Here is a 56955-nt window from a genome sequence, read left to right as displayed (position 1 = left end):
GCTCGGCGGCGGAGCCCCCGTTGAGCGGGGACGACGGGCACCTGGCCGCCTGTGTGCGCTCGGCCGAGCTGGCCGAGCGGCGGCCCGCGCCGAGCGAGGTGTACCCGGTGCCGGAACCGCCGTCCGGGCCGGCGACCGGGGACCGCTCCGAGCGGGCGCCGGTACTGGCGGTCAGCGGGCTCGGAAAAACGTTTCCGCTGCTCAAGGGCACGGTGTTCAAGCGCAAGGTCGGCGAGGTCTACGCGGTGGACGGCGTCGACCTCGACCTCCGGGAGGGCGAGACCCTCGGCCTGGTCGGGGAATCCGGCTCCGGCAAGTCCACCACCCTGTTCGAACTGCTGAGACTGGGCGCCCCGGAGACCGGCCGGATCGAACTCCTCGGCCACGACACCGCCCGGCTCACCCGGGCCGAGGCCCAGCGGCTCCGGGCCGAGCTGCAGATCGTCTTCCAGGACCCGATGGCCAGCCTCGACCCCCGGATGCCGATCGGCGACATCGTCGCCGAGCCGCTGCGCGCCCAGCGCGCCCCGCGCGAGGAGATCGCCCGCCGGGTGCCCGAACTGCTGCACCAGGTCGGCCTCGACCCGGACCACGCGGTCCGCTACCCGCACCAGTTCTCCGGCGGGCAGCGCCAGCGCGTCTCCATCGCCCGGGCCCTGGCCGTCCGGCCGAAGCTGCTGGTGCTGGACGAACCGGTCTCCGCCCTGGACGTCTCGATCCAGGCCGGGGTGCTCAACCTGCTGCAGTCGCTCAAGGCCGAGCTCGGGCTGTCCTACCTGTTCGTGTCGCACGACCTCTCGGTGATCCGGCACCTCGCCGACCGGGTCAGCGTGATGTACCTCGGACGGACGGTCGAGCAGGGCGAGGTCTCCGCCGTCTTCGACCGCCCCCGCCACCCGTACACCCGGGCCCTGCTCTCCGCCGTCCCGCTGCCGGACCCCGCCGCCGAACGCGCCCGCGACCGCATCCTGCTCGCCGGGGACCCGCCCTCCCCCACCGAGCGCCGCACCGGCTGCCCGTTCCGCACCCGCTGCCCGCTCTACGCCGGGCTCGCGGACCCGACGGCCCGGGCGCGGTGCGAGCAGGAGCGGCCGACGCTCGACGGCGACCGGACGGCGGCCGACCACCAGGCCGCCTGCCACCACCCGGACTGACGGGGACGGAGCGACTGCCGGGGAGGACGACGCGCCGTGACGCCGGGTGATCGGCCGAATACGATTCGGCGGATCGGTCCGGTGCCGTGTACTGTCTTCCACGTCAGCAAGCGCCGCTAGCTCAGTTGGTTAGAGCAGCTGACTCTTAATCAGCGGGTCCGGGGTTCGAGTCCCTGGCGGCGCACATGGCAAGGTCTCAGGCCGTCCACTCCGGTGGGCGGCCTGAGGCGTTTCCCGGAGCGGCTGCCGTCCCCCGGGGCGGCGGGCGACGTCTCAGCGGGTGTCGAGGACGGCGGAGGCCACCGCGTCCGGGCGGTCGAACATCACCAGGTGCCCGGCCGGCGCCGTGGTCCGGAAGTCGGCCCCGAGCAGCGTCGCGAGCTCCCGCTGCTCGGCCAGCCAGGACTCGGTGCGGCCGCTCCGGCAGCCGTCGTCGGCGGCCAGCACGGTGACCGGCAGCTCCTCGGACAGCGGCCGGGTGCGCCGCAGCCCGTCCAGCTCGGCGGCCATGTCGAGGTAGCGCCCGTTCTCCCGGAGCAGCGCGCGCAGCGCCCGGCCGGTGCGGTAGCAGTGCCGGACCAGCGGCGCCGGGGCGAGGTCCTCGCGGCGGACGGTGGACAGCCGGGCGGTCACCCGGCGCGCGGTCGGGCCGAACAGGTACGGCACGGCGAGGGCGGTCGCGGCGCCGGCCACCGCCCGGGCCGCGAGGTCCCGTACGACCGGCGCCGGGTACGGGCGGGCCCCCGGTTCCACGCTGCCGTCGACCAGGACCAGCCCGGCGGCCCGCTCCGGGTGCAGCCGGGCGAAGGCCTCCACGTGGAAGCCGGCCAGCGAGTGGCCGACCACGGTGCAGGGCCCGTCCAGCCCGAGGCCGTCCAGCACCGCGCGGATCCGCCCGGCCTCGCCGGCCAGCGTCGGGGCGGGCCGCCGCCCGGTGGCCGGTTCGGCGGCGCTGAGCCCGTAGCCGGGCCGGTCGAAGCGGACGACGGTGCGGTAGGGGGTGAGGAAGGGGACGACGAGGTCCCAGTCGAACCAGCTGCTGCCGAGGCCGCCGGTGAGCAGGCAGACCGGGCCGCTGCCCTCGGTGCGGACGTGCAGCGGGACGCCGTCGACGCGCAGGAAGCGCGCCCGGATCGCGGGGGTGTCGGGGGTCTCGGAGGTCTCGGGAGTGGTCATGCCGGCCTCCGGTCGAGGGCCGGCCCGCCCGATTCGTCCGTGCGGGCCGGGCCGTTGGGGCGGGCCGTGTGGTCCGGGCGGGCCGAGCGGGCGACGGCCACGGCGAGGACGCCCAGCCAGAGCGCGACCAGCAGCACCTGGAGCCGCTGCCCGGCGCCGAGCGCCCAGGTGCCCCGCCCGGCCTGGAAGGCGGCGATCGCCCCGAGGCTCCAGCCGGTGGCCAGCAGTTCCGCGCCGAGCAGCCAGGGCCCGACCCTGCGTACGGCCGGCCAGCGGTGGGACCGGCGGGCGGCGACGGTGAGCGCGACCAGTCCGATGAGCGCGCCGAGCACGGCGAGGCTGCTGGTGACGGCGTGCGCGGCGTGGGTGGCCGGGACCAGCCCGGCGGTCTCCCGGGCGGCGCACATCTCGTCACTGGTGGGAGCGCAGCTGAGCGGCAGCCGGGAGTCGGCGGCGGTCGCGGCGCCGAACAGCGCCAGGGCGGACCAGCCGGCCAGTGCCCAGCGATCGCCGCGACCGGAGACGCCGGCATCGCGGCCGGGGGCACCGGGATCGGCACCGGGGGCGCCGGAATGGGGGTCGGCGGCGCCGGGGTGCCGGGCCTGCCCGGTGGCGAGGGCGATGAGGGCGGCGGCGAGCACGCAGAGTCCGGCGGCCAGGTCGGTGGCGCGGAAGAGGCCGCCCAGCGGCTGGTTCTCGGCGGCGAGTTCGCTGATGTACGCCTGCACCGGGTCGAGTCCGGTGCTCAGCACGACCTCCAGCACCCACGCGGTGTAGGCCACGGCGCTGAGCAGCAGCAGGGCGGCGACCGCCGTCCGTGCGCGGTCGGACCGCTTCCGGGGGTGGGGGCGTCGGGAGCGGGGGCCGAGGTGTCCGGGCTGGGGGCTGGGCACGTTTCCACCCTAACCGGGCAAGAACTCCGCCCCAACCGGGAGGAAACGGGCGCCCGGAGCACCGGCGGGGCGGGCGTGGTTCGAGGCACTCCCCGGAACCGTGTATTGTTTTCCAGGTCAGCAAGCGCCGCTAGCTCAGTTGGTTAGAGCAGCTGACTCTTAATCAGCGGGTCCGGGGTTCGAGTCCCTGGCGGCGCACAGACAGTTGGGGAGCCTCTCGCAGCAGCGAGGGGCTCCCCGATTTTTTGGCCCTCGATGTCCGTTTTATGTGTGATGTCGGTCTCGATTGCCGTTCCGGTGGAGCCATTGGGCCCGCCCGGCTCGTCCAGGGCAGTAAACCGGAATCGGGACAAAGGTCCCTAACCGCCGATGTCCCCGTCTGTGCAGGCTGGCCCGGTCCGCCCGCAGGAAAGGCCGCGCCTTGTTCCGAAACGCCCAGAGCGGCCGGCAGCCGATCGGCCTCCGGCCGGTCGAACGGCTCAAGCGCTCCACCACCACACCGGGCGGCAAGAAGCCGCGCCGCCCCAAGCGCACCGGCTGGCGCCGGCTGATACCCACCTGGCGGATGACGCTGCTCGGCCTCGCCTCGGCGCTGCTGCTCGGCGTCGGCCTGTTCGCGCTGGGGGTCGCGCTGGTGAAGGTCCCGGACGCGCACGCCGCCGCTACCGCCCAGAGCAACACCTGGCTCTACTCCGACGGCTCGGTGATCACCCGCACCGGCCAGACCAACCGGCAGAACGTCGGCCTGGACAAGGTCTCCCCCGCCGCCCAGCACGCGGCACTGGCCGCCGAGGACCGCAACTTCTACAACGAGGGCGCCGTCAACGTGCAGGGCCTGGTCCGGGCCGCCCTCAACACCGCCAAGGGCGAGGGCACCCAGGGCGGCTCCACCATCACCCAGCAGTACGTGAAGAACACGTACCTGGACCAGAAGCAGTCGATCACCCGCAAGGTGAAGGAACTCTTCATCTCCATCAAGGTGGACGCCACCGAGAGCAAGGACGACGTCCTCTCCGGCTACCTGAACACCTCCTACTACGGGCGCGGCGCCTACGGCATCCAGGCCGCCGCCCAGGCGTACTTCGGCGTCGACGCCTCCGCGCTCAGCCCGGCCCAGGGCGCCTACCTGGCCACCCTGCTGAACGCCCCGAGCGCCTACGACGTGGCCACCGCGACCCCGGCGGGCAAGCAGAACGCCGTCAACCGCTGGAACTACGTCATGGACGGCATGGTCAAGGAGGGCTGGCTCTCCGCCGACGAGCGGGCCAAGACCACCTTCCCGGACGTCAAGGACCCGCAGCCCAACCCGGGCCTGTCCGGCCAGTCCGGCTACCTGGTGGACGCGGCCACCCAGTACCTCACCTCCAACAACGTCATCAGCGAGACCGAGCTGGCCAAGGGCGGCTACACGATCAAGCTGAGCATCGACCCGAGCCGCCAGCAGGCCCTCCAGGACTCCGTCCAGGCGCAGCTGCACGACACCCTGAACCCGGACAAGCGGAAGAAGGACGCGGCCGCCCAGGCCGGCGCCGTCTCGGTGGACCCGAAGACCGGCGCGGTCGTCGCCCTCTACGGCGGCGTCGACTACGTGAAGCACTACGTCGACAACGCCACCCGGCGCGACTACCAGGCCGGCTCGACCTTCAAGGCGATCGCGCTGGCCGCCGCCTTCGAGAACAACGCCAAGACCCAGGACGGCCGGACCATCACCCCGCGCACCGTCTACGACGGCACCAGCGGCCGCAAGGTCCGCGGCGGCAAGGGCACCCCGTACGCGCCGCCGAACGAGGGCGACAAGAGCTACGGCCAGATCAGCCTTCAGCAGGCCGTCGACTGGTCGGTCAACTCGGCCTTCGCCCAGCTCGCGCAGGACACCGGTCTGCAGAAGGTCAAGGACACCGGCATCGCGCTGGGCCTGCCCGGCAGCACCCCGGGCCTGGACCCGGTGCCCTCCATCCCGCTGGGCGCGGCCACCCCGAGCGTGCTCGACATGGCCGGCGTCTACGCCACGCTGGACAACGGCGGCAAGCAGATCACCCCGTGGCTGGTGCAGTCGGTGGACCAGGCCGGCGAGGCCGTGCAGCTGCCCGCGCACAAGACCACCCAGGCGATCAGCACGGACACCGCCAACCGGGTCACCTCGATGCTCCAGGGCGTGGTGAGCGACCCGGGCGGCACCGGCTTCCGAGCCCAGGCGCTGGGTCGCCCGGTGGCGGGCAAGACCGGCACCACCGACGACCAGAAGTCCGTCTGGTTCGTCGGCTACACCCCCGAGCTGGTCACCTCGGTGGCACTGTTCGGCCAGGACCCGGGCACCGGCGCCCAGGTCAGCCTGAGCGGCGTCGGCGGGATCAACGGCGCGGCGGGCGGCCAGTTCCCGGCGCAGATCTGGACCAGCTACATGAAGGCCGCGCTCAAGGGCCAGCCGGTCAGCGACTTCCCGACCCCGGCGGACGGCGGCGACTCCGGCGCCACCGACCTGCCGACCGCCCCGAGCACGCCGAGCGGCACCCCGTCGACCGGCAGCGCCACGCCGAGCACCGGCGCCGGTTCCGGCAACGGCTCCGGCAACGGGCAGGGCGACACCTCCGGCGCGGGCTCCTCCGGCGGCTCGGGTTCGGGTTCCGGCTCCGGTACCGGTGGCGGCACCGGGCCGACCACGGACCCGACCGGGCAGCCCACCACCCAGCCCACCTCGCGGCCCACCGGCCGACCGACCACCCGGCCGACGCCGACCACCCAGCCCACCACGGGCCCGACCGGCCAGCCGACCACCCAGCCCACCGGCGGGACGGACGCGCTCTCGGGGGCGGGGGCCAGGACCGGGAACTGACCGGCTCCGGGCCGCACCGCCGACACACCGACGCCCGCCGACCACCGACCTCGCTCGGTGGTCGGCGGGCGTCGGTGTGAGGGCGCCTTTACGGACAGTTGGAACCAGGACCGAATGACGAAATGGCGCCTTACCGAAGCGTTGGTATGACTGTCAGAATGCGCCAGTGCACAGATCAACGGCCTCGCCCACCCTCCCACCAGGCCGAACCCTCGGCCTCGGCCTCGCGCTGGTGTCCGCCTTCGCGTTCGGCGGCTCCGGCACCGCGGCCAAGCCGCTGATCGAGGCCGGGCTCTCCCCCATGCACGTGGTGTGGCTCCGGGTCACCGGCGCGGCCGTGGCCCTACTGCCGATCGCCTACCGGCACCGGGACGCCGTCCTGCGCCGCCCCGGCCTGATGCTCGGCTTCGGCCTGCTCGCCGTGGCCGGTGTCCAGGCCTGCTACTTCGCCGCGATCTCCCGCATCCCGGTCGGCGTCGCCCTGCTCATCGAGTACCTCGGGCCGCCGCTGCTGATCGGCTACGTCAAGTTCGTCCAGCGCAAGCCGATCACCCGGGGCGCTGCCATCGGTGCCGGCGTCGCGGTGGCCGGGCTGGCCTGCGTGGTGGAGGTCTGGAACGGCCTGAGCTTCGACGCGCTGGGCGTGCTGTTCGGCCTCGGCGCGGCCTTCTGCCAGGTCGGCTACTTCCTGCTCGCCGACGCCGGCCGCCGGGGCGAGCGCCCGGTCGACCCGCTGGCCGTCAGCGCGTTCGGGCTGCTGATCGGCGCCGTGCTGCTCACCGTCCTCACCCGGCCCTGGCAGGCCGACTGGAGCCTGCTCGGCGGGTCCGTGGTGATGAACGGGCACAGCCTGCCCGCGCTGATCCCGGCCGCCTGGATGGTGCTGATCGCGACCGTGCTCGCCTACCTCACCGGCGTCATCTCCGTCGGCTACCTCTCGCCGCCGGTCGCCGGGGTGGTGGCCAACCTGGAGGCGGTCGTCGCCACCGTGCTGGCCTGGGTCCTGCTCGGCGAGCACCTGGGACTGCCGCAGGTCACGGGCGGTCTGCTGGTGCTGGCGGGCGCGGTCGCCGCGCAGACCAGCAAGCCGCCGGCGGTGGAGGAGGCGGTTGCGGAGGACGGCAGCGGCGGAGCGGTCACCGTCGCCGGTTCCGCTCCCGTCACCGGTTCCGCTCCCGTCGCCGCTGCGGGGGCGACGGGCCTGGGGGCGACGGGCCTGGGGGCAACGGCCTCCGGGGCGATGACCTCGGGTGCGACGGCCTCCGGGGCCGCCGGCGCGGACCTCTAGTCCGGCCGGGTCAGCGGCCGGTCCAGCCGAACCAGTCGACGTGACCGATCGGCCACACCACGGCCGACACCGGACCGACCACGTTGCCCACCGGCACGGCGCCGCCGCCCGGGCCCTGCCGGTGCCAGCGGGAGTCCGCCGAGTCGCTCCGGTGGTCGCCCTCGACCCAGATGTAGCCCGAGGGCACCGTCACCGGGCCGAAGTCCATGCCCGCGCAGGAGTCGTCACCGGGGTGCAGGTACGGCTCGTCGACCTTCTTGCCGTTGACGGTCAGTGTGGTGCCGGCGCACTGCACGGTCTCCCCGCCGGTCGCGATGACCCGCTTGACCAGGTAGTTGTCGTCCTTCGGCGGCACCAGCCCGACGAAGCTCAGCACCGAACTCACCGCGTTGGTGAACGGGTTCGAGTCGACCGGCTGCGGCGGCAGCCAGTTCCCCGGGTCCTTGAACACCACCGGCTGCCCCGGCTCCGGCTCCCAGCCGGTCAACGGCGCGAGCTTGTTCACGCCGACCCGGTCGCCGACCCGCAGGGTGTTCTCCATCGAGCCGGACGGGATGGTGAAGACCTGGAACAGGCAGGTCTTGATCAGCAGCGCGACCACCAGCCCGACGACCACCATCACCGGCAGCTCGATCCACCACGGCCGGGGCCGACGCCCCGCCCGGCGGGCCTTGCGACCACGCGGACCGCCGGCCCGGCGGCGGGCCTCGGCGCGGCCACCGGGCGCGTCCTGGTCGTTCCCGGCGATCGGTACGGCCGGTACGGCTGACACGGCGGGTTCGCTGGGAGCTCCGCTGGGCGTTTCGGGCAGGTTCACCGCCATCGTCGCTGCTCCACCTCTCCGGCTGGGGGAACCTGCACGCTACGCCAACCGGGGAGCCGCACGAAATCCGGGACTTAGCCGCCCCCGACATCACCGGACCGCGGGCCGCCGCCGGAGGGCGGCCCCGGTCGCCGTCGGTTCACGCCGGCCGGGAGGCTGCCGCTGCGGGCGGACCGGGGCCCTCGCCGGCCCCGGTCCGCCCTCAGCGGTGGCGCGTTCAGGCGCGGGCGATGGCCTCGTGGTGGCGGATGACCTCGGCGATGATGAAGTTCAGGAACTTCTCCGCGAAGACCGGGTCGAGCTTGGCCCCGGCGGCCAGCTCCCGCAGCCGCTTGATCTGGTCGCGCTCCCTGGCCGGGTCGGCCGGCGGCAGCTTGTGCTCGGCCTTGAGCCGACCGACCCGCTGGGTCGCCTTGAAGCGCTCGGCCAGCATGTGGACCACCGCGGCGTCGATGTTGTCGATGCTCTCGCGCAGGCTGGTCAGCTCCGCCCGTACCGCGTCGTCGATCCCCTCGGGCGCGCCGGCGTCGGGGGTCGTGGGCTGGTCCGTCATCGGGGCGGCTCCCGGTGTCTGGGGTGGGCGCCCGACCGTACGGCGGCCGGGCTCGGGCCCCGGCAAATCTAACAGGGCCCCCGCGCCGGACCGCCACCGTTCGGGGGAACCGTCCGGCATCCGGACAGCCGACGGACCGTCCGCCGCCCGGCTCCGCGACGGGGCTGCCCGTAGGGTGGTGCGTGCATGACCGGAGTGACGACCCAGCAGTCCCTCAGCACTGGAGGAACCGATCGTGGCAACCACCCGCACCGCCCGCACCGCCTGGGAGGGCGACCTCCTGCACGGCAAGGGGCAGGTGACCTTCGCCTCCTCCGGGATCGGCGAGTACCCCGTCTCCTGGCCGGCCCGCGCCGAGGAGCCCAACGGCAAGACCAGCCCCGAGGAACTCATCGCGGCCGCCCACTCCGCCTGCTTCTCGATGGCGCTCTCGCACGGCCTCACCGGCGCCGGGACCCCGCCCACCAGCCTGGACACCCAGGCCGACGTCACCTTCCAGCCCGGCACCGGTATCACCGGCATCCACCTGACCGTCACCGGCGAGGTGCCCGGGCTGGACGAGGCCGGCTTCGTCCGCGCCGCCGAGGACGCCAAGGCCAATTGCCCGGTCAGCCAGGCCCTGACCGGCACCACCATCACCCTCACGGCCAAGCTGGCCTGACCGCCGCCCCGGCCCGGCCGGGGCGCACCCCGGTCCCGCCCCCGGCGCGCAATCGGCGCCCGGGGCGTGGCTTCGGCGCACGCGCCCCCGACGCACCTCAGGTGAGGTGTACCGGGGGCGTCCGAACGTTCCGCCATGCATGATCACAAACGGGGCGAATCACCCTGCCGGCGGTCACCGCGCGTTGCCGTCGCGGCCTATGATCGGCCGAAGCGCCCTGTTCTCCACCCGGGTCCCCGCGCGACAACGCCCCACGGCGGACGCCCCGCAGCGGACCGACCCCGAGGCCCCGACAGAGTGCGGAGCCGGCCACCGGAATCCCGATCGGCCAGGCGGACCATCGTCAAGTGTCAGCAGCGGACGGGAGCATGCCGTGCCGGGCCAGAACGAGGGGGCCGACGCACACCACCCAGGCGTGCGACACGAGGAATCGTCACACCACCGCCACCTCGCAGCGCCGGCCGCCTCCCCCGCCGCGGCCGCGGCCGCGGCAACGGCCACGGCCACGGCTACGGCCACGGCTACGGCTACGGCCTGCGGCACCCTGGAGGACCCGGGGGTGCTGCTCTGCCCGACCTGCTCGGCCCCGCTGGCGGACGGCCCGCACTCCGGTGCCGTCACCGCCCCCGGCGGGCCGGACGGCGGCCCCGACCGACTGCTGGCGGCGCTCCGGGCCAGTGAGTCCCGGTTCCGCGCCGCCTTCTGCGATGCCGTCATCGGCATGGCGCTGATCGACCCCGAGGACCGGATCATCGAGGTCAACCCCGCCTTCGCCGCCCTGATCGGCCGCGACGTCGGCGAGCTGGCCCGCACCCACCTGCACGAGATCATCGACCCGGAGGGCCTGCCGCACCGGCTCTTCGCCGGGCTCGTCCACGGCGGGCGGGAACGGTTCCGGGTGGAGAAGCAGCTGCGGCACCGCGAGGGCCACACGGTCTGGAGCAAGGTGACCGTCTCGCTGATCCGGGACCCTGCCGGGCAGCCGCTCTACACCCTCGCGCTGGTCGAGGACCTCACCGAGCAGCGCCGGCTCGGCGACCGCCTGGAGTACCAGGCCCTGCACGACCCGCTGACCCGGCTGCCCAACCGGACCTTCTTCTTCGAACGGCTCGACGCCGCCTGCCTGCCGGGCACCGGGGACCAGCGCACGGCTCCCGAGTCGGTGGCGGCCGTGGCTGCGCCGGTTGCGGCGGACGGACGGCGGGTGGGCGTCTGCTACCTGGACCTGGACGGCTTCGCCGCGATCAACGAGACCCTCGGCCACCACGTCGGCGACCAGCTGCTGATCGCCGTCGCCGCCCGGCTGCGGAGCGGCTTCTCCGTACCGGACACCCACCTGGTGGCCCGGATGGGCGGCGACGAGTTCGCCGTCCTGGTCAGCGACAGCACCGACAGCGCGCAGCTGACCGCCCTGGCCGACCGGATCCTGGAGGTGCTGGAACGTCCCTTCGACGTCGCCGGACACCGGCTGGTGATCACCGCCAGCGTCGGCGTCGTCGAACGGTCCGTGCACGAGACCACCCCGACCGACCTGGTCAAGGACGCCGACGCCACTCTCTACTGGTCCAAGGCCGACGGCCGTGCCCGCTGGACCCTCTACGACCCGGACCGCGGCGCCCACCAGCTCACCCGCCAGCGCCTCGCCACCGCGCTGCGGCCGGCCCTGGAGCGCGGCGAGTTCACCATCGAGTACCAGCCGCTGGTCGGCCTGGCCGACGGCACGGTGCACGGCGCCGAGGCACTGGTCCGCTGGCGCCACCCCCGGTACGGGACGCTCTCCCCCGACCGCTTCATCCCGCTCGCCGAGGAGTCCGGCGCCATCGTGCCGCTCGGCAAGTGGGTGCTGGAGGAGTCCTGCCGACAGGCCCGGCAGTGGCTCACCGAGTTCCCGGACACCGAGACCTTCGTGAGCGTCAACCTGGCGGCCCGCCAGATCTGGGACTCCGACGTGGTCGCCGACGTCGCCCGCGCCCTCGAACGCACCGGCCTGCCCGCCCGGCTGCTCCAGCTGGAGATCACCGAGAGCGCCCTGCTCGGCCCCGGCGGCCGACCGCTGCAGGCCCTGCAGGCGCTCGCCGACATGGGCGTGCGGATCGCGATCGACGACTTCGGCACCGGCTACTCCAACCTGGCCTACCTCTCCCGACTGCCGGTGCACGTCCTGAAGCTCGACGGGACGTTCATCGAGGGCTTCCGCGACCCGGCGCCGGTCGCGGCCGCGGGCACGGCGGCGACGGACCGACCTGGCGGGTCCGGCGGGCCGGACCGGTCTGGCGGACCAGGCGGGCCTGACCGGTCGGCTCTTCCGGCACTCCGCTCCCGGCGCAGCGACGCGGACGAGCAGATCGTCGGCGCGATGGTGCAGCTGGCCCACACCCTCGGCCTGACCGTCACCGCCGAGGGCATCGAGAGCGCCGCCCAGGCCGAGCGGCTCCGGCTCACCGGCTGCGACACCGCCCAGGGCTGGTACTTCGCCCGGCCCGGCGAGGCCGAACTGGTCGCGGCCATACTCCGGGAGGGCCGCCCCGCCCCGACCGGCCGTCCTTGACGGTCCGGCCCTGACGGTCCGGCCCTGACGGTCCGGCCTTGGCGGTCAGACCGTCAGGCCGTGGCGGCAAGGCCGTACGCCTCGGCGATCAGGCCGTAGGAACGGAGCCGGGCCTCGTGGCCGTGGATGTGCGAGGTGACCATCAGCTCGTCCACCCCGGTCCGCTTGCGCAGGGCCTCCAGCCCGTCCGCGACCTGGCCCGGGGCGCCCAGCACCACGTTGTCGAGCCAGCTGTCGATGAAGTCCGCCTCGACCGGGCTGTACGGGTAGTCCTCCGCCTCCTCCGGGGTGGGGATCGGACCGGGGTTGCCGCGCCGCAGCCGGAGCATGCCGAGGGCCGCGGAACGGGCGAGCCGGCGGGCGGCGCTCTCGTCGTCGGCGGCGACGGCGCTCACGCCGATCAGCGCGTACGGCTCGTCGAGCACGGCGGAGGGTCGGAAGGACGCCCGGTACAGATCCAGGGCCGGGACGGTGTTGGCGCTGCTGAAGTGGTGGGCGAAGGCGAACGGCAGGCCGAGTCGGCCGGCCAGCTGGGCGCTGAAGCCGGAGGACCCGAGTAGCCAGACCGGCGGGCGGCCCTCGCCCTTGGGCACGGCGGTCAGCCGCTCGTACGGGTGGCCGGAGGGGAAGTCGCCGTCCAGGAAGTGGGTCAGTTCGGAGAGTTGCAGCGGGAAGTCGTCCGCGCCCTCGCTGACGCCACGGCGCAGCGCCCGGGCGGTGGCGGGGTCGGTGCCGGGGGCGCGGCCGAGCCCGAGGTCGATCCGGCCCGGGTGCAGGGCCTCCAGCAGACCGAACTGCTCGGCGATGGCCAGCGGTGCGTGGTTGGGGAGCATGACGCCGCCGGAGCCGAGCCGGAGCGTCGTGGTGTGGGCCCCGAGGTGGGCGAGCAGGACGGCCGGGGTCGAGCTGGCCACTCCGGGCATGCCGTGGTGCTCGGCGACCCAGAAGCGGTGGTACCCCCACTGCTCGGCCCGGCGGGCCAGTTCGGTGGTGGCGGCCAGGGCCTCGCTGGGCGTGTAGCCGACGCCGACGGTGGCCAGGTCGAGGATCGAGAGCGGAGCGGGGGCCGTGCCGCGGGCGGTGCCCCGGATCGCCTCACTGGCCCCCGGCCCGGTTCCGTGCTCCTGCTGGTCCTCGGTGGTCATGCCGTCCGCCCTCCTGGCTGTGGTGGTCCGGCTCTTCTCCGAGCCGGGCCGTCGTGGGCGGCCGCGCGGGCCTCGGAGGCCCGGCGGTCGCTGCTGCCGACGGACGTCAACCACCGCCGCGGGCCCACTGTTCCCGTGCCGGGCGCTCGATGCAGGTGAGATCCCGGTGAGTTCCGGGTGAGTTCGGGGCGCGGTTCGACAGCCGACCGAATGAGATTCGCGTGAGTTTCCGCTGCGTCGCGGCCGGTTCGCGCCGGCCGGCCGACCGACCGTTCGGATGACTCAGAGCCAGCGGGCGGACACGGATGGCGACTTCACGCCAGGGTCGGAAGTCGCCAGCCGCAGCGCTCGCGATCGACCGCGGGCATCGGGCAGGCTGGCGATCAGGAGCTGGATCATCGAGCGGATCCGCGTTCCGTCAGCAAGGTCGCCGGGCTGGACCAGCACCGGACGATCCCTGCGAGCCCTCGGCGCGGCACCCCGCCCCGGGGGCTCGTTCCGTTTCCGGTGCTCCTTCCCCACCCTCACCCGCCGGCCCGTCGCGGCCGAACCCGGAGCCCCGTCCGCCCGCGGACGGGCGTGCTGCGCGACCGAACCCTGAAGCCGCGGTCCCCTGGTGTGACCTCCGCCGCCCCGGGGTGCTTCATGAGATGAAAAGTCGAGGCGCTAGCGTTGACCTCAGAGCCACCTGCTCCACCAGGGCGGCGTGGAGGGAGTAAGGCCTTGAACTTCGTGGCGGCGATCGGATCCTCGTGGATCTGCGCCCTTGCGCTCTTCGCCGTACTCGGCGACGCGCTACTCCCCTTCATCCCGAGCGGCACCCTGGTCATCCTGGCCGTGCTCAAGACGGCTCAGATCAATGGCGCTCCGATAATGCTCGGCCTGGGCGTGGCGGTGGCCTCCTTCCTCGGCGACCTCCTGTTGCTGCACCTCGCACGGCGCGGCGCCCCGGTGTTGCAGCGCAGACTGGCCCAGCGTCCGAAACTGGCGGCCAGCGTCGCCAGGGTCCAGCAGTCACTGGTCGAGCGCCCGCACGGCGGGGCGGCCGCGATGGTCGTGGTCGCACGGTTCGTCCCGGCCGGGCGAACCGTCCTGGACCTGGCCATCGGCCATTCCCCCGCCCATCCGCATCGCTTCCTGCACTGGTCGGCGCTGGCGGCGCTGGTCTGGGCCGCCTACATCGTGACGCTGGGCTGGCTGAACAGCCACTGGTTCAACACGGCCTGGCTGAGTCTGGCCGTGTCCTGCGCGGCGGCGACCGCCATCAGCACCGCGATCGCGCGAATAGTGCGTCGCAACCGGCGGCTGGCCGCACTCTGACCGGTCCCGGACGATCGGCGCGATCCGGCCACGGGGCTCCGTCAGGAGCACAATTTTCCCTTAAGGGCGATGGCCCGTACCGAGCGCTGACGAACTCTGACCAAGCGGGACAGATCGGCGGTACCGTACTCCCCTGACGCCGTGCGGTGCGAAGCGTCACAGGACCGCAACAGACGACGAATCCCTGCAGCCCGGCCGGGCGTTCCCCGCGTGTTGACTGTCGTCGGAGCCGGGCGACCTTGGAAACCGCTGCGGCGACATGACATGCTAACGGCGGAATATTCATCAATTGCCCGATTTGACCGGTCCGGCCCCGGGCCGCCCTCACCACCGGTCATCGGCACCCAGGGGAGACCATGACCAGCATCTCGCGCAGGACGGTGCTCAGTGCAACCGCGGCGACCGCAGCCCTCGGCGCGGTCTCGGCCTGTTCCAGCGGCGGATCCGGTTCGGGGCAGAACTCCACCTCACCTTCCTCCGGCGGCAATGGGAACTCAGGCCAGTCCGGCACCACCGACCCGACCCAGGCCGTAGTGCCCAAGGGCAGCCCGATCGGTGACGGCTCCAACGCGGACACCGGCCCGCAGCCGAACCAGCCCAAGCCCGAGAAGCTCAAGCCCGGCGAGCGCCCGCCGCAGTTCGTGGTGTTCTCCTGGGACGGCGCGGGCGGCACCGACGACGGCCAGTTCCCGCGCTTCCTCAAGCTGGCGGAGCAGTACAAGGCCACGATGACCTTCTTCCTCTCCGGCATCTACGCCCTGCCCAAGGGCAAGTCCCAGATGTACCACCCGCCGAAGCACGCGGTCGGCGCCTCCGACATCCCGTACCTGTCGGACGGCGCGGTCAAGAGCACCCTCAAGCTCGTCAGCCAGGCCTGGCTGGCCGGACACGAGATCGGCACCCACTTCAACGGGCACTTCTGCTCCAGCCGTCCGGACAAGAACGGGGTCAACATGTGGACCCCGGAGGACTGGCAGAGCGAGATCGACCAGGCGATCTCCTTCGTCACCCAGTGGCGGACCAACACCGGCTTCACCGACGTCGACCCGCTGCCCTTCGACTACAAGAAGGAGCTCATCGGCGGCCGCACCCCATGCCTGGAGGGCCAGAAGGCGCTGCTGCCGACCATCGCCAAGCTGGGCTGGAAGTACGACGCCAGCTCCGCCGGTGGTCTGCAGATATGGCCGCAGAAAGTGCAGGACGGCAAGATATGGGACTTCCCGCTGCAGTCCATCCCCTTCCCCGGGCACACCTTCCAGGTGCTGTCGATGGACTACAACATCCTGGCCAACCAGTCCAGCGGCAGCACCAAGGGCGACCCGTCCAAGTACAACGACTGGCGGACCCAGGCCACCAACTCCTACCTGGCCGGCTTCGAACGCGCCTACAACAGCAACCGCGCACCGTTCTTCGTCGGCAACCACTTCGAGCAGTGGAACGGCGGCATCTACATGGACGCCGTCGAAGAGGCCCTCAAGGCCATCGCCGGCAAGCCCGAGGTCCGGCTGGTCTCGTTCAAGCAGCTGGTCGAATGGCTGGAGGTGCAGGACCAGTCGACCCTGCGCAAGCTGCGCACCCTCAACGTCGGCCAGGCACCGGCGGGCGGCTGGGAGGGCTTCCTCGGCGCGGCGGGCTGACCCGCCCGGGGGCGGACCGGACTCGACCGGACCCGGCAGGCCCGGACCGGAACGGACGGACCGGCGGGACTGGACCGACGGGATCGGGGCGACGAGGCTTGGACTGACCGTTACGGTCGGCGGGTGTTCGCACTCCTCCGGCCGCGGCCGTTCCGGCTCGGGGCGACTACGCTCCGCGCGATGCAGGTGTCGGCGGCCGGTGACCTCGCCAACTGGATGATCCCGGGCCGGATGGTCAAGGGCATGGGCGGCGCGATGGACCTGGTGCACGGCGCCCGCCGGCTGGTGGTCGTGATGGAGCACACCGCCCGGGACGGCTCTCCGAAGATCGTCCGGGAGCTCACGCAACCGGCCACCAGCCGCCGAAAACCGCAACGCCCCACCCGGCCGGATCACTTACGGGGAGACAACTCCCCCCGGTGATCCGGCCGTTCGCTTTCCCGCCGGGACATCGTCCAACCACCACCGGACCGAATTCTTCTGCATTAGCACCATGGCAAGCCACCGTGGCCAGGAACCGTAGTATCTTCACGCCTGAGCGGCGATCGTCTGGTGGAGCGGTTGCGATCGGCGTTACGCTCCAGGAGAGTTGAGCAAGCCGGGGATTCCTTCACGCCCGCTGGGGAAGCCGGGGAGTGCATCGGGCTCCCGCATTCGGAGCCGCCGAGCCGGCCCGCGACCGAACCGGTCGCACACACTCCGCGTGTCGGGCTCCATGCGCCGGATTCCGGTGTCAGAGCATGTCGGAGCACGTCGGAGTGTGTCAGAGCGCGTCGAGGCGTGTCTGACAGCCCGGCGCCCTGGGAACGCCCGCAGTTCGCCGGGCCGCGTTCCGCCCGAGCGGCTCTGGGCCAGTCCGGGCCGCTCCGGGGCGGGCAACGCCAAGCACAGCACGTCGCAACACTCCGGGGGGAGCACGCCATGACCACGCCGTCCTCGCAGCGAAAGGACGAACGCAACCGAGCCGGTCGCCGGGGCCGCCGCCGAGGCGCCGGGCCGCTGGACGAGAGCGCGTTACGCGCCATACCGGTGCCCGAAGCCCCGTACGACTACGGTCACTTCAGCCGTCTGGCGGGTCCGGCGGTCGATCCGGACGAGGACCGGGAGCTCGGCGGGGGTGTCTACCGACCGGAACCGGGCGCCAACCGACTCCCGGACGCCGACGTCGGCGGCGGCGTCCGGGAGTCCGCCGGCGCGGAACCGGCCGCCCCCTACCGGGTGCAGTACCGGAGCCTGCTACGCCACGAGCCGCACCGGATCCGGGCCGCCCTGCTGCTGCTGGCCGCGCCGCTGGTGGAGATGATCCTGCTGGTCTGGCTGCTGTTGCCGGAGCACTGGCCGGAGCGTCCCGACGAGACCAACACCCTGGTGCTGCTGGGCGACAAGGTGATGATCGGGATCATCGCCGTGGTCGAGGTGTTCCGGCTGGTCAACGTCGTCTCCAACACCCACGCCACCCTGGTGGCCCGCGATCCGATACCGGTGACGCCGGAGTCCGGCACCCGGGTCGCGTTCCTCACCACCCGCGTGCCGGGCAAGGAACCGCCGGAGATGGTGCGGGCCACCCTGACGGCGGCCCGTGCGGTGCGGCACGAAGGACCGTACGAGGTCTGGCTGTTGGACGAGGGAAACGATCCTGCAATGCAGTCCCTGTGCGCCGAACTGGGCGTCCGGCACTTCAGCCGCGCCGGGCACCCGCACTGGAACCGGCCGAAGGGGCGGTTCCGCGCCCGGACCAAGCACGGCAACTACAACGCCTGGCTCCAGGCCCACGGCGACGACTACGACTTCTGGGTGTCCGTCGACACCGACCACGTACCGCTGCCCGACTTCTGCGAGCGCATGCTCGGCTACTTCCGCGATCCGGACGTCGCATTCGTGGTCGGCCCCCAGGTGTACGGGAACTACCGCAGCTCGGGATCGGCCGTCACCAAATTCTCGGAGAGCCAGCAGTACCTCTTCCACGCACTCATCCAGCGCGCCGGAAACCGTTACGGCGCACCGATGTTCGTCGGAACCAACAACGCCGTGAGAATCCGCGCGCTCCAGTCGATCGGCGGGTTGTACGACTCCATCACGGAGGACATGGCGACCGGTCTGGAGTTCCACCGGAGCCGCAACCCGGAGACCGGAGACCGCTGGAAGTCCGTGTACACCCCGGACGTGCTCGCGGTGGGCGAAGGCCCGGCCTCCTGGACCGACTTCTTCTCCCAGCAACTGCGCTGGAGCCGCGGCACCTACGAGACCCTGCTCCGCCAGTACTGGCGGGTGCTCTGGCAACTGTCGCCCGGCCGGGCGCTCAACTACACGCTGATGGTGGGCTTCTACCCGATGGCGGCGCTCACCTGGCTGCTCGGCGGGGTGTCCAGTGTGCTCTACCTGGGCTTCGGCGCCTCCGGCGTGCACGTCTCCTCGGAGCTCTGGATGATGCTCTACAGCGACGCCGCCGCGCTCCAACTCCTGCTCTACACCTGGAACCGCAAGCACAACGTGAGCCCGCACGAGCCGGCCGGCTCCTCCGGGGTCGCGGGCATGGTGATGTCGGCGCTCTGCGGCCCGGTGTACGCGGCCTCGCTGCTCCAGGCGCTGGTACGCCGCCGCAACCGCTTCGTGGTGACGCCCAAGGGCAGTTCGGCCAGCACCGACGGGCTCCGGACCTTCCGCTACCACCTGTTCTGGGCCCTGGTGTTCGGCGGTGCGGTGGCCGCGTCCTTCCACACCGGCTACGACCACGTCGCGATGCGCACCTGGGCCTGCATCGCCCTGGTCCTGACCGTGCTGCCGCTGCTGATCTCGGCCGGCGACGCCGTCCGCCGCCGGCGCACCCCGCCCACCGCCACCCTCACCGTGACCGGAGGGCCGTCGGCCACCCCCAGGGTCGTCCTGGAGAAGCGCCACCCGCGCCACGCCCGTACCGCCGCCGCGCCCCCGGCGGCGAGGGTCGCGGCGGCGAGGGTCCCGGCGCAGGGGGCACGTCCGGGCCCGGACGGGCTCGACAGCCCGACGCTGCAACTGCGCCTGGCCACACTCGACGACCACGCCGACGGCGACCGCACGCCCGGCAGTCACGCCCACGGCGACCACGCGCCCGGCAGCCAAGCACACGACGGCCGCACCCCCGGCCGGCAGCCGCCCGACCACGCCCAGAGCGGCACGCCCACCCACTGAGCCAGTCCCGCCCGCCTCCCGAGGGGATCACCACCGTGAAGATCCACAAGACCGGCCGCACCAAGCGCTTCGCCCTCGGCAGCACCGTCGCGCTGACCGTCGCCGGGATGAACGCCCCCGCCGTCCTCGGTTTCGCCAGCAGCCAGTACCACCAGTACGTGATCAACCGCCCCGAGTACAAGGCGCAGTACGGCCACTGGCAGACCCTGACGCTGCCCGCCGAGTTCCGGGTCAACGCCGTCCACGCCACCCTGCTGCGCACCGGCAAGGTGCTCATCGTGGCCGGCTCCGGCAACGACGAGAAGCAGTTCAACGCGGGCACCTTCAAGAGCCTGCTCTGGGACCCGGCGAAGAACACCTACAAGCTGATACCCACCCCCGCCGACATGTTCTGCGGCGGCCACGCCTCCCTCCCGGACGGCCGGGTGCTGGTGGCCGGCGGCACCCAGCGGTACGAGAAGCTGGAAGGCGCGGTGAAGAAGGCGGCCGGCGTGATGCGGGTGCGCAACGAGAGCCCGGAGCACGACCGCACCTTCCCCAAGGGCACCGTGTTCGTCGCCCCCAACGGCCGCGAGTACGCCAGCACCGTCGAGGTGACCGTCCCCGCCGCGACCAAGAGCGGCTCCGGGAAGCAGACCGTGGTCACCGCCGGCGAGCAGCACGTGTTCGTGGAGGCGGTCGGCACGGGCACCGACTACGTGACCAACTCCCCCGCCCAGTACCGGGTCAAGGGCCTGACCGGCGTCGACGCGCACAACCTGTACGGGCAGAGCGAGAAGCTGACCCTGGACAAGCAGGAATACCAGGGCATCCGCTCCGCCTTCGAGTTCAACCCGGACACCGAGCTGTACGAGCAGGTCACCGACATGGCGCACGCCCGCTGGTACCCGACCCTGACCGGGCTGGGCGACGGCCGGGTGGTCACCGTCTCCGGCCTGGACGACACCGGGCAGATCCTCGACGGCAACGAGAACGAGGTCTACGACCCGAAGTCCAAGACCTGGGCCAAGGCCCCCGACCGCTACTTCCCGACCTACCCGTCCATCTTCCTGACGGCGAGCGGCAAGCTCTTCTACTCCGGTTCCAACGCGGGCTACGGCCCCGCCGACAAGGGCCGCGAGCCCGGTGTGTGGGACCTCTCGAACGACGCCTTCCAGCCCGTGCCCGGCCTGCGCGACCCCAACCTGACCGAGACCTCCTCCTCGGTGCTGCTGCCGCCCGCGCAGGCGCAGAAGGTCATGGTGCTCGGCGGCGGGGGGGTGGGCGAGTCCCCGCTGTCCACGGCCCGCACCGACATCGTCGACCTGTCCGCCCCCGCGCCCGCCTTCACTCCGGGCCCGGACCTTCCGGCCGGCGGCACCCGCTACCTCAACAGCGTGATCCTCCCGGACGACACCGTGTTCACCACCGGCGGCTCCAGCGGCTACCGCGGCCGGGGCGACAGCGACCTGCCCAAGGCGCAGGTGTACCACCCGACTTCGAACAGCTTCAGCACCGCCGCCGAGCCCGCCGTCGGCCGCGACTACCACTCCGAGGCGCTGCTGCTGCCGGACGGCCGGGTCGCCGTCCTGGGCTCCAACCCGCTGTTCGCCGACAAGGCCGAGACCCAGCCCGGCGGCTTCGAGCAGCGCATCGAGATCTACACCCCGCCGTACCTGTACCACGGCGACCGCCCGGAGGTGACCGCGGCGCCTTCGACGGCGAAGCCCGGCGGCACCCTGAAGATCGGCACCGCCCGGCCGGACGCGGTGACCACCGCCAAGCTGATCCGGCCCAGTTCGGTGACCCACGCGACCGACGTCGAGCAACGCTCGGTCGCCCTGGACGTCACCGGCCGCACCGCCGACGGGGTCTCGCTCACCCTTCCGGGCAACCCGAACCTGCTGCCGCCCGGCTGGTACATGCTGTTCCTGACGGACGCCGCCGGCACCCCGTCGGTCGCCCGCTGGGTCCAGGTCGCCGGCTGACAGCCGTGGCCGAACCGCCGAGCCGGTCACCGGGCGCGCGAGACACCGGGCGCGCGAGTCACCGGGCGCGCGAGTCCCCGGGCGACAGGGCAGCACGGCCGACAGCGCAGCGCCGACGGGCCGGTCAGTGCGCCGCCTGCGCCAGCCCGAGCGCGTACGGCAGCCAGAACTGGCCCGCCCGGGGCTCGCCGCGTCCGCACTCGCCGTCCGACTCCCCCGGGTTCTTGATCCACAGGTAGGCGTCCACCCCGGGCCGCCCGGTCGCGTCGGTCGGCGCCTCGCCGAGCGCCCGGCCGGGCGGGTTGCACCAGGACTCGGCGCCCGCCGAGCCGTTGCCGCTGCGGCTGGTGTCGATGACGAAGTGCTTCCCGCTCAGGGCGGCGGAGAGCCGGTTGCCGTACTCCACGTTCCGGTCGGTCGGGTAGAAGTTGGCGACGTTCACCGCGAAGCCGTCCGCCGTGGCGATGCCCGACTTGCGCAGCGCGGCGGCCATCTCCTCCGGGTCCTGGGCCCAGCCGGGGTTGCCCGCGTCGAGGTAGACCCGCACGTTGGGGTGCTTCTTCAACTCCTGGACGGCGAAGGCCAGCAGGCCGTACCGCTCGGCGGCCAGGTCGCCCTTGATCCCGCAGGTGTCCAGGGTGTGGGCGACGGCGTCCGGCTCCAGCACCACCCAGGCCCTGCGGTCGCCGAGGGCCTGGCCGATCCCGGTGATCCAGGAGCGGTAGGAGGCGGCGTCGGGCGCGCCACCGGCCGAGTACTGGCCGCAGTCGCGGTGCGGGATGTCGTAGGCGACGAAGACGGCCGTCCGGCCGGCCTCGGCGGCCCGCCGGCTCACCTGGTCGGCGATCTCCCGGGCGCCCTGCTCGCCGAGCCACTGGGAGGAGGGCTGGGCGGCGATCCGCAGCAGGGTGTCGGCCTCGGCCGAGCGGCCCTGGCCGCGCAGCGCGGCGACCTGCTGGGCGGCATTGGTCTGGTCGGAGACGTAGAAGGCCTGCCCGGGAAGCTGGTCGAGGCCGGCGGAGCCACCCGTCGGGCGCACGGCTGAGGCGCCGGGAGCGCCGGGGCCACTGCTCGCCGCACCGCCGTCCGCACCGCTGCAGCCGGAGACCGCAAGCATCGTCAGACCCGCGATCAGCGCCGCCCACCGAACCGTTCCCACCCGTCCCACCCCGCGCACGTACCGCCCCTCCGAGCCGACTCCCGCCCCCGTCGGACCGCTCCGACGACCGGTCGGCTCCAGCTAAGCACACCCCACCCCGGCGGACGGTCGTCGGCGGTGAACGGCAAGTGGCCGTGGGCGAACGGGAATCCGAACCCGTCCACCCGCGGCCACCACACCGGACCGGACCGGCGGGGCCCGGTCGGCCACCGGCCGGGCCCCGCCGGACACCAGCCCGACTGCGCGTCAGTCCTGCTTCAGGTTCGGCACCCGCCAGTCGATCGGCTCGCCGCCGAAGCCGGCCAGCGCCGTGTTGATCTGCGAGAACGGGCGGCTGCCGAAGAACAGCTTGGCCGACAGCGGCGACGGGTGCGCGCCCTGGACCACCACGTGCTTCTCGGTGTCGATCAGCGGCAGCTTCTTCTTGGCGTAGTTGCCCCACAGCACGAAGACCACCGGCTCCTCGCGCTCGCTCACCACCTTGATCACCGCGTCGGTGAACTTCTCCCAGCCCTTGGCCTTGTGCGAGTTGGCCTCGTGCGCACGGACCGTGAGCACCGCGTTGAGCAGCAGCACGCCCTGCTCGGCCCAGTGCATCAGGTAGCCGTTGTCCGGGGCGGGGATGCCGAGGTCGGCGTCCATCTCCTTGAAGATGTTGCGCAGCGAGGGCGGCGTCTTCGTCCCGGGCAGCACCGAGAAGCTCATGCCGTGGGCCTGGCCGTTGTCGTGGTACGGGTCCTGACCGAGGACGAGCACCCGGACCTTCTCGTACGGGGTGGCCTCCAGCGCGGCGAACTCCTGGCCGCTCGGCGGGAACACCTCGTGCTCCGCGCGCTGGGCCGCCACGAAGGCCGCCAGCTCCGCGAAGTACGGCTTCTCCGTCTCGGCACCGAGCACCGCACGCCAGGACTCGGGCAGCTCCAGCCCGCCGTCCCCGCCGGCCTCGACCAAGCCCGCCTCGACCGTGTCCGTCACGACATCTACCTCCCACACCGCGGCTGCTGCGCCGCCCGCCCTCTTACACCCCGAACGCTACACAGCCCCACCGACAACTCACTCCACGGGAGCGGCCTCGCCGGGCGCGGCGGGGGGCACTGCAGGGGCGGCAGGGGCCGAGGGGGAGGTGAGGGCGGGGGCGGCGGCGGGAGCCGGGGAGGAAGCCGCCTCGCCGGGGGCGGCGGGGGACGCCGCAGGGGCGGTCCCGGCACCCGGAGCACCCAGCGCAGCCGCAGCGGCAGCGGCTCCCGCAGCAGCACCAGTCGCAGCGGCCCGCGCCACCCGCAGGTGTTCCACCCCGTTGAGCGCCACCAGCAGCACCGCCAGGGTCACCAGCACCACCAGCGCCGGCAGCCGCACCATCGCGGGCAGCAGCCCCAGCACGACCACCGCCGCCACGATCCGGGTCGTGGACACCCGGCGGAACATCATCCAGCGGGTGTACCCGAAGGTCAGCAGGTACAGCCCGCACCCGCCGTACAGCAGCGCGACCGACCCGGCGCCGAGCGCCCGCCACGGGTCGGCGACCGTCTCCTCGAAGCCGACCGCCACTCCGATCACCCCGGCCACCAGCGCCAGGTGCCCGTACTGGAAGATCCGCCGGATCACGTCCCGCCGCGAGTCGGCGACCTCCACGGCGTGCCGCATGGCGTCCGCCGCGTAGACGAAGTACTGCCACCACAGCCCGGCCGAGATGGTGAACGCGGCGGCCACGGCGACCAGTTCGGGTGCGTCCAGCCTGGCCGCGGCGGCCGGGCCGCCGATCCCGACGATCGACTCGCCGATCGCGACCAGCAGGAACAGCGCGAACCGCTCCGGCATGTGCGAGGGGTGGTACGCCACGTCCGCGAGCCGTCGCCGGAACACCAGTGGCGCGGACAGGTCGCAGAGCGCGGCCGTCGCCCAGAGTGCCAGCCGCGGCCCGTCCGGCAGTAGTCCGCCGACCAGCAGCAGCGGCCCGCTGACCAGCACGCCCGCGCCGTACGGGCCGCGCCAGACGCCCGGGACGCGCAGCAGCATGAGCAGCAGCACCACCCGGGCCGACCAGTACGCGGCGCCGAGCAGCACGCCCCGGCTCCCGTACGCGGCCGGGATGGCGAGCGCCATGAACAGGCCGGTCAGTCCGACCAGCAGGATGCCCAGGCGGTCGCGCAGGTTGTCGACGTCCCGGATGTTGGCCTGCACGGTGGTGCCGACCCAGCACCAGTACACCGGCACGAACACCACCAGCGCCCGGGCCAGTCCGGTGAGGTCGTGCTGGTGGTGCAGCAGCCCGGAGACCTGGGTGATCGCGAAGACGAAGACCAGGTCGAAGTAGAGCTCCGCCCAGGTGACCCGCTTCTCCGCGAGCCCCTCCGCCCCGCCCGCGGCCGCTCTCGCCGCTTCCCCCGTCGTGCTCATCCGCCCGGCCCTCCCACGCGTACGGAACGAGCCCCGCCCCGGCGCTCGGCCGGGACGGGGCTCGCGACTGCACCGCAGAGGCTAGACCAGCTCGACCAGGTCCGCGATCGACTTGACCACCCGGGTCGGCCGGTACGGGAAGCGCTCCACGTCGGTGGCGGAGGTCAGACCGGTGAGCACCAGGATGGTCTCCATGCCGGCCTCCATGCCCGCGACGATGTCGGTGTCCATCCGGTCGCCGATCATCACGGCGGTCTCCGAGTGGGCGCCGGCGGTGTTCAGGGCCTCGCGCATCATCAGAGGGTTGGGCTTGCCGACGAAGTACGGATCGACGCCGGTGGCCTTGGTGATCAGGGCCGCGACCGAGCCGGTGGCCGGCAGCACGCCCTCGGGGGAGGGGCCGGTCTCGTCCGGGTTGGTGCAGATGAACCGGGCGCCCTGGTTGATCAGGCGGATCGCCTTGGTGAGCGCCTCGAAGGAGTAGGTGCGGGTCTCGCCGAGGACGACGTAGTCCGGGTTGTTGTCGGTCAGCACGTAACCGGCCTGGTAGAGCGCGGTGGTGAGGCCGGCCTCGCCGATCACGTACGCGGTGCCGTTCGGGCGCTGGCTCTTGAGGAACTTGGCGGTGGCCAGGGCCGAGGTCCAGATGCACTCCTCCGGCACCTCCAGGCCCATCCCGGCCAGTCGGGCGCTGAGGTCGCGCGGGGTGTAGATGGAGTTGTTGGTGAGGACGAGGAAGGGCTTGCCGGACTCCCGCAGCCTGCGCAGGAACTCCTCCGCGCCGGGGATCGGCGTGCCCTCGTGGATGAGGACACCGTCCATGTCGGTCAGCCAGGACTCGATGGGCTTGCGGTCTGCCACGTGCGTGTCTCCTGAAGTGTTGCAGCGTCGTGCGGAGGGCCCTGACGCGGCACAGCCTAATCGGCGCCGGTGGCCCGGGACAGGACGTCCCGCTGCGCGGGATGCGACGGCCGACCGGCGGAAACCGGGAGCAACCGGGCGCCTCGTGATTGAGTGGGCGGCATGAACCCGCAGACGCCCCGCTCCCCACACGACCGCCCGCTGCGCGTCGGACTGATCGGCTACGGCCTGGCCGGCTCCGCCTTCCACGCCCCGCTCATCGCGACCACCCCGGGGCTGCGGCTGGACTCCGTGGTCACCGCCAACCCGGAGCGCCGGGAGCAGCTGCGGCGTGAGCACCCGGACGCCCGGGCCGTCGACACCCCGGAGCAGCTGCTCGCCGACCCGGACGGGCTGGACCTGGTCGTCATCGCCTCGCCGAACCGCACCCACGCCCCGCTCGCCCGAGCCGCCCTGCGGGCGGGCCTGGCCACGGTCGTGGACAAGCCGCTGGCCGCGACCGCCGCCGAGGCGCTGGAGCTGTGCCGGCTCGCCGAGGAGCGGGGCGTGCTGCTGTCCGTGTTCCAGAACCGGCGCTGGGACGGCGACTTCCTCACCGCGAGTCGGCTGGTGCGCGGCGGCGCGCTCGGCCGGGTGCACCGCTTCGAGTCCCGCTTCGAGCGCTTCCGCCCCAAGCCCAAGCCGGGCTGGCGCGAGCTCGCCGACCCGGCCGAGGTCGGCGGCACCCTGTACGACCTGGGCAGCCACCTGGTCGACCAGGCGCTCACCCTGTTCGGGCCGGTCGAGACGGTGTACGCGGAGATCGACGTGCGGCGCGACGGCGCGGTGGTGGACGACGACGCCTTCCTCGCGCTGACCCACGCCTCCGGCACCCGCTCGCACCTGTGGACCAGCGCGATCACCCCGCTGATCGGCCCCCGGCTGCGGGTGCTCGGCGACGCCGCCGGCTACGTCAAGCACGGCATGGATCCGCAGGAGGGCGACCTGCGGGCGGGCCACCGCCCGGACGGCGCCCACCCGTGGGGCGCCGACCTGCCCGCGCACTACGGCACCCTGGGCACCGACGAGTCCGCGACCTCCCTGCCCACCGACCCGGGCGACTACCCCGCGTACTACGCGGGCATCGCCGCCGCCCTGGCCTCCCCCGGTACCCCGCCCCCGGTCGACCCGCGCGACGCGGTGGCCACCCTCGCCGTGCTGGAGGCCGCCCGCGCCTCGGCGGCCACCGGGACGACGGTCCGGCCGGCCTGAGCGCCGCCGGGTGAGCGCCGCCGGGTGAGCTCCCCGGGGCGAGCACTTCCCGGGGTGAGCACCTCCGGGGCGTGCACCTTCCGGGGGCGCCTCAGATCCCGATGACCTCCACCGCCGAGCCCAGACCCCGGAAGTCGGCCACGTTGCGGGTGTACAGCGGCAGCCCGTGGGCGGAGGCGACGGCGGCGATCATCAGGTCGATCCGGCGCGGGCGCGGCTGCCGTCCGGCGGCGATGGTCAGGGTGACGAGGGTGCCGTAGCGGGCGGCGGCGGCCGCGTCGAAGGGCAGCGGGTCGAAGTCGGCCATCGCCGCGCCCAGCACCTCCAGCCGGGCCGCCCGGCTGATCGGGTCGCGCGCCATCGAGACGCCCTGCTGGAGTTCGGCGAAGGTGATCGCGGTCAGCTCCGGCACGGCGGGCAGGTCGCCGGGGTTGAGCAGGGCCAGGTCGATGTAGACGCAGGTGTCCAGCACTCCGGCCGGCCGCCGCCGGGGTGCTCTCCGGCGCTCAGCCACGTCGCCGCTCGAACGGGTCGTCGCCGTCGTCGCCCAGCAGTTCGTCGGGGCCGAAGTACTCCTCGGCCTCCTTGCGCATCTGCTGGTAGTCGACCCGCGGCAGCTTCACGTGCCGGGCCACCAGCTCCTCCGCGGTGAGCCGCCGCCGCCCGGACACCGGTCGCAGCTCCGCGACCTCGACCCCGTTCCTGGTGATGTGGAAGGTCTCCCCGGCCTCGACCGCGTCCATCACCGCGGCGGAGTTGTTCCGGAACTCCCGCTGGGTAATCGTCTTCATGCCTCCACGGTAGCCCCGTGTAGCACCCGTGGCTACGCCCCGGGCGGTACTGCGGGAACCCGCCGGGCCGTACGATCGTCGTGCTGGGCGTCCGGGCTTCCGAACGTCCGGGCACACGAAACGTCCAGGCATGAAACATCCGGGCATGAAACGTCCGGCATGCGAATGCCGGGCATGCGAAACGTCCGAACGTTCCGACGTCAGGAACCGGGAACACACCGAGAGGGGGCCGCTGTGGGTGTCGTGGCGATGCTGCTCGGCCTGCTCCGGGTGCTGACCGGACAACTGGTGACCGACGGCGGCGCGCTGGCGTCCGTCGCCGCCATGGCGGCCGTGGTCCTGGTGGCCGGCGCGGTCGCGGGGGCCTTCACCGGCCGGCGACTGCTCGGGGCGCGGGCTCCGGCGGCGGTGCGCAGCGGAGTGCTGCGACGCCGGGCGTTCCGTACGGCGTTCCTTCCGCAGCGTGATCCGGATGCCCGGGGCAGGCGACGCCCCAGGGCTCCGGGGGCGGCCCCGGCGGCCGCGTAGCCCCGCAGTTCCTCCGTACGACTCCGTGCGTCCACGGTCCTCCCGTGCTCGCCACGGCCCCGTGCTTTCCCCGGGTTCCCCGTACGACCTTTCGCGGCCGTCCTCCGCCGACCACTCATGTTCTGAGACCCCGGAGGGCTCGCTTCACCATGTCCGTTCTGTCCGTTCTCGACCCGGCCGTCACCGTCGCCCACGCCCTGGTCTCCGCGATCGCCCACGTCCTGCCGACCGCGCTGGCGATCGTCCTGTTCGTCCTCGCCGTCCGGCTCTGCCTCCACCCGCTGGCGCGGGCGGCGGCACGCGGCGAGAAGGCCCGTTCCAAGCTGGCGCCGAAGGTCGCCGAGCTGAACAAGAAGCACAAGAACAACCCGGAGAAGGCCCGCGAGGCGCTCGCCGAGCTGTACCGGAAGGAGCAGGTCTCGCCGTTCGCGGGCTGCCTGCCGATGCTGGTGCAGATCCCGTTCTTCTCGGTGATGTACCGGCTGTTCACCACCCCGAACGACCTGCTGGACCACACCCTGTTCGGGGTGCCGCTGGGCCTGCACGTCGGGAACGCGCACGGCGCCGGGCAGTTCGCGGTGTTCGCGGTGCTGGAGGCCGGACTGGCGGCCGTGGGGTACGTCAACTACCGCCGGGCCCGGCGGGCGGCGGCGGCGCAGACCACCCCGCAGCCGGGGTCGTCGCTGATGCCGTACCTGTCCTTCGCCTCGGTGCTGTTCGCGCTGCTGGTGCCGGTGGCCGCCGCGCTCTACCTGGTGACGACGAGCGTGTGGTCGGCGACCGAGCGGGCCTGGCTGTACCGGGGCACCGGCCAGATCCCGGCGACCGCGCTGGCGGTGTAGCCCCCGTCGCCCGGGAGTGGCGCGGCAGCTCCGGGACGCGACTCCGGGACGGCCGCGGCCCGACGGTCGGCGCCGGCGGACTCCTCGGCCGCTTCGTGGAAGCCGCTTCGTGGAGGCCGCTTCGTGGAGGCCGCTTCGTGGAGGCCGCGCCGCGGCGGCCGCCGCAGGGGGCGTACCGGCTGGTCGGGCGCCCCCTCCGGAGGCCGTAGCCTGTGGTGATCGTTTCGGGTCCCGTTTCGGGACGGGTGGAGGGATGTCGTCATGGTGGCTGCTCCGGCGCTCGCCGAGCTGCGCGAGGTGTGCCAGCCGCAGGCCAAGCTGCAGAGCCGCAACGGTGAGCACTGGGCGGGCCGGCTCTACATGCGGGCGATCTCACTACGGACCACCCGACAGCTGGTCCGCACCTCGGTCTCGCCGAACACCCTGACCTGGGTGATGGTGGTCTGCGGGGTCGGCGGCGGCGCGGCCCTGCTGATCCCCGGCCTGACCGGCGCGGTGCTGGCGGCGGTGCTGTTCCAGCTGTTCCTGCTGTTCGACTGCGTGGACGGCGAAGTGGCGCGCTGGAAGCGCCGGTTCAGCATGGCCGGGGTGTACGTTGACCGGCTCGGCGCCTACCTCGCGGACGCCGCGCTGATGATCGGCGCGGGCGTGCGGGCCGCGCGCGGGGGCTCCGAGCTGTGGGTGTCGGTGGGCCTGGCGGCCGCGCTGGGCGTGGTGCTGCTCAAGGCCTCGACGGACCTGGTGGACGTGGCCCGCGCCCGCAGCGGACAGCCGCCGGCGGACGAGGAGTCGACCCAGCCGCGCTCCCAGGGCATCGCGACGGCCCGCCGGTTCGCCTCGATCTTCAAGATCCACCGGGTGACCAACGGCATCGAGGCCTCGCTGGTGCTGCTGGCGGCGGCCGCGGTGGACGCCGGGCTGCACAACCTGGACGCGACCCGGTGGACGCTCGCCGGGATCACGGTGATCACCTGGGGGATGGTGGTGGCGCACCTGGCGTCGATCCTGTCCTCCTCGCGGCTGCGCTGAGCCTCGGGGTCCCGCTGCGCAGCGGGACCGAGACGCCCCTCCCCCGCCAGGGGGAGGGGCGCGGCGCATGCCCGTCGCCGGGCGGACGCGGGGCTGCGGGCCGCCGGGGAGGGTGGAGCCATGACGACACCGCCCGCCACCGCCCCCACTGCCGCCGCCCCCTCCGTGCCCGCCCCGCCCCGTTGGGCCGTCCGTGCCGCCCACCTGGCCGCGGTCACCGCCCTGCCGGCCGGGCTGTGGCGACTCGGACTGGTCCTCGGCCGACACGGTGGCTACACCGACGCGGGCTACCACGCGGTGGGCTTCACCGGCTGGGACGCGGTGTGGCCACTCACCCTGAGCGTGCTCACCGAGGCGCTGGCGCTGCTCACCCTCGGCCTGGTCCGCCCGTGGGGCACGGTGCCGCCGCGCTGGGTCCCGCTCCTCGGCGGGCGGCCGGTGAACCCGCGCCGGGTCGTACTGGCGGCCTCGCTGGGCGCGGCCGGACTGACGGTGCTCTGGACGCCGTTCCTCGCCTGGTGGGCGGTACCGCACCCGAACATGACCCCGCTCGGGCACCTGCTGGTCGGCTTCCTCTACCTGCCCGCGGTCGCCTGGGGTCCGCTGCTGGCCGCGGTCACCGTCTCGTACCACCGGCGGCACGTGGGATCGGCGCGTAACTCCTAGCCGTGCCAGGCCGGTTCGGCGCCGGGCTCGTCGACGGACTCGGGCCCGCCGACAGCCTCGGACCCGCTCGCGAACTCGGCCTCGCTCGCGGACTCGACCTCGCTCGCGGACTCGGGCTCGTTGCGGGCGAGGGCGGCGAGGACGGTGTCCAGCAGACCGGGGAAGCGCCGCTCCAGGTCGACCGTCCGCAGCACGGAGAACCGGCGGTTGGCCTCCTCGCGCTGGCTGATCACCCCGGCCTCGCGCAGCACCTTGAAGTGGTGGCTGAGGGTGGAGGGCGCGACGTCCACCGGGAAGGTCCCGCAGGCACGCTCGGACTCCGTGCGCAGAACCCGGACGATGGTCATCCGGGTGGGGTCGGAGAGCGCGTGCAGGACGTCGTACAAGTCGATCTCCTCGGCTGCGGGATGAGCGAGGGCCGGTCGGCGGCGGGTGCTGCGGGGCATGTTCAGACCTCCTCTGATCTGCGATGTTCGACAAACGACGAAAGGCGGTGGTACCACTGTGCCACAGCAGTTTCGTCGTTCGTCGAACATCGTAGTCGAGGGGGCCCGACATGCGCGCACTGGTGATGACCGCACCCGGTGGAGCCGAGAACTCAGAGATCCAGCGGATCGACGCACCGCACCCCGGCCCCGGCCAGGTGGCGATCGACGTCGCCTGGGCCGGACTGAACTTCGTGGACGTGATGACCCGCCGGGGCGACGGCGGGTACACCGCCGAGTGGCCCTACCGACCGGGCAAGGAGGTCTCCGGTACGGTCCGGGCGCTCGGCGAGGGCGTCACCGGGCTCGCCGTGGGCGACCGGGTGGCGGCCGCACCGGTCGGCGGCGGACTGGCCGAGGTCGTGCTCGCCGACGCCGCGCTGACCGTCCCCGTCCCGGACGGGCTGGCGCTCAGCGCCGCTGCCGCCGCCCCGCTCGGCCTGGCCACCGCCGTCCTGCTGCTGACCGACGCGGGTCGGCTGACCGCCGGGGACAACGTCCTGGTCCACTCGGCCGGCGGCGGCATCGGCAGCGCGATCGCCCAACTCGTCCCGCTGCTCGGCGGCGGAGGCACCCTGATCGGCACCGTCGGCCGCCCGGAGAAGGCCGCGGCCGCCGTCGACCTCGGCTACCACCACGCCTTCGCCCGCGACGAGAAGCTCGCCGACGCCGTCCGCGCCGCCACCGACGGCCGGGGCGTCGACCTCGTCCTCGACCCGCTCGGCACCGCCGCCCTGGACCTCGACCTCACCGTCGCCGCACCCGGCGGCCGGATCGTCCTGTTCGGCAACGCGGGTGGCGGCGAGGTCAGCGACCTGCCCACGCTCGGCCGACTGATGGGCGGCAACCTCTCCGTCACCGGCTTCAGCCACCGCGCCTTCGCCGCCACCGCCCCCGACCGCCTCGCCCGCGCCATCCGCACCACCCTCGACCTCCAGGCCGACCACGGCCTCACCGTGCCACTCACCGAACTGCCCGGCCTGGAGGCCGTCCCGGCCGCCCACGACGCGATGCAGGAGGGCCGGGCCACCGGCAAGTACGTGGTGCGGGTGGGTGGTTGACGGCTGACGGGAGCGGCGGGCTTCGCCGCCCGGTTGACGGGCACCGGGTGGTCAGACCGTGAGGACCGCCGCCGGGTCGGCGTGCTCGACCGGCCCGGCCAACCCGGCCACGCCGCCCGCCTGTTCGGCGCCGGCCCATTCGACGGCGGGGTGCACGGCGGCGGCCCGTTCGGCGACGGGGTGCACGGCGGCGGCCCGTTCGGCGACGAGGTGCACGGGGTCATCGCCCTCCGCCTCGCACGGCATCAGGTCGCAGTCGGCGGCGGACACGGAGCCGGACACGGCGTCGGACACGGCGTCAGTCCTACGCCGGGCCTCGCCTCGTGCATGAAAAGTCGGCCGGACCGACCTCCCGTGCAGCGGCCTGGGCAGGCACGGCGGGCATAGGCCGGGGCGGGATCGTGTTGGGGCGGGCATGACCAAGATTCTGGTGATCGGCGCGAACGGCAGTGTGGGCCGGCAGGTTGTGGCCGAGTTGGCCGAAGGCGGGCACGAGGTAAGGGCGTTGGTGCGGGACGGCGCCACGGCCCCGCTCCCGGCGGGGGTGGAAGTCGTCCGGGGTGATCTGGCGGAGCCGGAGAGCCTGTCGGCCGCGCTGGGCGGTGGAGTGGAGGCCGTCTACCTGATGTGGCCCGGGATCCCGGTGCGCCCCCGGGTGGTGGAGCTGATCGCCGAACACGCGAAGCGGGTCGTCTACCTGTCGACGGACGTGCCGGACCTCGCGGACGACGAGCCGGCCGTGAGCTTCCATCAGGAGATCGAGCGGCTGATCCGCCGGTCCGGCCTGGAGTGGACCTTCGTGCGGGCGATCGACTTCGCGGGCAACGCGCTCGGCTGGGCCGACCAGGTCCGCGCGGGCGTCGTCCGCTGGCCGTACGGACGGGCCCGGCGCTCGCTGGTCCACGAGCGGGACATCGCGGAGGTGGCGGTCCGGGCGCTCACCGAGACCGGGCACCACGGCGGCAAGTACCTGGTCACCGGGCCCGAGTCGATCGCCCACACCGAGCTGGTGCGGATCATCGGCGAGGAGCTCGGCACCGAGGTGCGCTGGGAGGAGCTGGCCCCGGAGGCGGCCCGCGAGCAGCTGACGGCGGCCTGGGGGAACCCGGCCTTCGTGGCAGCCCGGCTGCGGGCCTGGGAGTCGTTCACCCGCGAGCCGGAGCGGGTGACCGACACGGTGGAGCGGGTGCTCGGCCGCCCGGCCCGCAGCTTCCGCTCGTGGGTGCGGGAGCACGCGGAGGATTTCCGCTGACCGGCGGCGTCAGTCCCGTTCGACGGCCAGCTCGATCTCCCGGTGCGTCTCGTCGCCCGGCACCGGCACGGACACGCCGGAGTGCTTGAACCCGGCACGGACGTACATCGCCTCGGCGCGGGCGTTGTCCTCGTGGACGAACAGCCGGACCCGCCGGATCCGGGGTTCGACGATCGACCAGGAGCACTCCTGGACGGCCCGGATCAGCTCGTGGGCCAGGCCGGTGCCGCGCGCCTCGGGGCGGACGTAGACGCCGACGATGTGGGTCTGCGGAACGGTGACGACGTCCCCGCCGAGGGCGCCCTCCCCGCCGGGCCGCTCGACCAGCACGGTCATGGTGCCGAGCCAGTGGCCGTCGGCGGCCTCCGCGACGAGCTGGTGCACGGTGTTGCCCTCGGCGGCTCCGGCGGTGCGCTCCTGCCAGAACTCGTCGGGCTTGGCGGCGGCGTTCTGGTAGGTGTCCAGGAAGGCGATGCCCGCGGCCGGGTCCCGCAGTGCGGCCAGGCGGATCTCCTTGACCCGCTCCCACTCGTCGGCCCGTACGCGTCTGATGCTGGTGCTCATCGCATGATCGTCAGCGCTCGGGACCGTCCGCGCAACCCCATTCGGGGCCGGCGTTCGAGGCCGGCACTCCGAGGTCCGCTGCGCGCGGCGGCCGTTGATCGGTCGCCTACCGGCGGAGGGATGACCGGGTGAGAATGGCGACGTTGGTGAGGCTCACGGGCGTGGCGATGCGGGCGAGTTCGTACTGGTAGGCGATGAAGTCCCGGCAGTCGACCGGCGCTTCGGCCCGCACTTGGATCATGGGCGCTGAGCTGCTAGTATTCTTCTCGTTGCGAGGGGGAAACCTCCTCGCCAGGCGTCAGTGGTACTACCAGAGTACGTCCTACTTTCAGTAGGAAGAGTCCGTGCAACCCGGGCCTGGCGCTCCACAGTCGGACGGGCCCGGCACCTTTCACAGGTGCCGGGCCCGTCCGCGTTTCCGCCCCGGCTCGCCCCCGGCTCGCCCCCGGCCCACCCCCGGCGAACACTCGCTCCTCATGGCCGGCCGGCCCGACACCGCCTGACACCTGGTCCAACTCGCAGGGGCCACGGCCGGAGACGAGCCCGGGGAACCGCGAGGTCCGGGTACGAAGTCATCTACGGCGTGAACTCCGACGCAGCAGCCCAGAACCCGCCGGCCCGTCCCCGGATCAACCGCAGGCGACTCCTGCTGAGCGCCGCCGGAGGCACCGCCGCACTCGCCTTCGCGGGCGGCGCCCGCTGGTGGGCGGACCGCGACACCGACCGCGGCCCCCGGCTCTGGAGCACCACGGCCGCGAACGGGCGGGTCCTGCTGGCCGACGGCCCGCAACCGGGCCTCTACGTCTCCGGCTACGACGGCAACCTCCGCGCGCTCGACCCGCGCACCGGGGCCGTCCGGTGGAGCCGCACCGTCGACACCTCCGACCCCGTCACCGACAGCATGGGCGGCCGGCCGGCGGCACTCGGGGACGGCGTGGTGTGCGTGGCCACCACGGCCGGGCTCCAGGCCCTCGACACCGCCACCGGCGAGCTGCGTTGGCAGGTACCCGTGCCGGACTGGGCCGACCTCCCGTCGGATCAGAACCCGCTCGCCGTCGGCGGTGACGGCGTGTTCGCCGCCCACGGGGGCTCGCTGCACGCCTACGACCCGACCACCGGCGCACCCCGCTGGAGCAGGCCCACCGGTGCCGGCGCCTTCCTGACCGTGGACGGCGACACCGTGTACACCGCCGCCGGGATCGGGGCCCGCGCGTACGACGCGCACACCGGCGAGGAGCGCTGGTCACAGAACTCCATCCCCGGCGTCAACAGCAGGCCGGTCGTCCACCAGGGCGCCGTCCTGCTCACCTACGCCTTCGGGACCGCCACCACCACGTGGATCTGCTCCCTGGAAGCGGCCACCGGCCGGGTGCGCTGGCAGCGCATGCAGCGCGGCACGGCCAACTGCCCACTGTCAGCGGCCGGTACGACGGTCTGTTTCCTCAGCGGAGGCCACCTGACCGCCATGGACACCGAGACCGGCGAGCCTCGCTGGACGACCACCGTGACCCTCGGCCTCGGCCGTGGCCAGAGCTCGATGACCGCCGCCGGCGGCACCACGTACGTGGGAACCAACGACGAGCGGCTGTTCGCCTTCGACCTCGACACCGGCAGCCCGCGCTGGCAGGACGCACCGGAGAACCTCCGCTCCGACACCGAGTACACCCACGTCTCGCTGGCCGCCACCGGCACGACCGTCTACCGCAGCAGCCGCAACGGCGTCCACGCCCTCGGCACCCTGGCCTGAGAACCCGTTCCGTCCGACGACAGGACTTCGTCGAATCCAGAAATCGGCCTGATCGCATCGGTCCCGGGCGAAACAGGCGGAAGCGGGTTTTCCGCCCTCAAGTGCCCGGGTAGGGCGGAGATGTTCGCACTCCGACGATTTCCACATCCCCTGCGGAGGCGAATCCTTGTGACGTTTACGGAAGGCATTCCCATGAACAGGATCGTCCGCAACGCCCTCGCCACCCTCGTGACCGCCGGTGCCCTTACCGCCGCCGTCGCGCCCGTCGCCATGGCCGCCGAGCAGAACCAGTCGGTGGCCGGAGTGCAGGCGCAGGTCCGCAATCCGAAGACGGTCAAGGCCGCCGCCTACAACCAGGCCCGCAGCACCCTCGCCAAGGCCGGCAGCCAGACCGCCGCCAAGTCCCACCCGGCGCACGGCACCAATGACGTCCCCGTCTCCTACGGCACCAGCCTGCTCGCCGCCGCCCGCGACGAGTTCCGCGCCGCCGACAAGAACCTTCCGGCGAAGGACAAGAAGTCCGACATGTCGATCGCGCACTACAACGCCATCCACAGCGCGGCCAAGACCATGGGCATCGACACCTGGTGACGGCAGCGGCCGAGCCGCACAGGCGTGCGGTCCTCCGGTCAGCACGTCGAAGGCGTGCACCCCCGCCCCCTCGGATCCCCTGAGTCACCGGGCCGGCCTAGAGGGGTGGTTGATCATCACCGATCCCCAGGACGCCGCCGGCGATCTCCTGCTTGGGGAGCACCCGGGGCTCGCTCAGGCTGCCGTCGGGGAGGACGTCGAAGACGGTGAGCTTCTTGCGGCCGGTCACGGTGATCTGGTCCGGCCCGGACCAATCGATGCGGACGAAGTCGCCGCCACTGGTGGTCCAGGTGCCCATGCTCCAGTGGCGGGCGGACCAGCCGGTGCCGGCCTCCAGTTCCACCTGGTAGATCGGGTCGATCGAGAAGGCGATGTTGGTGACGGTGAGCACCCGGTCCGGGCGGTTGGGGCTGACGAAACGATCCTCCCGGCCCCCGTGGCCGCTGAACAGGAAGGACAGGGCCAGGATCGGCACCCCGGCGAGGACCAGCGGCGCCAGCAGGGCCGCCCAGCCGATCTGCGAGACCCGGGTGCGGAACTCCAGCTCGACCACCAGCGATACCACGATCAGCACCACCGCGGAACCGATCAGCAGGACCGGACGGTTGAGCCAGTGCTCGACCACCACCAACCCGCCCGAGCGGGAGGCGTGCCAGCCCGGCAGGTACGCCAGCAGCGCCGCGAGCGCCGCGCCCCTGAGCCCCCACGCGATCTGCCAGCGGCGTCTCGCCGTCATCCGTCCCCCCGGGCCGTCTTTTGCCGACCTTTGCGCGGACTTTACTACAGGGGCCCGGCGCGCTGGGGGTGGTCGCCAGCGCACACCGGACCGAGCAGCGGCACCGGGTGGTCGAGCCGGCGCTCGACCACCATCAGCCCGCCCGAGCGGGCGGCGTACCAGCCGGCCGCGTACGCCAGGAGCGCAGCCGGCGCAGCCGCTCTGAGCACCTGCGCGATCCGCTCGCGACGCTTCGTCACCGTCCGCCCCCCAACGGTCTTTTGCCGCCCCTTGGCGCGGACTTTACTGCGGTGACGCCAGTGCGGCCCGGGCGGCAGGTGTCCCCGCCACCCCGGGCCGCATCGGCGGCTACCGGCCGTACCCCCGTCACCGCCGGTAGAAGACGCTCCGCGACCAGAAGTAGCCGATCAGCGTCAGACCGGCGCACCAGGCGAGGGCGCTCCAGGCGGACGTGGCGCTGATGCCGGTGCCCATCAGCAGGCCGCGCAGGGTCTCGATGATCGGGGTGAAGGGCTGGTACTCGGCGAACCAGCGCAGCCCGGTCGGCATGGAGTCGGTCGGGACGATGGCGCTGCCGATGAAGGGCAGGAACTGCAGCGGCATCGGCATGTTGCTGGCGCTCTCGACGGTCTTGGCGACCAGGCCGATGCCGGCCGAGATCCAGGTCAGGGCGACGGTGACGAAGAGCAGCAGGCCGCTCGCCGCCAGCCATTCGACCGGGCCGGCGGTGGGCCGGAAGCCCATCGCCAAGGCCGCGCCGACCACCAGGACCAGCCCGATCATGGTCTGGATGACGCTGCCGACCACGTGCCCGGCCAGGAAGGCGGAGCGCGATATCGCCATCGTGCGGAAGCGGTTGACGATGCCTTCGGTCATGTCGGTGCAGATGCCGATCGCCGTGACCAGCGATCCGGAGGTGGCCGCCATCAGCACGATGCCGGGCGTCACGTAGTCGATGTAGCTGCCGCCGCCGATGCCCGCGCCGAGCGCGCTGCCGTAGGCGTAGTTGAAGAGCAGCAGCATCATCACCGGCATCACCACGACCGCGAAGGTCAGGGAGGGGTACCGCAGTGCGTGCTTGAGGTTGCGGCGCAGCATGGTCAGCGAGTCGCTGACCACATAGGTCGTCGCGCTCATCGTGCACCCTCCCCGGTGAGTTGCAGGAAGACGTCGTCCAGGTCGGCCGTCTCGACGACCAGCGACTCGGCCCGTACGGAGGCGTTGTCGAGGGTGTCCAGCACCGCCTTCACGGTGAGCACGGAGTTGTCCCCCGGGATGTCCAGCCGCAGGGCCTCGGTGTCGGCGGTGGCGTACTCGAACAGCGTGGCCGCGGTGCCCAGTTGGCCGGCGTCCGCGAACTGGAGCCGGATCCGCCCGCCGGGGACGATCCGCTTCAGCTCCTCGGCCGTGCCCTCGGCGACGATCCGGCCGCCGTCCAGGACGGCTATCCGGTCGGCGAGTTGGTCGGCCTCCTCCAGGTACTGGGTGGTGAGGAAGATCGTCACCCCGTGGTCGGCGACCAGCGCCCGGATGATCTCCCGCATGGTGCGTCGGCTGCGCGGGTCCAGCCCGGTGGTGGGCTCGTCCAGGAAGATCACCTCGGGGTTGCCGACCAGGGTCATCGCCAGGTCGAGCTTGCGCCGCATGCCGCCGGAGAAGGTGACGACGGGCTTGCGCGCGGCCTCGGTGAGGTCGAAGCGCCGCAGCAGCTCCTCGGCCCGCCTCCGCCCCTCCCGACGGCGGAGGTGGTTGAGGTCGGACATCAGCAGCAGGTTCTCCTCGGCGGTGAGGAGGTTGTCCACCGCCGAGAACTGGCCGGTCACCCCGATCGCCTTGCGCACCCCGTCGGCCTGGCCGACCACGTCGTGGCCGGCCACCCGGGCCGAGCCGCCGTCGGCGGGGATCAGGGTGGAGAGGATCTCCACCGTGGTGGTCTTGCCGGCACCGTTCGGCCCGAGCAGGGCGAACACGCTGCCCGCCGGGATGGACAGGTCGACGCCCATGAGCACCGCCTTGTCCCCGTAGCTCTTGGTCAGCCCGACCGCCGAGATCGCCGCCGAGGTCACCGGGGCCGCCGCCGCGGCCGTTGCCGTGGTCGCCGCCATCAGGCCCTCCGGATGAGGATGCTGCCGACCTGGGTGGTGCCGCGGACCTCGACCGTCTCCCGGGCGTCGCCCGGACCCTCCGCCGGGCCGAGGGCGTTGCGGACGGCGCCGAACTTGCTGTGCACGTCGAGCCAGGCCGCCGTGCCCTCGGCGATGCCGACCTCGACGTCCCCGACGCCGGCCTGGAGGCTGACCTTGCCCCGGACGACCTGGCCGAGCCGGATGTGGCCGTTCGCCGTCTTGGCGTCGACGTCCCCCTCGGCGAGGCCGATGTGGATCCGGCCGTTGGAGGAGTTGGCCCTCAGCTCGCCGTGGACCTCGTCGATCTCGGTGTCGCCGTTGCTGTTCTTGACCGTCAGCCGGCCGCCGACGGAGCCGACCTCGATCCGGCCGGAGCCGGTCACCTCGGCGACCCCGGAGACGGTGCCGACCCGGATGTCACCCATGTCGGTCTTGAGCCGGGCGCCCTCGGCCCGGTCGAGCTGGATCCGGCCCATGGAGGTCTTGATCCGGCAGTCGCCGAGCGGGCCCTCGGTGACGAAGTCCGCCATCGGGGAGTCGGCGTGCACCTCGGAGCCGGCGGGCAGCTCGACCGTGACGTCGATCGAGCCCTTCTTGCTGGAGAACACGGTGCGCTGCTTGGGGCCCTTGAGGGTGAGCCGGCCACCGGAGAAGTCGACCTGGGTGAGTTCGGCGGCCTTGACGTCGGCGTCCCTGCTCGCGCTGGTGGGCCGGACCTCGACCACGGTGTCGGTGCGCTTGCTCGCCAGGATCCGGACCGAGCCGATCTCGAACTCGAGGGAGACGGAGATCCGTCCGTCGGTCTCGTACGTAGGCATGGTTGTCCCGTCCTCTTGACTCGTGTGGGTGTTCCCGCTGGTCAGAGCGGGGGTGACGTTGAAGGGGCAGAAGGTTGGAGGGTGCGCGGAGGCGTCAGTGGACCCAGCCGGTGAAGCCCTGGCCGCCGACGCTGCGCGCGGTGTGGGCGCCGAGGTCGGCGGCCGACCGGGCGGCGGGCTGACCGCCGTCCAGCGCGCCCGCGACGGCCCGGACCAGCCAGGCGTTGAGGGAGAGGCCCTCCTGCCCGGCCGCCTCCTCCGCCCTGGCCTTGAGGTTCGCGGGCAGGCGCAGGTTGATCCGAGCGGTGCCCGACTCGTCGGACTCCGGCACCGCACCCGGCGCCACCGATGGCACTATCGGTGGCACCACCGCCGGCACCACCGCCGGCACCACCGATGGCGCGTCGCCGTGGAAACCGCCGGAGCCGGGCGGCGCCGTCACCACGAACTCGGGGTCCAGGCCGCGCAGCCGCACGTCCACCGAGCCCGGCGCGAGGTCACGGGTGACTTCGCCCATGGCGGCGGAGAGGGCGTTGAGCAGGGTGAGCCGTACGGCCGACTCCAGCGGGAGCGTCAGTCGGTCGGCCAGCGCACGGGCTTCGTCCCCGCCGGTGGCGGCGGCCACCGCGAGCTCGTTCCGGAGGTTGTCGACGTACGGCGTGAGGTCCATGGCCAGAGCATGGCACAGTCGTGGTGCCATGTCGAGCCATTTGTGGCACCACTCTGGCACCATCACCCGAACGGGCGAGGTGCCCCAACGGAATCGCCCCGCCGACCGAGGGGTCGACGGGGCAGTTCACCAGCGAGGACGCGGGCGGGAACACCGGCGGGAACACCGGCTGCGGAACACCGGTCGGCGGGATCACCGGTCGTGGAGACCGGCCGGGAGAGCGCTACCGGCCGCAGGAACGCCGACGCAGGAACGCCGACGGCAGGAGCGCCGGCGGAGGAGCGCCGGCGGCGGGGACGTCAGCGCTGCCGCTGCCACCCCGCCAGGTAGGAGTCGATCTCGCCGACCAGCCGGGCCTTGCCCGCCTGCTCCAGGAACGAGGCCTCGACCGCGTTGCGGGCCAGCGCCGCCACCCCGGTCTCGTCCAGCCCGAGCAGCCGCGCCGCCACCGCGTACTCGGTGTTGAGGTCGGTGCCGAACATCGGCGGGTCGTCGCTGTTGACCGTCACCAGCAGCCCGGCGTCGACCATCCGCTTGATCGGGTGGTCCTCGATCCGGTCCACCGCCCGGGTGGCGATGTTGGAGGTCGGGCAGACCTCCAGCGGGATGCGGTGCTCGCCCAGGTGGTCGAGCAGCGCCGGGTCCTTCACCGCCTGGGTGCCGTGCCCGATGCGCTCGGCGCCGAGCACCCGGATGGCGTCCCAGACCGTCTCCGGCCCGGTGGTCTCGCCGGCGTGCGGGACGGAGCGCAGGCCGACGGCCCGGGCCCGGTCGAAGTACGGCTTGAACTGCGGTCGCGGCACGCCGATCTCGGGGCCGCCCAGGCCGAAGCTGACCAGGCCCTCGGGGGCGAGCTCGGTGGCCAGCCGGGCGGTGATCTCGGCCGCCTCCAGGCCCGCCTCACCGGGGATGTCGAAGCACCAGCGCAGCACCACGCCGAGGTCCTTCTCGGCGCGCAGCCGGGCGTCCTCGATCGCCTCCATGAAGGCCACGTCGGGGATGCCGCGCTTGACCGAGGAGTACGGGGTGAGGGTCAGCTCGGCGTAGCGGATGTTCTGCCGGGCCATGTCCTCGGCCACGCCGTAGGTCAGCGCCCGGACGTCCTCGGCGTCGCGGATCAGGTCCACCACGCTCAGGTAGACCTCGATGAAGTGCGCGAAGTCGGTGAAGGTGAAGTACTCGGCGAGCGCCGCCGGGTCGGTCGGCACCGCGGTCTCGCCGGCGTACCGCCCGACCAGGTCGGCGACGACGCGCGGCGAGGCCGAGCCGACGTGGTGGACGTGCAGCTCCGCCTTGGGCATCCCGGCGATGAACGCCTCGATGCTCCGGTCGGCGGTGCCGCCGGGGGTGCTGCCAGTGGGGTTTCCGATCCGACTTCCGTCCGGCTGGACCACGGTGGTTCCCTTCTCCTTCTGCTTCTGCGCCGCGCCTTCTACGCGCGTACCGCGAACGTCGGCCCAGGATAGGCCCAAAGCCGGGCGGCCGGTCGGTGATCAACCGCCGAGCGCGACCGCCGCGGTGTGGATCAGCAGCCCGGCCAGCGCGCCGACCACGGTGCCGTTGATCCGGATGAACTGGAGGTCCCGGCCGACGTTGGCCTCGATCTTGCGCGAGGCGTCGTCGGCGTCCCAGCCCGCCACCGTCTCCGAGATCAGCGAGGTGATCTCGGCCCGGTAGGTGTCGACCAGGTACTGGGCGGCGTCCTGGAGCCAGCCGTCCACCTTGGCCTGCAGCTTGGCGTCGGTGGCCAGGCGCTCGCCGAAGCCGCGCACGCCGTCGCGGATGCGCCGGCGCAGTTCGCTGTCCTCGTCCTCGGCCGCGCCCATCACCAGGGTGCGCACGGCCGCCCAGGTGGAATTGATCAGGTCCTGCACCTCGGGCCGGGCCAGCAGCTCGCCCTTGGCCCGCTCGACCCGGGCGATGGTCTCCGGATCGGTCTGCAGCTCGGTGGCGAAGTCGGCGAGGAAGTTGTCGATCGCGCCGCGGGCCGGGTGCTCGGGGTCGTCCCGGATCTCGGTGACGAAGCGCAGCAGCTCCCTGTAGACCCGCTCGCCGACCTGGTGGTCGAGGAACTTCGGGGTCCAGCCCGGGGTCTTCTGGGTGACCTTGCGGACCACGTCCTCGTGATTGGCGGTCAGCCAGCCGTGCGCCCGGACGGCGACCAGGTCCACCACGCCGTGGTGCCCGCCGTCCGCGACCACCTTGCCCAGCATCCGGCCCATCGGCTCGGCCACCGAGGTGGCGGCGGCCCGCCTGGTTACCGCCTCGGCGACCACCGCCCGCACGTCGTCGTCGCGCAGCACCGCGAGCAGCCCTCGCAGCGCCGCCGAGGCCTCCTTGGTGACCCGCTCGGCGCTGCCCGGAGCGGCCAGCCACTCCCCCAGCCGGCGGCCGATGCCGAGCGCGGCGAGCCGACCGCGCACCACGTGGCCGGCCAGGAAGTTGTCGCCGACGAACTCGCCGAGCGAGCGCCCGAAGGCGTCCTTCTTGGTCGGGATGATCGCGGTGTGCGGGATCGGCAGGCCGAACGGACGGCGGAACAGGGCCGTCACGGCGAACCAGTCGGCCAGCGCGCCGACCATGCCCGCCTCGGCGGCGGCCGCCACGTACCCGGCCCAGGCGCCGGCACCGGCCGCCTTGGCCCAGGTGGCGAGGGCGAAGACCAGGGTCGCGAAGGCCAGCAGGCCGGTCGCGATGGTCTTCATCCGGCGGACGCCGTGTCTCTTCTGCTCGTCGGCCGCGGTGAACCGGACCCCGGGGCCGGTCCCGCTGAAGGCTTCGTCACTCACCCCGCCAGTCTGCCCGTTGCCCGGCGCGGACGGGGGCGTGCCCCACGATCACCCGCCCCGAACCCCCGGCCCGCGCCCTCACCTGCGCCCTCAACCGCACACCACACCCCGAACCCGCGCCCGCCCCCTCGACCACGACCCGACCACGCCCGCGCCCGCGCCCCGGAACCGGCTCACGCCCCGCCCAGCACGATCCGCCGCACCCCCGCCCCCGCCCACCGCGCCGGGTCCGTGCACCGCCGCCCGTCCAGCAGCACCGCCACCCCCGGCAGGTCCGCCGGCCCCAGCTCCCGGTACTCCGGGTGGTCCGCCTGCAGCACCGCCGCCACCACCGGCTGCCCGCCGTACGCCGGCAGCCCGAGCGCCGTCAGCTCCTCCGCCCGGTACAGCGGATCGGCGACGTACGGCCTGGCCCCGGCCGCCTCCAGCGCCGCCACCAGCGGGAACACCCCGGAGTACGCCGTCTCCTTGACGCCGCCCCGGTACGAGGCGCCCAGCACCAGCACCCCCTGCCCGGCGATCCCGCCCGGCAGCACCCCGGCGAGGGCCCCGGCCAGCACCCCGACCGCGTACCCGGGCACCTCCAGGTTGGCCTCCCGGGCCGCCCGGACCACCGTCGCCGCCGGGTCGTTCCACAGGTACAGCCGCGGGTACACCGGGATGCAGTGCCCGCCGACCGCGATGCCCGGCCGGTGCAGGTGGCTGTAGGGCTGCGAGTTGCAGGCGTCGGCGACCTCCGCGAAGTCCACCCCGACCCGGTCCGCGTACCGGGCGAACTGGTTGGCCAGCGCGATGTTGACGTCCCGGTACGTGGTCTCGGCGAGCTTGGCGAACTCGGCCGCCTCCGCCGAGGCCAGCTCCCACACGCCGTTGGGCCGGGGCAGGTCGGGGCGCGGGTCGAAGTCCAGCACCGCCCGGTAGAACTCGGCGCCGCGCCGCAGCGACGGGGCGTCCAGGCCGCCGACCAGCTTGGGGTAGCGCCGCAGGTCGGCGAAGACCCGTCCGGTGCGCACCCGCTCCGGGCTGAACACCAGCGCGAAGTCCGCCCCGGGCGCCAGCCCGGAGCCGGCCGCCAGCCGGGGCGCCCAGCGCTCCCGGGTGGTGCCGACCGGCAGGGTGGTCTCGTAGCTGACCAGCGCACCCCGGCGCAGCCCGGCCGCGACGGCGTCGGTGGCCGCGTCGAGCAGCGCGAAGTCCGGGGTGCCGTCGGCGGCGGTGACCAGCGGGACGACCAGGACGACGGCCTGCGAGGCGGCCACCGCGGCCGTGGTGTCGGTGGTGGCGCGCAGCCGGCCCTCGGCGACCACCCGCTTGAGCGCCTCGTCCAGGCCCTCCTCCCGGGGGAACGGCGGCACGCCCCGGTTGACGCTCTCCACCACCCGGGGCGCGATGTCCGCCCCGACCACCCGGTGGCCCTTGCGCGCGAACTGCACGGCCAGCGGCAGGCCGAGCTTGCCGAGCCCGACCACGCAGACGTCCAGCGCGGTCATCCCCGGCCTCCGTTCACCGAGTTGGCGAGCCGGCGCCACACCGGGTGCCGCCGCAGCCCGCGCCGCAACTGCTCCGGGACGACCCCGCGCCACAGCTGCTGGGCCAGGTTGAGCGGCGGGACGGCGACGGCCGGCGGCTCCTCGGGCAGCAGGAACAGCTCGTCGGGCAGGCCGAGTCGGGCGTCCCGGAACGCCGGGTAGCCCGCGTACCGCCACCGACCGTCCGCCACCACCGGCGGCTCGCCGTGCGCGGCCTCGTAGCGGATCTGGTCGCGCAGCGCCTCCGGCCTCACGGCGGCGGCGAGTTCGAGCCGCAGCCGGGCGGTGACCGGCAGCCGGTGGTACACCTCGCGGGCGCCGAACCGCTCGATCATCCGGCCGACCTCGGCGCACACCCGCTGCTGCAGCCCGTCGTCCAGCAGCAGGAAGCCGTCCTGGAGCAGCCGGGGCACGTCCCAGGCGAAGCTGCGGACCCGGATGGCGTCCAACTCCTCTCCCGGCTCGGCCAGTTCGACGGCCACCTGCTGCAGAGCGGCGATCCCGCGCAGCCGGTCCAGCACCGAGGCCCGCTCGGTGACGTTGCCGCGGTCCTCGCGCAGCACCAGGAAGTAGCAGTCGTAGTCGGCGAGGACGGACACCCGGTCCGCCCGCAGGCAGGCCTCCAGGGTGAACGGCTGGTCCGAGAACACCTTCAGCTCCTCGTTGCGGCGCAGGCCGTGGCGCCGGACGAGGTCCAGCCGGAACAGCTTGGTGTCGGCCAGCGCCCAGGCCAGCGCCGAGTCGGCGAACCCGACCGACTCGGCGTCGGCGTGGAAGATGCCCTGGGGCACCAGCCGTCCGTTCACCCCGACCTGCTTGGGCACCACCACGTCCGAACCCCAGGCGTCGGCGGCCGCGACCAGCCGCTCCAGTGCCTCCGCGCCGAGCCAGTCGTCGGCGCCGAGGAACAGCACGTAGCGCCCGCGGGCGAGGTCCAGGCCGCGGTTGGTCGGGGCCGCCGGGCCGCCCGAGTTGCGCTGGTGGACCACCCGGAACAGCCCCGGGTGCCGGTCCGCGTACTCGTCCAGCAGCGCCTCGCCGCCGTCCGTGGAGCCGTCGTCGACGACCACCACCTCCAGCCGCCCCGGCGCCAGGGACTGCCCGACCAGGGAGTCCAGGCAGGCGGTGAGGTACGGCATGGTGTTGTAGACCGCGACCACCACGGTCACGTCGGGTACGGTCACGGGCGGCGGGCCTCCGGGGCTGGCGGTTCACCGGCGCGTGCGCTGACCGGCGGCGATGCACCGTCCAACTCGGTCGCCCGCCGGGGAGTCACGTGCCCTCCCCGGACGGGTGACCGGAACCGAACACCAGCTTGACGGGCCGGCCGGTCGCGACGCCCGACCGACCGCTCCCCCTGCACGCCCGTACGCCCGTACGCCGGTACGCCCGGACGCCCGGACGCCCGGACGCCGTCAGCCGATCGCGACCTCCGCGTACATCCGCGCGATCACGTCCTCGATGGCCGGCTCGCGCACCGAGAGGTCCACCAGCGGGTACCGCTCCGCGACCGCCGCCACGATCGGCGCCGCGCTCTGCTGCGCCGGGAAGGCCAGCCACTGCCGCGGCCCCTCGACCTTCACCACCCGCGCCCCGGCCACCTCGATGGCCGGACGGGCCTCGGCCAGGTCGACCACCAGCGTCCGCTCGCTGCGTCCGGCGGCGTGCAGCCCGTCCAGTCCACCGTCGTGGACGACCCGGCCGTGGTCGATGACCATCACCCGGTCGCAGAGTTGCTCGATGTCGGTGAGGTCGTGGGTGGTGAGCAGCACGGTGGTGCCGAGGTCCCGGTTGACCTCGCGCAGGAACTCCCGCACCCGGCCCTTGCTGACCACGTCCAGGCCGATGGTCGGCTCGTCCAGGTAGAGCACCTGGGGGTCGTGCAGCAGGGCGGCCGCGAGGTCCCCGCGCATCCGCTGGCCGAGTGAGAGCTGCCGGACGGGCGTGTCCAACAAGCCGTCCAGGTCGAGGAGTTCGACGCAGCGGCCGAGGTTCTCGCGGTACCGCCGGTCGGGGATCCGGTAGATCCGGCGGGCGAGTTCGAAGGAGTCGCGCAGCGGGAGGTCCCACCACAGGGTGGTGCGCTGGCCGAAGACCACGCCGATCCGGCGGGCCAGCGCGACCCGTTGGCGGGCGGGGTCGACCCCGGCGACGCGCAGCCGGCCGGAGCTGGGGACGAGGATGCCGGTGAGCATCTTGATGGTGGTCGACTTGCCGGCGCCGTTGGGCCCGATGTAGCCGACGCACTCGCCGGCCTCGACGGTGAAGCTGAGCCCGTCCACCGCGCGCACCTCGCGCTTGACCCGGCTGAACCGGCCGGTGCGGGCCCGCACGGTGAAGGTGCGGTGGACGTCCTGGAGTTCGATCAGTGCCATGGGGATTCCTCGGGAAGCAGGGGGAGTTCAGCTGCCGGTGCCGCGGTAGGCGCGCAGTCCGGCCCGCCAGGCGAGGCCGGCGGCGGCGACGCACAGCGCGGCGGCGACCGGCGAGGCGTACTGGAAGGCGGTGGGCAGTCCGAGCGGGTCGGGCCGGCCGAGGATGCGCAGGGAGGGCAGCCAGTTGACGAAGGCCAGCGGCACCCCGAAGACCACCCCGGCCACCAGCTCCTTGGCGAAGACGGTCGGCGGGTAGTGCAGCAGGGTCGCCCCGCCGTAGGTGAAGGAGTTCTGGATCTCCTTGGACTCGCCCCACCAGAACTGGACGGTGGCGCCGCCGACGTAGATCGCGCCGAAGATGACGCTGCCGCACAGCAGCAGCACGGGCACCAGCAGCACCCGGCCCCAGGTCCAGTGCACGTCCAGGGCGGTCAGCGACCAGGCGAGCACCAGCACGGCCTGGAGCGGACGGCCGAGCCGGCGCAGGCTGAAGCGTTCGGCGCACAGCTGGGAGAGCGCGGGCGCGGGGCGGACCAGCATGGTGTCCAGCGTGCCGTTCATGATCCGCACGCCCAGGCCGTCGGCCGAGCCGACCAACAGGTTGGCCATGCCGAGCGAGAAGGTCGCGGTGGCGTACAGGAAGGCGATCTCCGGCAGGCGCCAGCCGCCGAGCTGGTCGGTGTGCCGGAACATGATCACCAGCACCACGAAGTCGAGGGAGTGGGTGACCAGGCTGGCCAGCAGGTTCAGCAGGAAGGAGGCCCGGTAGGCCATCATCGAGCGCATCCACATCCGGGCGCACAGCCACCAGGAGCGGACCGCCCAGGAGGTCCGGACCAGGAACGGCTCGGCGGCGACGGGCTCGGCGAACGGCTCGGCGGACGGCCCCGCGGACGGGAGAGCGGCGGACGACTCAGCCACCCTGCACCACCACCCGCCGGGTCGCCAGCCACTGCGCGCCCCGCCCGGCGGCGAGCAGCACGGCCGCCCAGCCGAATTGGAAGCCCAGCGCCGACAGCAGCCCGGTGCCGTCCGCCCGCTCCAGGAAGACGTCGGTGGGCACCTTGATCAGCGCCGCCCAGGGCAGCACCCGGGCGAGGTCGCCGAGCCAGCCGGGGAAGAGCACGATCGGCAGCAGCATGCCGGAGAAGAACATCGAGACCACCAGCGTCACCGCGCGCACCCCCTCCGAGTCGTGCAGCCAGAAGCCCGTGATCGAGACCAGGAACCGCACCCCGAAGCTGACCAGCAGTGCGAGCAACACCGAGAGCAGGAAGAACACCCAGGTCAGCGGGTGCTCGGGCATCCGGGTGCGGAACACCAGCGCGCCGGCCAGCAGCGGTACGGTGCCGCGGACCAGCGCCTGGAAGCCCGCCCGGCCGAGGTCGGTGGCCAGCCACCAGCCCTGGAAGTCGACCGGACGGTAGAGGTCGACGGCGATGTCCCCGCTGCGGAAGCGGTCCTGTGAGTTCGTCCTGGAAGCCGCCGCCCCAGACCGCGACGGTGACCAGCAGCGCCTGGCTGACCCAGATGTAGGTGACGGCCTGACTCTGGTCGTAGCCGCCGAGGTTGGGGCGGGCCTGCCAGAGGGCGAGGAAGGAGGAGGCCAGGATGATGCCGAAGACGGTGTTGGTGAAGGTGCCGGCCAGGGTGGCGGCCCGGTAGGTGGAGTAGCGGCGGAAGGCGCCGGCGGCGACGGCGGCGTACAGCCCGAGGGCCGTCCCGGAAGCAGCGCTCCCGGAACCGTCGGAACCGTCGGAAGCGGCGGTCCCGAAAACCTCGGAAGCGTCGCTCCCGGAGGCGGAGGAGGGGCTCGCCCCGGTATCAGGAGGCCTCGCCCCGGCCGGTGCAGCGTTCTGCATATTGTCTCCTTGTCGACAAATACGGGCAGGCGGATACCCGCAGGCGCACGCCCACGCCCCAGCGGCTCCGACCGGCCGCACCCGGGGGTGCCGGGCCGGACGGGCGGAGCTGTCGGAAAGTCGGTGCGCTGAAGGCAGTGCACTGAAAGCGGTGCGCTGAACGTCAGTGCGCTGAAAGTCGGTGCGCTATGCGATTTGCACCTTTCACCGTACCGCCGGCCCCCACCGCCCGCACCCGGTTTTCCGACGCACCCCGAGGCGCGCGACGCGGCCCGCACGACCGCGCACGGCACGGCCCGCACAACCACGCACCTCAGACCCCCTGCCGCCGCTGAACCCGCGTCAAATAGCAGATAATCCCGTCATGACGTTGAGCACCCGCCGCCAGGCCAAACGGGCCGCCCGCCGCGAAGCCCGCCGCGCCCTCCCCCTCTGGCGCCGGCTCCTGCCCACCTGGCGGATCACCCTCGGCACCCTCACCGCACTGCTGCTGCTCGCCGTCGGCGCCTTCGCCGTGCTCTACGTCATCGTCCCGGTGCCCGACCCCAACGCCCGCGCCGTCGCCCAGAACAACATCTACCTCTACGCCGACGGCACCACCGAGATCGCCCGCACCGGAGCCGTCAACCGCACCGACGTCACCATCGACCAGATCCCGCTGCAGACCCAGCAGGCCGTCGTCTCCGCCGAGGACCGCACCTTCTACCAGAACCGCGGCATCGACCTGAAGGGCATGCTCCGGGCCGGCTGGAACACCCTGCTCGGCAAGGGCATGCAGGGCGGCTCCACCATCACCCAGCAGTACGTCAAGAACTACTACCTGACCCAGGACCAGACCTTCGAACGCAAGGGCCGGGAACTCTTCATCGCCCTCAAGGTCGACCAGCAGCGCGACAAGAAGGACATCCTCGCCGGATACCTCAACAGCAGCTACTTCGGCCGCGGCGCCTACGGCATCCAGAGCGCCGCCCACGCCTACTACGGCGTCGACGTCTCCCAACTCACCCTCGGCCAGGGCGCCTACCTCGCCTCCCTGCTCCAGGCCCCCAGCCTCTACGACGTCAAGACCGCCACCCCCGCCAACCGCGAGAAGGCCGTCGCCCGCTGGAACTACGCCCTCGACGGCATGGTCCAGCTCGGCTTCCTCACCACCGCCGACCGCACCGCCACCACCTTCCCCGACCCCATCGACCCCCAGCCCGCCACCGGCCTCGCCGGCCAGGCCGGCTACCTCGTCGGCGTCGCCGACGACTACCTCATCTCCTCCGGCACCATCGACGCCGCCACCCTCAAGGCCGGCGGCTGGCGGATCACCACCACCTTCGACAAGCCCAAGCAGGACGCCTTCGTCAAGGCCGTCCAGGACGAACTCACCGGCGAACTCGACCCCAAGGCCCGCCCCACCACCGACACCGACGTCCGGGTCGCCGGCGCCTCCGTCGAACCCGCCACCGGCCGGGTCGTCGCCGTCTACGGCGGCCCCGACTACGCCAAGCAGCCCTACAACGACGCCCTGCGCCAGGACAACCAGATCGGCTCCACCTTCAAACCGGTCGACCTCGCCGCCGGCCTGATCGCCCAGCACACCGTCGACGGCCGGCCGATCACCACCGAGACCCGCTACGACGGCACCAGCGAACGCCCCGTCACCGGCGGCCCCACCCCGTACGCGCCGCCCAACGAGGACGACGTCGACTACGGCAACATCACCCTGCGCCACGCCATGGTGAAGTCCGTCAACTCCGTCTACGCCCAGGAGGGCGTCGACGCCGGACTCGCCCGCGTCCGGGACACCGCCATCAAGCTCGGCATCCCCGACAGCGTCCGCGGCATGGACCCGGCCAACACCTCGATGACCCTCGGCACCGCCACCCCCAGCGCCCTCGACCTGGCCGGCGCCTACGCCACCCTCGCCAACCACGGCCAGGCCCACACCCCGTGGTCCGTCCAGAAGCTCGAACGGGTCGCCCCCGGCGGTGCCGTCGACGTCCCCAAGATGCCCGACCACAAGGCCACCGACGCCATCGGCCGCACCGTCGCCGACTCCGTCACCGACGTCCTGCGCGACGTCGTCAGCCCGCGCGGCACCGGCGCCGCCGCCCTCGACCTCGGCCGCCCCGCCGCCGGCAAGACCGGCACCACCGACGCCAACCTCTCCGCCTGGTTCGCCGGCTACACCCCCGAACTCACCACCACCGTCGGCCTGTTCCGGGAGAACCCGAAGAGCCACGCCAAGGAGCCGCTGTCCGGCACGGCCGGCCTCACCCGGATCAACGGCGGCGCCTTCCCCACCAAGATCTGGACCGCCTACATGACCGCCGCCCTGAACGGCACCCCCACCCAGCAGTTCGACCTGCAGGCCGGCCACGGCAACCCGGGCACCGACAACTGGCCCACCACCACCGGCTCCACCAGCCCGAGCGCGAGCACCACCCCCAGTACCGCCACCACCGGCGCCCCCGCGACCACCGCCCCCAGCCACGCGCCCAGCGCGCCCCCCGCCACCGAGCAGCCCGGCCCCGGCGCCCCCAGCCCGCAGGACCCCCAGCCCACCCCCAGCCAGGACCAGCCCACCGCGAGCACCCGGCCCACCCAGACCCGGCCCGCCCGGCCCAGCAACCCGCCCACCGCCACCACCGGGCCCAGCAACCCGGCGACGGCGCCCGCCCAGTGACCCAGCCCTGACCCCTCGCCGAAACCCACGCCCACCCGGACCCACCCGGACCTACCCGGACGCCAACTCCCGCTCCAGCGGCGTCCGGAACCGCGGCGTCACCCGCACCGCCCCCAGCCAACCCGCCAGCCGCACCGCCTCCGCCGCCACCGCCCGCTCCGCCTCCGCCCCGACCTCCCGGAACAACCGCCACACCACCGCGCCGTCCGCCCGCTGCGCCCAGCCGCCGACCACCTCACCGCACCACCACACCGTCGGCCCGGCATTGCCCGCCCGGTCGAACAGCGCCGGCACGTCCTCCGGCCGCAGGTACCAGTCCCGCCCGCGCCAGCCCATCACCGCCGGGTCCAGCGCCGGCAGCAGCGCCGCCCACGGCTCCGGCTCCGCCACCGGCCCCTCGTCCCCCGGCAGCACCAGCGCGGCCGCACCGTCCGCCAGCGCCACGTCCCGCACGCCCAGGTCCGCCAGCGCCCGGCGGACCTCCCCCAGCGTCCAGCCCGTCCACCACTTCACGTCCTCGACCGTGGCCGGACCGTACGCCGCCAGCCAGCGCCGCACCACCTCCGCCTTCGCCTCCCGCACCGGCACGTCCGGCCACTGCGGCACCAGCGCCCACGGATAGCTGCTGCTCAGCCACGACCCGCGCGGCCGGCACCGGCGCACGTGCCCGTCCGAGGCCAGCAGCCGCAGCAGCCGGCTGCCCACGCTCTGCCTCGCCTCGTACGCCTTGCCCGCCGACATCAGCATCGTCTCGCGCAACTGCGGTACGTCGTCGCCGAGTTCCTTGGTCGTCGCCTCGCCGCGCACGGCCAGCGCGGCCAGCACCTCGCGCTCCGCCCCCGCCAGCCGGGCCTCGTCCCAGCCCTCGGCGTGGTCGCGCAGGTGCTTCAGCAGCGTCGCCCGCTCCTTCGCCGCGATCGCCCGCGCGGCCGCCGAACTCACGTACGGGGCGAGGCCCTCCGTCACCGCGAAGATCGTCCGCCGCATCGACAGCAGCTTCACCAGCGAGACGTCCTCGTACAGCGCCCGGTCCACCTCCGCCGCCGAGGGCTCCGCCAGCCGCGCACAGGCCGACAGGTAGACCGTCGCCGCGTCCGTCGCGTGCAGCCCGACCACCGCGTCGGCCACGTCCTCCACGCGCGCCGCCCGCACCGAGGGCGCCAGCAACTGCCGACGCCCCAACCGGGCCCGCCGCTCACCATCACCGATCACCGGGACACTCATGCCCGGACCCTAGCCGCCCCCACCGACAGAACCGGCCGACTGCTCCGCCGTCAGCCCGGCGAACTCGGCGAGCAGCGGAGCCGACCGCCCGCCGCCCGTGCCTTCTTCACCCTGCGCTACTTCGCCGCCCTCGACGCCGTCCGGGCCGGCCTGGTCCGCACCCCGCTCTGGTCCGCCCTCCCCGAGGCCGAGCGCGAACAGCTGTTCGCCGGGGTCGCCGCCGGCCTCCCCCTCGGCCGGATCGGCGAGCCCGAGGAGATCGCCGAGTCCTACGTCCACCTGATGGGGCAGCACTTCGCCACCGGCACGGTGATCACCGTCGACGGCGGCACCCTGCTGGCCTGACCCCGGCCGACGGCCAGGCCCCGCCGGGGGACCGCAGCCGCGCCGAGCTCACAGGTAGAGGCCGGTCGACCCCTCGGTGTCCCCGAAGCGGCTCGCCGCCACCGCGTGCAGGTCGCGCTCGCGCAGCAGCACATAGGTGGCCCCGCGCACCTCCACCTCCAGCTTGTCCTCCGGGTCGTAGAGGACGCGGTCACCGGGCTCGACCGAGCGCACGCTCTGGCCCACCGCCACCGCCTCCGCCCAGGTGCAGCGCTTGGACAGCTCCGCGGTCGCCGGGATCACGATGCCGCCGGTCGAGCGGCGCTCGCCCTCGGCGCCCTCGATGCGCACCAGCACCCGGTCGTGCAGCATCCGGATCGGCAGCTTCTCGCCCAACCGGTCGTGGCGCACCGGGTCGTGCCCGTGGTCGGCATGGGTCGGGTTGTCGTTCGTACTCACGGTCCCGAAGGTACCGCCCCCGGGCGCGGCGTGTGACGCTGGCCCGGAATGCGGAAGGGCCGGGCCGCCCGACGGCGTCCCGGCCCTCCGGCACCACGGTCAGTCCTTGCGGCGCTTGCGGGAGGAGGCGAGCAGCACCACCAGGCCGAGGCCGACCACCGCGGCCGGGACGATCCGCTCCTTGCGCGGCTGCCCCTTCTCGTCCACGAACTGCGCCTTGACCTGCTCCAGCAGGCCGTTCGCGGCCACGTACGCCCGGGCCGTCTTCTCCTCGACGGTGGCCATCGCCTTGGCCTTGACCTGCGCGGAGATGGTGCTCGGGTGGATCCGTACGGCCAGCTCGTCCAGGTTCGCCGCCAGCCGGTCGCGGGTGCGCTCGATGTCCGCCTCGATCTGCGCAGCCGTCCGCGCCGGCTTGTCCTGCGTGCTCGCCTCGCCCACTCGGGCCACCCCATTCACTTGCCGATGTAGTCCTGTCGTCCTGTGCGACCAACCCAGTTTGTCAGCTGCCGAGCAGGGACGCGCGGCCCCACCCACCAACGGAGGTAAGTTTGCCGTGGTACGACCGCCCGTCCCAGCCCCAGGAGAGTACGACCGTGACTGAGCGCCTCCAGCCCGGCGACACCGCGCCCGCCTTCAGCCTGTCCGACGCCGACGGCAACCAGGTCTCCCTCGCCGACCACCTGGGCCGCAAGGTCATCGTCTACTTCTACCCGGCCGCCCTCACCCCCGGCTGCACCAAGCAGGCCTGCGACTTCACCGACAACCTGGAGGTCTTCGCGGGCGCCGGCTACGACGTCATCGGCATCTCGCCGGACCAGCCGGAGAAGCTCGGCAAGTTCCGCGAGAAGGAGGACCTCAAGGTCACCCTGCTCTCCGACCCGGACCACGCGGTCCTGGAGGCGTACGCCGCCTACGGCGAGAAGCAGAACTACGGCCGCACCTACCTCGGCGTGATCCGCTCCACGATCGTCGTGGACGAGCAGGGCAAGGTCGAGCGCGCGCTGTACAACGTCAAGGCCACCGGGCACGTCGCCAAGCTGCTGCGCGACCTCAAGGTCGAGGCCTAAGAGGCACGGAGCGGTGGCGACACACCCCCCGACCGGGTGTGCCGCCACCGCCGTTCCTCACCTCGGGTGACCGCCGCCGTCGGCGTCAGCAGGCCCCGAGGTCGCTCCAGACACCCCAGGCGCCACCGGCCGTGGGGTCGTCGCCCTTGGTCCACCACTTGTTCTGGTAGTAGTGGCCCTTCCAGGACACCTTCGTCGGCGACGCGTAGGTGGTGCCCGCGTCCCAGCCCGGGGCGGCCGTGCAGGCGCCGGAGGTCGGGGTCGCGGTCGGGGTCGGGGTGGGCGTGCCGGTCGGAGTCGCGGTGGCCGTCGGGGTCGGCGTCGGCGTGGCCGTCTGGGTCGGTGTGGGCGTGGGTGTGGGTGTGGGTGTGGGTGTGGGTGTGCCACCGTCCACCGCGCCCCGAGTCAGGTCGCCCTTGATCCCGTACAGCGTCCCGCCCACGTTGACCGTCCAGTTCGACGGCGTGGACACCGGCAGGTAGTAGACGAAGTCCATGTCGACCGAGGCACCCGGCGCCAGCGACTGCCAGCCCGGCAGCTTGACCGACACCCGGTTGTACGTGCCCTTCAGCCCGCCGACGTTGCCCGGCCCAGGGTTGTCCTGGCGGATCACCTGCAGCCCGAAACCGGACTGGTCCTTGGCGTTGCCCGGCGCCGAGTTGGAGTAGTCGAACTGGAACTCGGTGCCGCCCGGCAGGGTCAGCGTCGAGTTGTTGACGATGTGCAGCTTCGGGTTGATCGGGTAGTTGGAGTCGCCCAGCGCGAAGTTGGTGAACGACACGTCGACCGGCAGGGTCTGCTGCGGCAGCGGCACCGTCGAGCGGACCGCCCCGTACGCGCTCGCCGCCTTGAACTTGTCGTACATCAGCGAGGTGAGCGTCGAACCGGGGACGTACTCGCCCTTGCCGCCGTTGGCGGTGGCGTCCCACCGGTAGTCGCCCGCCAACTCCCAGATCATCGCGCCGCCGGCGCCCTGGTCGACGATGTAGTCCGCCTTGGCGCCCACCGACTGCTCGTCCTCGGTGGACAGGAACACCTTCTTGGAGTCGTTCCACAGCCACGGCGCGACCAGGCTGGAGCTGTAGTTGCGGGTGTAGCTGCCCTGCAGCGCGGTGTCGGTCACGCCGTACTTGGCCAGGTAGTCGGGCAGGATGCCCTTCTCCAGGTTCTTGGCGTGCCACATCGGGTTCGACCCGGCCGGGGACTCCTTGCCCGCGTCGTCCTTGTCGTTCCAGATGTTGTCGATGCCGACCGCGCCGTCACCGCAGGCCGTCAGCCCCGAACCGGCCGGGCAGCTGGTCGCCGAGGCGGTGCCCCAGAGGCCGTTGGTGCCGCCCTGCACGTTCTTGAAACCGCGGGTGTAGTACGGCAGGCCGACGTTGATCCGGCCGGCCGGCATCGCGCCGCGGAAGTAGTGGTACGACCAGTCGGCGTTCAGGTAGCCGATGCCGCCGTACTGCGCGGTGCCGTACACGTTGGCCGCCGCCAACTCGCCGTCCTTGCCGTCGTCGTAGAGCGAGGCGTTCGGACCGACGTACTTGTTCCAGGCGCCGTGCAGGTCGTACGACATGATGTTGACGTAGTCCAGGTACTGCGCCACCTGGAAGGTCTCCATGCCGCGCAGCAGGTACCCGGAGGACGGCGCCGCCACCGACAGCAGGTAGTGCCGGCCGTCGGCCGCGCCCGCCTTGTCCAGGTTCTCCCGCAGGGTCTTCATCAGCGCCGCGTAACCCTTGGCCAGCGAACCGCGCTTGGCGTTGGCGAGCTGCCAGTCCAGCGGGTTGCCGGCGTCCTTCATCGAGGTGGGGTACTCGTAGTCGATGTCGACGCCGTTGAAGCCGTACTTGCGGATGAAGTCGACGGACGAGGCGGCGAAGGTGTCGATGCCGGCCTGGTTGACGCTGCCGTC

The 56955-nt window shown here is 73.0% G+C and carries 52 protein-coding genes, 2 tRNA genes and 2 pseudogenes (2 of these 56 running past the window's edge); 24 read left to right on the top strand and 32 right to left on the bottom strand.

Annotation, left to right across the window (positions count from 1 at the left end; translation table 11 throughout):
• A protein-coding gene (locus tag ACZ47G_RS24210) for an ABC transporter ATP-binding protein (RefSeq protein WP_465745835.1) crosses the window boundary here: on the top strand, positions 1-1154 show its 3' portion. The gene continues 904 nt to the left of window position 1, outside the view; the window shows 1154 of its 2058 coding nt (coding positions 905-2058); its start codon lies beyond the left edge, outside the window; its stop codon occupies positions 1152-1154.
• A 110-nt stretch (positions 1155-1264) separates the two neighbouring features.
• Positions 1265-1338, top strand: a tRNA-Lys gene (locus ACZ47G_RS24205).
• An 89-nt stretch (positions 1339-1427) separates the two neighbouring features.
• Here ACZ47G_RS24205 and ACZ47G_RS24200 read toward each other — a convergent pair.
• A complete protein-coding gene (locus tag ACZ47G_RS24200; protein WP_465745833.1) occupies positions 1428-2330 on the bottom strand; it encodes an alpha/beta fold hydrolase in 903 nt (300 codons plus the stop codon).
• Positions 2327-3130: a DUF998 domain-containing protein gene (locus tag ACZ47G_RS24195; RefSeq protein WP_465745944.1), complete on the bottom strand. Its 804-nt coding sequence runs from the start codon at positions 3128-3130 to the stop codon at positions 2327-2329. The genes ACZ47G_RS24200 and ACZ47G_RS24195 overlap by 4 nt, the downstream gene beginning before the upstream one ends.
• A 217-nt stretch (positions 3131-3347) precedes the next feature.
• On the opposite strand from ACZ47G_RS24195, the gene ACZ47G_RS24190 reads away from it, so the two are divergent.
• From ACZ47G_RS24190 to ACZ47G_RS24180, 3 genes are all read left to right on the top strand, one after another.
• Positions 3348-3421 (top strand) — tRNA-Lys (locus ACZ47G_RS24190).
• Positions 3422-3644: 223 nt separating this feature from the next.
• Positions 3645-6056, top strand: a complete 2412-nt coding sequence (locus ACZ47G_RS24185; RefSeq protein ID WP_465745831.1) for a transglycosylase domain-containing protein — start codon at positions 3645-3647, stop codon at positions 6054-6056.
• A gap of 166 nt (positions 6057-6222) precedes the next feature.
• Complete coding sequence (locus tag ACZ47G_RS24180; protein WP_465745829.1) at positions 6223-7344, top strand: EamA family transporter; 1122 nt, start codon at positions 6223-6225, stop codon at positions 7342-7344.
• A 10-nt stretch (positions 7345-7354) separates the two neighbouring features.
• Here the strand turns inward: ACZ47G_RS24180 and lepB are convergent, their stop codons facing one another.
• Together lepB and ACZ47G_RS24170 are read right to left on the bottom strand one after the other, a co-directional pair.
• Positions 7355-8116, bottom strand: a complete 762-nt coding sequence (gene lepB / locus ACZ47G_RS24175; RefSeq protein WP_465745827.1) for a signal peptidase I — start codon at positions 8114-8116, stop codon at positions 7355-7357.
• Between the two features lie 268 nt (positions 8117-8384).
• Entirely contained in the window at positions 8385-8720 is a 336-nt protein-coding gene (locus ACZ47G_RS24170) for a chorismate mutase (RefSeq protein ID WP_465745825.1), read from the bottom strand.
• A gap of 235 nt (positions 8721-8955) precedes the next feature.
• Between ACZ47G_RS24170 and ACZ47G_RS24165 the strand changes: the two genes are divergently transcribed.
• Entirely contained in the window at positions 8956-9381 is a 426-nt protein-coding gene (locus ACZ47G_RS24165; protein WP_465745823.1) for an OsmC family protein, read from the top strand.
• A gap of 559 nt (positions 9382-9940) precedes the next feature.
• Entirely contained in the window at positions 9941-11929 is a 1989-nt protein-coding gene (locus ACZ47G_RS24160; protein WP_465745821.1) for a putative bifunctional diguanylate cyclase/phosphodiesterase, read from the top strand.
• 53 nt (positions 11930-11982) lie between these two features.
• Here ACZ47G_RS24160 and ACZ47G_RS24155 read toward each other — a convergent pair whose 3' ends face one another.
• On the bottom strand, positions 11983-13074 hold the full coding sequence (locus ACZ47G_RS24155; RefSeq protein ID WP_465745819.1) for an LLM class flavin-dependent oxidoreductase: 1092 nt from the start codon (positions 13072-13074) through the stop codon (positions 11983-11985).
• A 732-nt stretch (positions 13075-13806) separates the two neighbouring features.
• Here ACZ47G_RS24155 and ACZ47G_RS24150 point away from each other — a divergent pair.
• From ACZ47G_RS24150 to glxA, 5 genes and pseudogenes are all read left to right on the top strand, one after another.
• Positions 13807-14394 (top strand): DedA family protein, encoded by a 588-nt coding sequence (locus tag ACZ47G_RS24150; protein ID WP_465745943.1) that lies wholly within the window; start codon positions 13807-13809, stop codon positions 14392-14394.
• Positions 14395-14750: 356 nt separating this feature from the next.
• Entirely contained in the window at positions 14751-16031 is a 1281-nt protein-coding gene (locus tag ACZ47G_RS24145; RefSeq protein WP_465745817.1) for a polysaccharide deacetylase family protein, read from the top strand.
• 171 nt (positions 16032-16202) lie between these two features.
• Positions 16203-16394: pseudogene (locus ACZ47G_RS24140) on the top strand (CoA-transferase); the annotation flags it as partial.
• Between the two features lie 558 nt (positions 16395-16952).
• Positions 16953-19199: a glycosyltransferase family 2 protein gene (locus ACZ47G_RS24135; RefSeq protein WP_465745815.1), complete on the top strand. Its 2247-nt coding sequence runs from the start codon at positions 16953-16955 to the stop codon at positions 19197-19199.
• A gap of 35 nt (positions 19200-19234) precedes the next feature.
• Entirely contained in the window at positions 19235-21166 is a 1932-nt protein-coding gene (glxA, locus tag ACZ47G_RS24130) for a radical copper oxidase GlxA (protein WP_465745813.1), read from the top strand.
• 124 nt (positions 21167-21290) lie between these two features.
• Here the strand turns inward: glxA and ACZ47G_RS24125 are convergent, their stop codons facing one another.
• The 4 genes from ACZ47G_RS24125 to ACZ47G_RS24110 form a co-directional block, all read right to left on the bottom strand.
• Entirely contained in the window at positions 21291-22325 is a 1035-nt protein-coding gene (locus ACZ47G_RS24125; protein ID WP_465745811.1) for a glycoside hydrolase family 6 protein, read from the bottom strand.
• A gap of 246 nt (positions 22326-22571) precedes the next feature.
• Complete coding sequence (locus ACZ47G_RS24120; RefSeq protein WP_465745809.1) at positions 22572-23300, bottom strand: uracil-DNA glycosylase; 729 nt, start codon at positions 23298-23300, stop codon at positions 22572-22574.
• Between the two features lie 78 nt (positions 23301-23378).
• Positions 23379-24722 carry a low temperature requirement protein A gene (locus ACZ47G_RS24115; RefSeq protein ID WP_465745807.1) on the bottom strand — a complete coding sequence of 448 codons (1344 nt, stop codon included), beginning with the start codon at positions 24720-24722 and terminating at the stop codon, positions 23379-23381.
• An 81-nt stretch (positions 24723-24803) separates the two neighbouring features.
• Entirely contained in the window at positions 24804-25583 is a 780-nt protein-coding gene (locus tag ACZ47G_RS24110) for an HAD-IIA family hydrolase (protein ID WP_380458609.1), read from the bottom strand.
• A gap of 162 nt (positions 25584-25745) precedes the next feature.
• On the opposite strand from ACZ47G_RS24110, the gene ACZ47G_RS24105 reads away from it, so the two are divergent.
• Entirely contained in the window at positions 25746-26834 is a 1089-nt protein-coding gene (locus ACZ47G_RS24105; protein WP_465745804.1) for a Gfo/Idh/MocA family oxidoreductase, read from the top strand.
• 91 nt (positions 26835-26925) lie between these two features.
• On the opposite strand, the gene ACZ47G_RS24100 is transcribed toward ACZ47G_RS24105, so the two are convergent.
• On the bottom strand, positions 26926-27348 hold the full coding sequence (locus ACZ47G_RS24100; protein ID WP_380458613.1) for a type II toxin-antitoxin system VapC family toxin: 423 nt from the start codon (positions 27346-27348) through the stop codon (positions 26926-26928).
• Positions 27341-27625, bottom strand: coding sequence for a type II toxin-antitoxin system Phd/YefM family antitoxin (locus tag ACZ47G_RS24095; RefSeq protein ID WP_380458614.1), 285 nt, complete (start codon positions 27623-27625; stop codon positions 27341-27343). Before ACZ47G_RS24095 ends, ACZ47G_RS24100 begins: the two co-directional genes overlap by 8 nt.
• A gap of 234 nt (positions 27626-27859) precedes the next feature.
• Here ACZ47G_RS24095 and ACZ47G_RS24090 point away from each other — a divergent pair, with 234 nt between their 5' ends.
• The 4 genes from ACZ47G_RS24090 to ACZ47G_RS24075 all read left to right on the top strand — a co-directional run bounded on the left by ACZ47G_RS24090 (position 27860) and on the right by ACZ47G_RS24075 (position 30690).
• Positions 27860-28153, top strand: coding sequence for a DUF6412 domain-containing protein (locus tag ACZ47G_RS24090; RefSeq protein WP_380458616.1), 294 nt, complete (start codon positions 27860-27862; stop codon positions 28151-28153).
• A 149-nt stretch (positions 28154-28302) separates the two neighbouring features.
• Complete coding sequence (locus tag ACZ47G_RS24085) at positions 28303-28995, top strand: YidC/Oxa1 family membrane protein insertase (protein ID WP_465745801.1); 693 nt, start codon at positions 28303-28305, stop codon at positions 28993-28995.
• Between the two features lie 261 nt (positions 28996-29256).
• Positions 29257-30024 carry a CDP-alcohol phosphatidyltransferase family protein gene (locus ACZ47G_RS24080; protein ID WP_465745799.1) on the top strand — a complete coding sequence of 256 codons (768 nt, stop codon included), beginning with the start codon at positions 29257-29259 and terminating at the stop codon, positions 30022-30024.
• Positions 30025-30144: 120 nt separating this feature from the next.
• Positions 30145-30690, top strand: coding sequence for a hypothetical protein (locus ACZ47G_RS24075; protein ID WP_465745797.1), 546 nt, complete (start codon positions 30145-30147; stop codon positions 30688-30690).
• Here ACZ47G_RS24075 and ACZ47G_RS24070 read toward each other — a convergent pair.
• On the bottom strand, positions 30687-31136 hold the full coding sequence (locus tag ACZ47G_RS24070; protein ID WP_465745795.1) for an ArsR/SmtB family transcription factor: 450 nt from the start codon (positions 31134-31136) through the stop codon (positions 30687-30689). The genes ACZ47G_RS24075 and ACZ47G_RS24070 overlap by 4 nt on opposite strands.
• 110 nt (positions 31137-31246) lie before the next feature.
• On the opposite strand from ACZ47G_RS24070, the gene ACZ47G_RS24065 reads away from it, so the two are divergent.
• Positions 31247-32236 carry a quinone oxidoreductase family protein gene (locus ACZ47G_RS24065; RefSeq protein WP_465745793.1) on the top strand — a complete coding sequence of 330 codons (990 nt, stop codon included), beginning with the start codon at positions 31247-31249 and terminating at the stop codon, positions 32234-32236.
• Between the two features lie 51 nt (positions 32237-32287).
• Here ACZ47G_RS24065 and ACZ47G_RS24060 read toward each other — a convergent pair whose 3' ends face one another.
• The gene (locus ACZ47G_RS24060; RefSeq protein ID WP_465745791.1) at positions 32288-32530 is read right to left on the bottom strand and encodes a hypothetical protein; all 243 of its coding nucleotides are present in this window, start codon (positions 32528-32530) and stop codon (positions 32288-32290) included.
• Between the two features lie 121 nt (positions 32531-32651).
• On the opposite strand from ACZ47G_RS24060, the gene ACZ47G_RS24055 reads away from it, so the two are divergent.
• A complete protein-coding gene (locus ACZ47G_RS24055; RefSeq protein ID WP_465745789.1) occupies positions 32652-33488 on the top strand; it encodes an NmrA family NAD(P)-binding protein in 837 nt (278 codons plus the stop codon).
• A gap of 9 nt (positions 33489-33497) precedes the next feature.
• Here ACZ47G_RS24055 and ACZ47G_RS24050 read toward each other — a convergent pair whose 3' ends face one another.
• Together ACZ47G_RS24050 and ACZ47G_RS24045 are read right to left on the bottom strand one after the other, a co-directional pair.
• Positions 33498-34052 (bottom strand): GNAT family N-acetyltransferase, encoded by a 555-nt coding sequence (locus ACZ47G_RS24050; RefSeq protein ID WP_465745787.1) that lies wholly within the window; start codon positions 34050-34052, stop codon positions 33498-33500.
• Between the two features lie 106 nt (positions 34053-34158).
• Entirely contained in the window at positions 34159-34293 is a 135-nt protein-coding gene (locus ACZ47G_RS24045) for a hypothetical protein (protein ID WP_465745785.1), read from the bottom strand.
• Between the two features lie 342 nt (positions 34294-34635).
• Between ACZ47G_RS24045 and ACZ47G_RS24040 the strand changes: the two genes are divergently transcribed.
• Both ACZ47G_RS24040 and ACZ47G_RS24035 read left to right on the top strand, forming a co-directional pair.
• Positions 34636-35799 carry a PQQ-binding-like beta-propeller repeat protein gene (locus tag ACZ47G_RS24040; protein WP_465745783.1) on the top strand — a complete coding sequence of 388 codons (1164 nt, stop codon included), beginning with the start codon at positions 34636-34638 and terminating at the stop codon, positions 35797-35799.
• A gap of 192 nt (positions 35800-35991) precedes the next feature.
• A complete protein-coding gene (locus ACZ47G_RS24035) occupies positions 35992-36390 on the top strand; it encodes a hypothetical protein (RefSeq protein WP_465745781.1) in 399 nt (132 codons plus the stop codon).
• Between the two features lie 97 nt (positions 36391-36487).
• Here the strand turns inward: ACZ47G_RS24035 and ACZ47G_RS24030 are convergent, their stop codons facing one another.
• The 13 genes and pseudogenes from ACZ47G_RS24030 to ACZ47G_RS23970 all read right to left on the bottom strand — a co-directional run bounded on the left by ACZ47G_RS24030 (position 36488) and on the right by ACZ47G_RS23970 (position 49142).
• Positions 36488-37126, bottom strand: a complete 639-nt coding sequence (locus ACZ47G_RS24030) for a hypothetical protein (protein WP_465745779.1) — start codon at positions 37124-37126, stop codon at positions 36488-36490.
• A 44-nt stretch (positions 37127-37170) separates the two neighbouring features.
• Positions 37171-37365, bottom strand: coding sequence for a hypothetical protein (locus ACZ47G_RS24025; protein WP_465745777.1), 195 nt, complete (start codon positions 37363-37365; stop codon positions 37171-37173).
• Positions 37366-37492: 127 nt separating this feature from the next.
• Complete coding sequence (locus ACZ47G_RS24020; RefSeq protein WP_465745775.1) at positions 37493-38263, bottom strand: ABC transporter permease; 771 nt, start codon at positions 38261-38263, stop codon at positions 37493-37495.
• Positions 38260-39231 (bottom strand): ATP-binding cassette domain-containing protein, encoded by a 972-nt coding sequence (locus ACZ47G_RS24015; RefSeq protein ID WP_465745773.1) that lies wholly within the window; start codon positions 39229-39231, stop codon positions 38260-38262. The genes ACZ47G_RS24020 and ACZ47G_RS24015 overlap by 4 nt, the downstream gene beginning before the upstream one ends.
• Complete coding sequence (locus tag ACZ47G_RS24010; protein WP_465745771.1) at positions 39231-40070, bottom strand: DUF4097 family beta strand repeat-containing protein; 840 nt, start codon at positions 40068-40070, stop codon at positions 39231-39233. The genes ACZ47G_RS24015 and ACZ47G_RS24010 overlap by 1 nt, the downstream gene beginning before the upstream one ends.
• A gap of 94 nt (positions 40071-40164) precedes the next feature.
• Positions 40165-40740, bottom strand: coding sequence for a toxin-antitoxin system HicB family antitoxin (locus tag ACZ47G_RS24005; protein WP_465745769.1), 576 nt, complete (start codon positions 40738-40740; stop codon positions 40165-40167).
• A gap of 299 nt (positions 40741-41039) precedes the next feature.
• Entirely contained in the window at positions 41040-42110 is a 1071-nt protein-coding gene (locus ACZ47G_RS24000) for an adenosine deaminase (RefSeq protein ID WP_465745942.1), read from the bottom strand.
• 123 nt (positions 42111-42233) lie between these two features.
• On the bottom strand, positions 42234-43529 hold the full coding sequence (locus tag ACZ47G_RS23995) for a DUF445 domain-containing protein (RefSeq protein WP_465745767.1): 1296 nt from the start codon (positions 43527-43529) through the stop codon (positions 42234-42236).
• Between the two features lie 173 nt (positions 43530-43702).
• The gene (locus ACZ47G_RS23990; RefSeq protein WP_465745941.1) at positions 43703-45010 is read right to left on the bottom strand and encodes a nucleotide sugar dehydrogenase; all 1308 of its coding nucleotides are present in this window, start codon (positions 45008-45010) and stop codon (positions 43703-43705) included.
• 5 nt (positions 45011-45015) lie between these two features.
• On the bottom strand, positions 45016-46242 hold the full coding sequence (locus ACZ47G_RS23985) for a glycosyltransferase family 2 protein (protein WP_465745765.1): 1227 nt from the start codon (positions 46240-46242) through the stop codon (positions 45016-45018).
• Between the two features lie 231 nt (positions 46243-46473).
• Complete coding sequence (locus tag ACZ47G_RS23980) at positions 46474-47433, bottom strand: ABC transporter ATP-binding protein (RefSeq protein WP_465745763.1); 960 nt, start codon at positions 47431-47433, stop codon at positions 46474-46476.
• Between the two features lie 27 nt (positions 47434-47460).
• The gene (locus ACZ47G_RS23975; protein ID WP_465745761.1) at positions 47461-48354 is read right to left on the bottom strand and encodes an ABC transporter permease; all 894 of its coding nucleotides are present in this window, start codon (positions 48352-48354) and stop codon (positions 47461-47463) included.
• Positions 48347-49142: pseudogene (locus ACZ47G_RS23970) on the bottom strand (ABC transporter permease). Before ACZ47G_RS23970 ends, ACZ47G_RS23975 begins: the two are co-directional and overlap by 8 nt.
• A gap of 517 nt (positions 49143-49659) precedes the next feature.
• On the opposite strand from ACZ47G_RS23970, the gene ACZ47G_RS23965 reads away from it, so the two are divergent.
• Entirely contained in the window at positions 49660-51969 is a 2310-nt protein-coding gene (locus tag ACZ47G_RS23965) for a transglycosylase domain-containing protein (protein WP_465745759.1), read from the top strand.
• A gap of 51 nt (positions 51970-52020) precedes the next feature.
• On the opposite strand, the gene ACZ47G_RS23960 is transcribed toward ACZ47G_RS23965, so the two are convergent.
• The gene (locus ACZ47G_RS23960) at positions 52021-53106 is read right to left on the bottom strand and encodes a winged helix DNA-binding domain-containing protein (RefSeq protein ID WP_465745757.1); all 1086 of its coding nucleotides are present in this window, start codon (positions 53104-53106) and stop codon (positions 52021-52023) included.
• Here ACZ47G_RS23960 and ACZ47G_RS23955 point away from each other — a divergent pair.
• Entirely contained in the window at positions 53071-53538 is a 468-nt protein-coding gene (locus tag ACZ47G_RS23955) for an SDR family oxidoreductase (protein WP_465745755.1), read from the top strand. The two genes, ACZ47G_RS23960 and ACZ47G_RS23955, sit on opposite strands and share 36 nt — an antisense overlap.
• Positions 53539-53586: 48 nt before the next feature.
• Here the strand turns inward: ACZ47G_RS23955 and ACZ47G_RS23950 are convergent, their stop codons facing one another.
• Complete coding sequence (locus tag ACZ47G_RS23950; protein WP_380458706.1) at positions 53587-53889, bottom strand: GroES family chaperonin; 303 nt, start codon at positions 53887-53889, stop codon at positions 53587-53589.
• A gap of 186 nt (positions 53890-54075) precedes the next feature.
• Positions 54076-54417, bottom strand: coding sequence for a DUF3618 domain-containing protein (locus ACZ47G_RS23945; RefSeq protein WP_380458685.1), 342 nt, complete (start codon positions 54415-54417; stop codon positions 54076-54078).
• Positions 54418-54572: 155 nt separating this feature from the next.
• On the opposite strand from ACZ47G_RS23945, the gene bcp reads away from it, so the two are divergent.
• Positions 54573-55046 carry a thioredoxin-dependent thiol peroxidase gene (gene bcp / locus ACZ47G_RS23940; RefSeq protein ID WP_465745753.1) on the top strand — a complete coding sequence of 158 codons (474 nt, stop codon included), beginning with the start codon at positions 54573-54575 and terminating at the stop codon, positions 55044-55046.
• Between the two features lie 85 nt (positions 55047-55131).
• On the opposite strand, the gene ACZ47G_RS23935 is transcribed toward bcp, so the two are convergent.
• A protein-coding gene (locus tag ACZ47G_RS23935; RefSeq protein WP_465745939.1) for a chitinase C-terminal domain-containing protein crosses the window boundary here: on the bottom strand, positions 55132-56955 show its 3' portion. Its footprint extends 540 nt past the window's final position; only the last 1824 of its 2364 coding nucleotides appear in the window; its start codon lies beyond the right edge, outside the window; its stop codon occupies positions 55132-55134.

It is taken from the genome of Kitasatospora sp. NPDC030952 (assembly GCF_055571335.1).
This window is presented reverse-complemented; position numbering and strand designations above follow the sequence as displayed.

Excerpts from the sequence above, each read along its gene's own strand:
- ACZ47G_RS24200 (WP_465745833.1), bottom strand. The coding sequence starts at position 2,330 with ATGACCACTCCCGAGACCTCCGAGACCCCCGACACCCCCGCGATCCGG.
- ACZ47G_RS24170 (WP_465745825.1), bottom strand. The coding sequence starts at position 8,720 with ATGACGGACCAGCCCACGACCCCCGACGCCGGCGCGCCCGAGGGGATC.
- ACZ47G_RS24155 (WP_465745819.1), bottom strand. The coding sequence starts at position 13,074 with ATGACCACCGAGGACCAGCAGGAGCACGGAACCGGGCCGGGGGCCAGT.
- ACZ47G_RS24145 (WP_465745817.1), top strand. The coding sequence starts at position 14,751 with ATGACCAGCATCTCGCGCAGGACGGTGCTCAGTGCAACCGCGGCGACC.
- ACZ47G_RS24135 (WP_465745815.1), top strand. The coding sequence starts at position 16,953 with ATGACCACGCCGTCCTCGCAGCGAAAGGACGAACGCAACCGAGCCGGT.
- ACZ47G_RS24115 (WP_465745807.1), bottom strand. The coding sequence starts at position 24,722 with ATGAGCACGACGGGGGAAGCGGCGAGAGCGGCCGCGGGCGGGGCGGAG.
- ACZ47G_RS24105 (WP_465745804.1), top strand. The coding sequence starts at position 25,746 with ATGAACCCGCAGACGCCCCGCTCCCCACACGACCGCCCGCTGCGCGTC.
- ACZ47G_RS24095 (WP_380458614.1), bottom strand. The coding sequence starts at position 27,625 with ATGAAGACGATTACCCAGCGGGAGTTCCGGAACAACTCCGCCGCGGTG.
- ACZ47G_RS24085 (WP_465745801.1), top strand. The coding sequence starts at position 28,303 with ATGTCCGTTCTGTCCGTTCTCGACCCGGCCGTCACCGTCGCCCACGCC.
- ACZ47G_RS24080 (WP_465745799.1), top strand. The coding sequence starts at position 29,257 with ATGGTGGCTGCTCCGGCGCTCGCCGAGCTGCGCGAGGTGTGCCAGCCG.
- ACZ47G_RS24075 (WP_465745797.1), top strand. The coding sequence starts at position 30,145 with ATGACGACACCGCCCGCCACCGCCCCCACTGCCGCCGCCCCCTCCGTG.
- ACZ47G_RS24070 (WP_465745795.1), bottom strand. The coding sequence starts at position 31,136 with ATGCCCCGCAGCACCCGCCGCCGACCGGCCCTCGCTCATCCCGCAGCC.
- ACZ47G_RS24065 (WP_465745793.1), top strand. The coding sequence starts at position 31,247 with ATGCGCGCACTGGTGATGACCGCACCCGGTGGAGCCGAGAACTCAGAG.
- ACZ47G_RS24055 (WP_465745789.1), top strand. The coding sequence starts at position 32,652 with ATGACCAAGATTCTGGTGATCGGCGCGAACGGCAGTGTGGGCCGGCAG.
- ACZ47G_RS24050 (WP_465745787.1), bottom strand. The coding sequence starts at position 34,052 with ATGAGCACCAGCATCAGACGCGTACGGGCCGACGAGTGGGAGCGGGTC.
- ACZ47G_RS24045 (WP_465745785.1), bottom strand. The coding sequence starts at position 34,293 with ATGATCCAAGTGCGGGCCGAAGCGCCGGTCGACTGCCGGGACTTCATC.
- ACZ47G_RS24035 (WP_465745781.1), top strand. The coding sequence starts at position 35,992 with ATGAACAGGATCGTCCGCAACGCCCTCGCCACCCTCGTGACCGCCGGT.
- ACZ47G_RS24030 (WP_465745779.1), bottom strand. The coding sequence starts at position 37,126 with ATGACGGCGAGACGCCGCTGGCAGATCGCGTGGGGGCTCAGGGGCGCG.
- ACZ47G_RS24020 (WP_465745775.1), bottom strand. The coding sequence starts at position 38,263 with ATGAGCGCGACGACCTATGTGGTCAGCGACTCGCTGACCATGCTGCGC.
- ACZ47G_RS24015 (WP_465745773.1), bottom strand. The coding sequence starts at position 39,231 with ATGGCGGCGACCACGGCAACGGCCGCGGCGGCGGCCCCGGTGACCTCG.
- ACZ47G_RS24010 (WP_465745771.1), bottom strand. The coding sequence starts at position 40,070 with ATGCCTACGTACGAGACCGACGGACGGATCTCCGTCTCCCTCGAGTTC.
- ACZ47G_RS24005 (WP_465745769.1), bottom strand. The coding sequence starts at position 40,740 with ATGGACCTCACGCCGTACGTCGACAACCTCCGGAACGAGCTCGCGGTG.
- ACZ47G_RS23980 (WP_465745763.1), bottom strand. The coding sequence starts at position 47,433 with ATGGCACTGATCGAACTCCAGGACGTCCACCGCACCTTCACCGTGCGG.
- ACZ47G_RS23965 (WP_465745759.1), top strand. The coding sequence starts at position 49,660 with ATGACGTTGAGCACCCGCCGCCAGGCCAAACGGGCCGCCCGCCGCGAA.
- ACZ47G_RS23950 (WP_380458706.1), bottom strand. The coding sequence starts at position 53,889 with ATGCTGCACGACCGGGTGCTGGTGCGCATCGAGGGCGCCGAGGGCGAG.